The sequence below is a fragment of the Clostridium estertheticum genome, from assembly GCF_011065935.2.
Lineage (GTDB): Bacteria > Bacillota > Clostridia > Clostridiales > Clostridiaceae > Clostridium_AD > Clostridium_AD estertheticum_A.
Window position 1 is genome coordinate 375,687 of record NZ_JAAMNH020000001.1, and the last position, 57,671, is coordinate 433,357.

50 protein-coding genes, 2 tRNA genes, 1 pseudogene, 1 riboswitch and 2 other annotated features (2 of these 56 cut by a window edge) are annotated in these 57,671 nt (G+C 31.8%); of the genes and pseudogenes, 41 read left to right on the plus strand and 12 right to left on the minus strand.

Going from position 1 to position 57,671, the window contains the following annotated elements; translation table 11 throughout:
- From G9F72_RS01760 to G9F72_RS01795, 8 genes are all read left to right on the plus strand, one after another.
- Window positions 1-99, plus strand: partial view of an ATP-dependent RecD-like DNA helicase gene (locus G9F72_RS01760; RefSeq protein ID WP_164956896.1) — the 3' end only. The gene continues 2,145 nt to the left of window position 1, outside the view; only the last 99 of its 2,244 coding nucleotides appear in the window; its start codon lies beyond the left edge, outside the window; it ends in the stop codon at window positions 97-99.
- A gap of 36 nt (window positions 100-135) precedes the next feature.
- Window positions 136-1,164: a hypothetical protein gene (locus tag G9F72_RS01765; RefSeq protein ID WP_164956895.1), complete on the plus strand. Its 1,029-nt coding sequence runs from the start codon at window positions 136-138 to the stop codon at window positions 1,162-1,164.
- A gap of 53 nt (window positions 1,165-1,217) precedes the next feature.
- Window positions 1,218-1,817 carry a ComF family protein gene (locus G9F72_RS01770; protein ID WP_164956894.1) on the plus strand — a complete coding sequence of 200 codons (600 nt, stop codon included), beginning with the start codon at window positions 1,218-1,220 and terminating at the stop codon, window positions 1,815-1,817.
- A gap of 548 nt (window positions 1,818-2,365) precedes the next feature.
- On the plus strand, window positions 2,366-2,899 hold the full coding sequence (gene hpf, locus G9F72_RS01775) for a ribosome hibernation-promoting factor, HPF/YfiA family (RefSeq protein ID WP_164956893.1): 534 nt from the start codon (window positions 2,366-2,368) through the stop codon (window positions 2,897-2,899).
- 422 nt (window positions 2,900-3,321) lie between these two features.
- Window positions 3,322-3,495, plus strand: a complete 174-nt coding sequence (locus tag G9F72_RS01780) for a hypothetical protein (protein ID WP_224675918.1) — start codon at window positions 3,322-3,324, stop codon at window positions 3,493-3,495.
- A 465-nt stretch (window positions 3,496-3,960) separates the two neighbouring features.
- Window positions 3,961-6,462 carry a preprotein translocase subunit SecA gene (gene secA, locus G9F72_RS01785; protein WP_164956891.1) on the plus strand — a complete coding sequence of 834 codons (2,502 nt, stop codon included), beginning with the start codon at window positions 3,961-3,963 and terminating at the stop codon, window positions 6,460-6,462.
- A gap of 249 nt (window positions 6,463-6,711) precedes the next feature.
- A protein-coding gene (gene prfB / locus G9F72_RS01790; RefSeq protein WP_187356051.1) for a peptide chain release factor 2 occupies window positions 6,712-7,819 on the plus strand; the annotation gives its coding sequence in 2 pieces (ribosomal slippage) (window positions 6,712-6,789 and window positions 6,791-7,819; 1,107 coding nt in all).
- 36 nt (window positions 7,820-7,855) lie between these two features.
- Window positions 7,856-8,377 (plus strand): DUF421 domain-containing protein, encoded by a 522-nt coding sequence (locus tag G9F72_RS01795; protein ID WP_202054843.1) that lies wholly within the window; start codon window positions 7,856-7,858, stop codon window positions 8,375-8,377.
- Between the two features lie 60 nt (window positions 8,378-8,437).
- Here G9F72_RS01795 and G9F72_RS01800 read toward each other — a convergent pair whose 3' ends face one another.
- A complete protein-coding gene (locus G9F72_RS01800; RefSeq protein WP_164956890.1) occupies window positions 8,438-9,445 on the minus strand; it encodes a YeiH family protein in 1,008 nt (335 codons plus the stop codon).
- Window positions 9,446-9,594: 149 nt separating this feature from the next.
- Here G9F72_RS01800 and G9F72_RS01805 point away from each other — a divergent pair, with 149 nt between their 5' ends.
- A complete protein-coding gene (locus tag G9F72_RS01805) occupies window positions 9,595-10,491 on the plus strand; it encodes a LysR family transcriptional regulator (RefSeq protein WP_164956889.1) in 897 nt (298 codons plus the stop codon).
- Here G9F72_RS01805 and G9F72_RS01810 read toward each other — a convergent pair.
- Window positions 10,460-11,812 carry a Na+/H+ antiporter NhaC family protein gene (locus tag G9F72_RS01810; protein ID WP_164956888.1) on the minus strand — a complete coding sequence of 451 codons (1,353 nt, stop codon included), beginning with the start codon at window positions 11,810-11,812 and terminating at the stop codon, window positions 10,460-10,462. The two genes, G9F72_RS01805 and G9F72_RS01810, sit on opposite strands and share 32 nt — an antisense overlap.
- A 140-nt stretch (window positions 11,813-11,952) precedes the next feature.
- Between G9F72_RS01810 and G9F72_RS01815 the strand changes: the two genes are divergently transcribed.
- The gene (locus G9F72_RS01815; RefSeq protein ID WP_164956887.1) at window positions 11,953-12,159 is read left to right on the plus strand and encodes a hypothetical protein; all 207 of its coding nucleotides are present in this window, start codon (window positions 11,953-11,955) and stop codon (window positions 12,157-12,159) included.
- A gap of 131 nt (window positions 12,160-12,290) precedes the next feature.
- Complete coding sequence (locus G9F72_RS01820; protein ID WP_164956886.1) at window positions 12,291-13,994, plus strand: methyl-accepting chemotaxis protein; 1,704 nt, start codon at window positions 12,291-12,293, stop codon at window positions 13,992-13,994.
- Between the two features lie 138 nt (window positions 13,995-14,132).
- On the opposite strand, the gene proS is transcribed toward G9F72_RS01820, so the two are convergent.
- Window positions 14,133-15,569 carry a proline--tRNA ligase gene (proS, locus tag G9F72_RS01825; RefSeq protein ID WP_164956885.1) on the minus strand — a complete coding sequence of 479 codons (1,437 nt, stop codon included), beginning with the start codon at window positions 15,567-15,569 and terminating at the stop codon, window positions 14,133-14,135.
- Between the two features lie 61 nt (window positions 15,570-15,630).
- Window positions 15,631-15,849 (minus strand) — a binding site (T-box leader).
- A gap of 278 nt (window positions 15,850-16,127) precedes the next feature.
- Here proS and G9F72_RS01830 point away from each other — a divergent pair.
- The 8 genes and pseudogenes from G9F72_RS01830 to G9F72_RS01865 all read left to right on the plus strand — a co-directional run bounded on the left by G9F72_RS01830 (window position 16,128) and on the right by G9F72_RS01865 (window position 26,124).
- Window positions 16,128-17,933, plus strand: coding sequence for a sigma-54-dependent Fis family transcriptional regulator (locus G9F72_RS01830; protein WP_224675919.1), 1,806 nt, complete (start codon window positions 16,128-16,130; stop codon window positions 17,931-17,933).
- Between the two features lie 268 nt (window positions 17,934-18,201).
- Window positions 18,202-19,506: a proline reductase-associated electron transfer protein PrdC gene (gene prdC / locus G9F72_RS01835; protein ID WP_164956884.1), complete on the plus strand. Its 1,305-nt coding sequence runs from the start codon at window positions 18,202-18,204 to the stop codon at window positions 19,504-19,506.
- A 22-nt stretch (window positions 19,507-19,528) separates the two neighbouring features.
- On the plus strand, window positions 19,529-21,634 hold the full coding sequence (gene prdA / locus G9F72_RS01840) for a D-proline reductase (dithiol) proprotein PrdA (protein WP_164956883.1): 2,106 nt from the start codon (window positions 19,529-19,531) through the stop codon (window positions 21,632-21,634).
- Window positions 21,635-21,643: 9 nt separating this feature from the next.
- On the plus strand, window positions 21,644-21,898 hold the full coding sequence (locus G9F72_RS01845) for a CBO2463/CBO2479 domain-containing protein (RefSeq protein WP_164956882.1): 255 nt from the start codon (window positions 21,644-21,646) through the stop codon (window positions 21,896-21,898).
- On the plus strand, window positions 21,898-22,623 hold the full coding sequence (gene prdB, locus G9F72_RS01850) for a D-proline reductase (dithiol) protein PrdB (protein WP_164956881.1): 726 nt from the start codon (window positions 21,898-21,900) through the stop codon (window positions 22,621-22,623). The genes G9F72_RS01845 and prdB overlap by 1 nt, the downstream gene beginning before the upstream one ends.
- A 91-nt stretch (window positions 22,624-22,714) precedes the next feature.
- Window positions 22,715-23,986: pseudogene (prdD, locus tag G9F72_RS01855) on the plus strand (proline reductase cluster protein PrdD).
- 3 nt (window positions 23,987-23,989) lie between these two features.
- Window positions 23,990-24,994, plus strand: a complete 1,005-nt coding sequence (locus G9F72_RS01860; RefSeq protein WP_164956878.1) for a proline racemase — start codon at window positions 23,990-23,992, stop codon at window positions 24,992-24,994.
- Window positions 24,995-25,248: 254 nt separating this feature from the next.
- The gene (locus tag G9F72_RS01865; protein WP_164956877.1) at window positions 25,249-26,124 is read left to right on the plus strand and encodes a sulfite exporter TauE/SafE family protein; all 876 of its coding nucleotides are present in this window, start codon (window positions 25,249-25,251) and stop codon (window positions 26,122-26,124) included.
- A gap of 132 nt (window positions 26,125-26,256) precedes the next feature.
- Here G9F72_RS01865 and G9F72_RS01870 read toward each other — a convergent pair whose 3' ends face one another.
- The gene (locus tag G9F72_RS01870) at window positions 26,257-27,594 is read right to left on the minus strand and encodes a M28 family metallopeptidase (protein ID WP_164956876.1); all 1,338 of its coding nucleotides are present in this window, start codon (window positions 27,592-27,594) and stop codon (window positions 26,257-26,259) included.
- A gap of 196 nt (window positions 27,595-27,790) precedes the next feature.
- On the opposite strand from G9F72_RS01870, the gene G9F72_RS01875 reads away from it, so the two are divergent.
- Window positions 27,791-29,953: a Tex family protein gene (locus G9F72_RS01875; protein WP_164956875.1), complete on the plus strand. Its 2,163-nt coding sequence runs from the start codon at window positions 27,791-27,793 to the stop codon at window positions 29,951-29,953.
- Window positions 29,954-30,010: 57 nt separating this feature from the next.
- Window positions 30,011-30,124: riboswitch (FMN riboswitch) on the plus strand.
- 88 nt (window positions 30,125-30,212) lie between these two features.
- Complete coding sequence (locus G9F72_RS01880) at window positions 30,213-30,842, plus strand: ECF transporter S component (RefSeq protein WP_164956874.1); 630 nt, start codon at window positions 30,213-30,215, stop codon at window positions 30,840-30,842.
- Window positions 30,843-30,928: 86 nt separating this feature from the next.
- On the opposite strand, the gene rimI is transcribed toward G9F72_RS01880, so the two are convergent.
- Genes rimI through tsaE form a run of 3 tightly spaced genes read right to left on the minus strand, consistent with a single transcriptional unit; the run spans window position 30,929 to window position 32,539 of the window.
- The gene (gene rimI, locus G9F72_RS01885) at window positions 30,929-31,378 is read right to left on the minus strand and encodes a ribosomal protein S18-alanine N-acetyltransferase (protein WP_164956873.1); all 450 of its coding nucleotides are present in this window, start codon (window positions 31,376-31,378) and stop codon (window positions 30,929-30,931) included.
- The gene (gene tsaB / locus G9F72_RS01890; protein ID WP_164956872.1) at window positions 31,371-32,084 is read right to left on the minus strand and encodes a tRNA (adenosine(37)-N6)-threonylcarbamoyltransferase complex dimerization subunit type 1 TsaB; all 714 of its coding nucleotides are present in this window, start codon (window positions 32,082-32,084) and stop codon (window positions 31,371-31,373) included. Before tsaB ends, rimI begins: the two co-directional genes overlap by 8 nt.
- A complete protein-coding gene (gene tsaE / locus G9F72_RS01895) occupies window positions 32,081-32,539 on the minus strand; it encodes a tRNA (adenosine(37)-N6)-threonylcarbamoyltransferase complex ATPase subunit type 1 TsaE (protein WP_164956871.1) in 459 nt (152 codons plus the stop codon). The genes tsaB and tsaE overlap by 4 nt, the downstream gene beginning before the upstream one ends.
- 184 nt (window positions 32,540-32,723) lie before the next feature.
- Between tsaE and G9F72_RS01900 the strand changes: the two genes are divergently transcribed.
- The 12 genes from G9F72_RS01900 (at window position 32,724) to G9F72_RS01955 (ending at window position 43,336) form a co-directional block, all read left to right on the plus strand.
- On the plus strand, window positions 32,724-33,344 hold the full coding sequence (locus G9F72_RS01900) for a CBS domain-containing protein (protein WP_164956870.1): 621 nt from the start codon (window positions 32,724-32,726) through the stop codon (window positions 33,342-33,344).
- Between the two features lie 245 nt (window positions 33,345-33,589).
- Window positions 33,590-33,665: transfer RNA gene (locus tag G9F72_RS01905), tRNA-Trp, on the plus strand.
- 24 nt (window positions 33,666-33,689) lie between these two features.
- Window positions 33,690-33,765, plus strand: a tRNA-Trp gene (locus tag G9F72_RS01910).
- Window positions 33,766-33,905: 140 nt separating this feature from the next.
- Entirely contained in the window at window positions 33,906-34,886 is a 981-nt protein-coding gene (locus tag G9F72_RS01915; protein WP_164956869.1) for an NAD(P)/FAD-dependent oxidoreductase, read from the plus strand.
- Window positions 34,887-35,042: 156 nt separating this feature from the next.
- Window positions 35,043-35,289 (plus strand) — a binding site (T-box leader).
- Between the two features lie 152 nt (window positions 35,290-35,441).
- Window positions 35,442-36,353, plus strand: a complete 912-nt coding sequence (cysK, locus tag G9F72_RS01920; RefSeq protein WP_164956868.1) for a cysteine synthase A — start codon at window positions 35,442-35,444, stop codon at window positions 36,351-36,353.
- A 35-nt stretch (window positions 36,354-36,388) separates the two neighbouring features.
- Window positions 36,389-36,973: a serine O-acetyltransferase EpsC gene (gene epsC / locus G9F72_RS01925; protein ID WP_164956867.1), complete on the plus strand. Its 585-nt coding sequence runs from the start codon at window positions 36,389-36,391 to the stop codon at window positions 36,971-36,973.
- 14 nt (window positions 36,974-36,987) lie between these two features.
- Entirely contained in the window at window positions 36,988-37,980 is a 993-nt protein-coding gene (queG, locus tag G9F72_RS01930) for a tRNA epoxyqueuosine(34) reductase QueG (RefSeq protein WP_164956866.1), read from the plus strand.
- Between the two features lie 39 nt (window positions 37,981-38,019).
- On the plus strand, window positions 38,020-38,727 hold the full coding sequence (locus tag G9F72_RS01935) for a lysophospholipid acyltransferase family protein (RefSeq protein WP_164956865.1): 708 nt from the start codon (window positions 38,020-38,022) through the stop codon (window positions 38,725-38,727).
- 290 nt (window positions 38,728-39,017) lie between these two features.
- The gene (locus G9F72_RS01940; protein ID WP_164956864.1) at window positions 39,018-40,211 is read left to right on the plus strand and encodes a glycine C-acetyltransferase; all 1,194 of its coding nucleotides are present in this window, start codon (window positions 39,018-39,020) and stop codon (window positions 40,209-40,211) included.
- A 99-nt stretch (window positions 40,212-40,310) separates the two neighbouring features.
- Complete coding sequence (locus tag G9F72_RS01945; protein WP_164956863.1) at window positions 40,311-41,270, plus strand: L-threonine 3-dehydrogenase; 960 nt, start codon at window positions 40,311-40,313, stop codon at window positions 41,268-41,270.
- 161 nt (window positions 41,271-41,431) lie between these two features.
- A complete protein-coding gene (gene nth, locus G9F72_RS01950) occupies window positions 41,432-42,061 on the plus strand; it encodes an endonuclease III (protein ID WP_164956862.1) in 630 nt (209 codons plus the stop codon).
- Window positions 42,062-42,163: 102 nt separating this feature from the next.
- Window positions 42,164-43,336, plus strand: coding sequence for an NADP-dependent malic enzyme (locus tag G9F72_RS01955; protein WP_164956861.1), 1,173 nt, complete (start codon window positions 42,164-42,166; stop codon window positions 43,334-43,336).
- 123 nt (window positions 43,337-43,459) lie between these two features.
- On the opposite strand, the gene G9F72_RS01960 is transcribed toward G9F72_RS01955, so the two are convergent.
- Window positions 43,460-43,948, minus strand: a complete 489-nt coding sequence (locus G9F72_RS01960) for a thioredoxin family protein (protein ID WP_164956860.1) — start codon at window positions 43,946-43,948, stop codon at window positions 43,460-43,462.
- Window positions 43,949-44,084: 136 nt separating this feature from the next.
- Window positions 44,085-44,738, minus strand: a complete 654-nt coding sequence (trhA, locus tag G9F72_RS01965; protein WP_164956859.1) for a PAQR family membrane homeostasis protein TrhA — start codon at window positions 44,736-44,738, stop codon at window positions 44,085-44,087.
- A gap of 376 nt (window positions 44,739-45,114) precedes the next feature.
- Between trhA and G9F72_RS01970 the strand changes: the two genes are divergently transcribed.
- From G9F72_RS01970 to G9F72_RS01980, 3 genes are all read left to right on the plus strand, one after another.
- Window positions 45,115-45,705, plus strand: a complete 591-nt coding sequence (locus G9F72_RS01970; RefSeq protein WP_164956858.1) for a DUF1836 domain-containing protein — start codon at window positions 45,115-45,117, stop codon at window positions 45,703-45,705.
- 132 nt (window positions 45,706-45,837) lie between these two features.
- On the plus strand, window positions 45,838-47,064 hold the full coding sequence (gene pepT, locus G9F72_RS01975; protein ID WP_164956857.1) for a peptidase T: 1,227 nt from the start codon (window positions 45,838-45,840) through the stop codon (window positions 47,062-47,064).
- Between the two features lie 376 nt (window positions 47,065-47,440).
- Window positions 47,441-48,793 carry a S1C family serine protease gene (locus G9F72_RS01980; RefSeq protein WP_224675920.1) on the plus strand — a complete coding sequence of 451 codons (1,353 nt, stop codon included), beginning with the start codon at window positions 47,441-47,443 and terminating at the stop codon, window positions 48,791-48,793.
- Between the two features lie 47 nt (window positions 48,794-48,840).
- Here the strand turns inward: G9F72_RS01980 and G9F72_RS01985 are convergent, their stop codons facing one another.
- A complete protein-coding gene (locus G9F72_RS01985; protein ID WP_164956856.1) occupies window positions 48,841-50,841 on the minus strand; it encodes a fructose-1,6-bisphosphatase in 2,001 nt (666 codons plus the stop codon).
- A 211-nt stretch (window positions 50,842-51,052) separates the two neighbouring features.
- Here G9F72_RS01985 and G9F72_RS01990 point away from each other — a divergent pair, with 211 nt between their 5' ends.
- Entirely contained in the window at window positions 51,053-51,451 is a 399-nt protein-coding gene (locus tag G9F72_RS01990) for a CoA-binding protein (RefSeq protein ID WP_164956855.1), read from the plus strand.
- A gap of 124 nt (window positions 51,452-51,575) precedes the next feature.
- Here the strand turns inward: G9F72_RS01990 and G9F72_RS01995 are convergent, their stop codons facing one another.
- Window positions 51,576-53,240, minus strand: a complete 1,665-nt coding sequence (locus G9F72_RS01995) for a SulP family inorganic anion transporter (RefSeq protein WP_164956854.1) — start codon at window positions 53,238-53,240, stop codon at window positions 51,576-51,578.
- A 367-nt stretch (window positions 53,241-53,607) separates the two neighbouring features.
- Here G9F72_RS01995 and G9F72_RS02000 point away from each other — a divergent pair, with 367 nt between their 5' ends.
- From G9F72_RS02000 to G9F72_RS02015, 4 genes are all read left to right on the plus strand, one after another.
- A complete protein-coding gene (locus tag G9F72_RS02000; RefSeq protein ID WP_164956853.1) occupies window positions 53,608-54,618 on the plus strand; it encodes a MarR family winged helix-turn-helix transcriptional regulator in 1,011 nt (336 codons plus the stop codon).
- Window positions 54,619-54,790: 172 nt separating this feature from the next.
- On the plus strand, window positions 54,791-55,360 hold the full coding sequence (locus G9F72_RS02005; RefSeq protein WP_164956852.1) for a LemA family protein: 570 nt from the start codon (window positions 54,791-54,793) through the stop codon (window positions 55,358-55,360).
- Between the two features lie 10 nt (window positions 55,361-55,370).
- Complete coding sequence (locus tag G9F72_RS02010; RefSeq protein ID WP_164956851.1) at window positions 55,371-56,258, plus strand: TPM domain-containing protein; 888 nt, start codon at window positions 55,371-55,373, stop codon at window positions 56,256-56,258.
- Window positions 56,259-56,600: 342 nt separating this feature from the next.
- The gene (locus G9F72_RS02015; RefSeq protein WP_164956850.1) at window positions 56,601-57,545 is read left to right on the plus strand and encodes an ROK family protein; all 945 of its coding nucleotides are present in this window, start codon (window positions 56,601-56,603) and stop codon (window positions 57,543-57,545) included.
- A gap of 55 nt (window positions 57,546-57,600) precedes the next feature.
- Here G9F72_RS02015 and G9F72_RS02020 read toward each other — a convergent pair whose 3' ends face one another.
- Window positions 57,601-57,671 carry the final stretch of a DUF4230 domain-containing protein gene (locus tag G9F72_RS02020; RefSeq protein ID WP_164956849.1) on the minus strand. It continues 541 nt past the right edge of the window, so the window shows 71 of its 612 coding nt (coding positions 542-612); the start codon falls outside the window, past its right edge; it ends in the stop codon at window positions 57,601-57,603.

The window sequence follows — 57,671 nt, forward strand, 5'->3', positions numbered from 1 at the left end:
GATAATAATAGAAGCTTCGAAAGATATTCTGCACTAGGCTGGAGGATAAGACAAATAGTAGATGCAAATCTTAGTCATGATGAAGAGCAGCAGAATTAAATTAAAACAAATATTTAACTGTAAAGGAGATTGTACATGCATTTCTACGCAAATTTAAACCTTAGTAAGGAAAAAGATGAAATTAGCAAAGAAATTTTAAACTGTTCATTAAATGGAAAAAAAAGAATTGATGTAGTATCTATGTTTTACAATTCCTCTGATATATTGCTCGAAACTATAATTGCATACGCTAATGAAAAGAAAAATGTATTGTATATAACTAACGAAGATGCGCGCAAAATTGATATTATTTACACTATAGATAATTTTAGTAATTTAGGTAAATATGTATATGACGATAAAAAAAATTATAGCAGTGTTAATGAATATTTACATATATGCAATTATGAAAGCGCATTAACATTCCAAGAAAAATTTGATGTGGTTATTTATAATGAGATTAGAAGCTTTCCTAAATATAGCAAACAACAAATAAAAAAAATATTATTAAAAATGTGTAGCTTTGATGGCGCTGCAATAGCTTATTCCGTAGAGAATGTTCTAAGCGAAGGTGCCACAATTATGTTTCCGTTAACAAATAATAAAATCCCGATTATAGAGCCTAGAATCATAACTACAAGAATAAATCTTAATACCGACATACCTTTGGTAGTTTATGAATATTTAAATTGGTCAATTATATCTAATAGAAAGGTAATAATTTTTACACCAGATGCGGAAAAAGCTACGGCGCTATACCAGTATCTAAGTAATTTCAAAGAAAAGTTGAGTGAAGATTTATTTTTATATATTAGCAAAAAAAGTGATGCTGATATTCCCATAGTATTTATGAATAGTGATAAGGGGATAATTGTAACTAATGACTTTGAAGAAAGTTACCTAGAATTCCATTCGGTGGATGTTATAGTCTACTTTGCTGATAATATTAAATTTACTCATAAGCAACTATTATATCTATCAAGTAAGGTGGGTAGATATGAAAATATACAAAGGGGAGAGGCGATATTTTTAGCAAACGTTGAAACTACGGAGATGGATAAGGCTAAAAATATAGCTAGAAAATTTAATAAGAAAGCGTGGGAAAAAGGATTATTAAATATATAAAAAATATAATTAATTGTTTATTTGAGCTTATATATTCAGGGGATGAGCATTGTGTGATTTGCAGTGAATATACGTTGGAAAGCGAGGCCCTATGTACTGATTGCAGGAAAAAATTGAGGCCATGTGGAAATAGCTTTTATCTATGCCATAATGAAGAAAAATACCTTGTTTGGTCAGTGTTTTATTATTCAAATATAGTAAAAGAGTTAATTATCCGGCTCAAATATAAAAGCGATTTTATGTGTGGAGAAATTTTAGCTAAGCACATGTTAGAATTTGTAAAAAGTAATAAATTACAGTTTGACTTAATAGCTTATGTACCTATGACTAAAAAATCACAAAAAAGTAGAGGATATAACCAAAGTGAGTTTTTGGCAAATTACTTATCAAGGTTTTTAAATATTCCAGTAATTTGTAATTTAATAAAAACTATGGATACTAAGGATCAAATTGGGCTAAGTGGTGAAGATCGATGGAGTAATATGGAAAAATGTTTTGAAGTTAAAGAAAATAAATTTATGCAAAATAAAAATATTTTAATTGTTGATGATGTTATAACCACTGGGGCTACAGCCTTTCATTGTGCAAGTAAGCTAAAAGAAAGTGGAATTAACAATGTTTGTATATTGACTATAGCCAAAAGTAAGGTATAATATTTATTGTAGTAAGTTAGGTTTGTGGTTGAAAGTCGATGCCAGTCGCAGGCGAAACGATCCACGTAAGTTAAACAAAGTTTAGCGAGCATGGTGCGGCTTAGAGGTTAGTCCTGCCGTCTTAACGGGCGAGAGTGTGAGTAGTGAGAAGGTAATTCTGGGTAGCAAAAGCTCCAGCAGGCGAGTGTGGGGTCAAAGACCAGGTCAACTAACTTAATATATAAAAACTCCTAATATAATATTAGGAGTTTTTATTTTTTATCATATAAAAATATGGAATATATATACTTGTTTGAGTATGTTTTTTTAAAAACTCGTGTAATTCAACTATATCATAAGGTACACGTGTAAACAATGGACAATGTACGTAAGTAAACGGGGGAATAATAAGCAATATTGCGATAACACACTTTAAATTGAATTAATATTATGTAAATTCTGATTTTAATGGTTGCTATTTAGTATTAAAAGTAATAGTATAGAAATACAACTATATAACTAGATTAGTAATCTAGTAGTATATAGATATTAGAAAGGGGCTGGACGGTATGAAAGTTAGAATAATAGGAAAAAACATAGAGATAACAGAGGCCTTAAAAAATATTATGGAAAAGAAAATATCCAGATTTGATAAATATTTTAATCCAGATGTGGAAGCACAGATAACTTTGGGTGTTCATAAGAATAGGCACACTATAGAAGTTACAATTCCATTTAATGAAGTTGTTTTAAGAGCAGAAGAGCAAAATGAAGATATGTATACTTCACTAGATCTTGTTGTTGATAAATTAGAAGGACAAATTAGAAAACATAAAACAAAATTAGAAAAAAGAAATCGTGGGACTTCTCTTAAATTTAAGGGAATACCATTATATACAAATAATAATGAAGAAGATATGGATCCTAAAATAGTAAAGACAAAGAAATTTGCATTCAAGCCTATGTCAGCAGAGGAAGCAGTTCTTCAAATGGAGCTTGTTGGTCATAGCTTTTTCGTATATATGAGTGATGAAACATCAGAAGTTCACGTAGTATATAAAAGAAAAGATGGGAATTATGGATTAATAGAGCCAGAATTTTAAGAATTAACAAAAGGACTAAAGTAATCTTATCTTTACTTTAGTCTTTTTTTAACTTTAAAAAATATGATAGCTTTTCAAAATCACTTATTACAAGGTCCGCATCATTTGGGGAGTTAAGATAGTCATTTAAAGAGGTTCTATTATTTAGAGTCAGAATAAGAGTGCAACCAATTCTTTGATATTGCATATAATCATCTCTAAGAATATCTGTAAAAACTATAGTGTGCTTGGGGGGAATATTAATTTGCTTGAATAAAAGAGCCGAAGCATATATGGGAGACTTGTCGGGTATAATTAATCTATTTTTATTATTAGTAGCGATTTCTCGTATACCACATTCTTTAAAACAATTACTACAATCTAAGGACCTATTATAAGCACATAAATTAGAGGATATAACTATAGAAACTTTATGGGTTTGAATGAATTCTAAATTTTCATTAGTTATGTTTGTAGTTGATATTAAAATTGCGCTTGGGTTTTTATGTTTGATTGGTATATTTAAAGAAAAAAAGTCATTAAAATCTAAAGACGTAGTAATGGGATATATTGAAAAGTTTTTGTATAAATCTTTGCAATATTGGAGAAGTAGATAGGTAGGGGTAAATATATTATTAAAATTTGAGGTCACACCATGATGTGATAATAAATCAAAAATTTCTTTTCTACTAATGGAACAATTAGTGGAAAAAAAATAGCATATATTAGAGGGGTAATTGTTTATGAAGGTTTTTAAGTTTTTATCAATCGTATTATTTATCAAAACTATTTCCTCGAGGTAAAAGATAAAAAAAGGTGAATCAGTAAACAATTATATCACTCCATATTTTATATTTTAAAAGAATTTATTATTAGGTAAATTACATTACAATAATGGTTTAATTTTATTATACATAAAACTTGTATTCTACACAATATGACAATAGAAGATTATTAATAATTAACTATGTAAATAACAAATCATATAAGTTGAATACGAGCAAATTAAGTGGTATAATTTAGATTGTATATTTAGGAATTATTAATAGGAATTATTAAAATGAATAGTGAGGATGAAAATTATGAAATTTTTTGATAAGTTATTTGGTACATATAGTGATAGAGAAATAAAAAGAATAATTTCAACTGTAGATAAGATAGAGGAACTAGATCCAAAAATGACTAGTTTAAGTGATGAGGATCTTAAAGCAAAAACAGAAGAATTTAAGACTAGGCTAAATAATGGAGAGACTTTAGATGATATATTACCTGAAGCCTTTGCAGTAGTTAGAGAAGCTTCATGGAGAGTTCTTAGCAAGAAGCATTTTAGAGTACAACTAATTGGGGGTATAATTCTACATCAAGGAAGAATAACTGAAATGAAAACTGGTGAAGGAAAGACCTTAGTGGCTACGCTTCCATCATATTTGAATGCACTAACAGAAAAAGGCGTTCACATAGTTACAGTTAATGACTATCTTGCGAAAAGAGATAGAGATGAGATGGGACAAATACACGAATTCTTAGGTCTTTCTGTAGGTGTAATTATTCATGATTTAGACCAAACTCAAAGACAAGAGGCCTATAATTCAGATATAACCTACGGAACAAATAATGAATTTGGATTCGATTATTTAAGAGATAATATGGTTGTTTATAAAGAAGAAAGGGTTCAAAGAAAATTAAACTTTGTAGTCGTGGATGAGGTTGACTCCATATTAATAGATGAAGCTAGGACACCACTTATAATATCTGGAGAAGGAGAAAAATCTACAGATTTTTATAAAGTAGCAGATTATTTTGTTAAGGGACTAGTGAAAGAAGAAGATTACACTATAGATGAAAAAGCTAGTGCTGCTATAATGTCTGATGTTGGTATAGATAAAGCAGAAAAGTATTTCCACTTAGAAAATTATGCTGATGCAGAAAATATGACTGTACAGCACCATGTAGTTCAAGCTTTAAAAGCAAACTATATCATGAGAAAAGATAAAGATTATATGGATAAAGATGGAGAAGTTATCATAGTAGATGAATTTACTGGAAGACTTATGGAAGGTAGAAGATATAGTGATGGACTTCACCAAGCTATTGAAGCAAAAGAGGGCGTAAAAATTGAAAAAGAATCAAAAACTCTTGCCACTATTACATTCCAAAATTATTTCAGAATGTATAATAAATTATCAGGTATGACTGGTACCGCACTTACTGAAGAAAATGAATTTAGAGAAATATATGGACTGGACGTATTAGTAATCCCTACTAATATGCCACTCACAAGAGTTGATAATGCGGATTTAGTTTATAAAACTGTAAAGGGGAAATATAAAGCTATAGTAGATGAAATAGTTGAAACCTATAAGGCTAAGCAACCTGTCCTTGTAGGTACTGTTAGTATAGAAAAATCAGAATTATTATCTGAGATGCTTAAAAGAAGAGGAATTCCTCATCAAGTACTTAATGCTAAATATCATGAAAGAGAAGCGGATATAATATCTCATGCAGGGGCACTTGGCATGGTTACTATAGCAACTAACATGGCTGGCCGTGGTACGGATATTAAGCTTGAAGAGGGCGTTGTTGAAGCTGGAGGACTCAAGATAATTGGAACTGAAAGACATGAATCTAGGCGTATCGATAATCAGCTTAGAGGACGTTCTGGTCGTCAAGGGGATATAGGAAGCTCAAGATTTTATATATCACTGGAAGATGATTTAATGAGAATATTTGGTTCTGAAAGGCTTCAAGGAGTAGTAGAAAAATTAGGCTTAACTGATGAGGATGCTATTGAGAGTAAAATGGTAAGTGGAGCTATAGAAAGTGCTCAAAAGAAAGTTGAAGGAAATAACTTTGATATAAGAAAAAATGTTGTTCAATATGATGATGTAATGAATCAACAGAGAGAAATAATATATAGACAAAGAACGGAAGTTCTTCAAGGAGAAAACATAAAAGATCAAGTTGAAGAAATGATAAAAGATGTTATTTTCTCTGCAGTTGCAGCTCATATTACTGGCATAGAGGAAAGTTTCGATGAGGAATTAGTAAAATTAATTGGTTTCCTTGAAACAATATTTCTTCCTAAGGGTATTGTTTCAATAGAAGAATTAGCTAAAACATCTAATGATGAAATTAAGACTACTCTTTTAGATATAGCTGAGAAAATGTATGCTCAGAAAGAAGAGCATTTTGGTGAGGAACAAATGAGAGAAGTTGAAAGAGTTATTCTTCTAAGGGTTGTAGATAGTAAATGGATGGATCATATTGATGATATGGAACATTTAAAACAAGGTATTGGACTAAGAGCTTATAAGCAACAGGATCCATCACAAGCCTACCAAATGGAAGGTAGTGATATGTTTGCTGAAATGATTGACAACATAAAGACAGAAACAGTTAAATACTTATTCCACGTGCAAATAGAAAAAGCACCTGAAAGAGAAATGGTTGCCAAGATTACATCAACAAATCATGATGATTCCGTTAAAAAAGAGCCAACTAAAAAAGAAACTAAACCAGGGAGAAATGATGACTGTTCTTGTGGGTCAGGTAAGAAATACAAAAACTGTTGCGGCAGGGGATAACAATTAATAATTGTTATCTGTTCCAGAGAACGACAAAGGGGTCAACAATTAATAATTTCGTAAAACAGAATAAAGGATAGTAATAGTTGAAAATTGACAGATGACAGTTAACAGTTAATAAAATTTTTCCTAGTGGAGAAATAAAACCTAAACTGTTCACTGTCAATTTTTAATGTTGAAGACATTTTAACTTCGAATAAGATGAACAGCTGTGCAGGTGATGATTAAATTAAAAAAGGGGTGCAATAAATGATAGTACAATTGGAAGAATTAACAAGTGAATTAAATGTAGTAAAAGTTAACGTAGAAGAAATTAGGGTGTCTCTTTGACGTAGCAACACTAGAAAAAGAGTTAAAAGAGTTTGAATTTAAAATGCAGGAAACTAGTTTTTGGGACGACACTGACCTAGCACAAGAAATTGCGCAGAAAGCTAAGGGGATTAAAGATAGGATTGATAGATTTAATCTAGTAGGTAGTAGGCTAGAGGATTTATATGTGCTCATTGAACTAAGTGAAGAGGAGGAAGATTATTCCTCATTAGCAGAAATAAAAAGCGAGTTAAGAGATTTAGCTCATGATACTGATAGGTTTAGGATAGAAATTTTACTATCTGGAAAATATGATATAAATAATGCTATTTTAACCCTTCACAATGGTGCAGGTGGAAATGATGCTCAAGATTGGACAGAAATGCTTTATAGGATGTACTCAAGATGGTGTGAAAAGAAGGGCTATAAAATCGAAGTTTTAGATTATCAGCCCTCTGATGAGGCAGGCATTAAAGCAGTTACATTAAAAATAACTGGTGAATTTGCCTATGGATATTTAAAAGCTGAGAAGGGTGTTCACAGGCTTGTAAGAATTTCACCGTATAATGCAAATGGTAAAAGGCAAACTTCCTTTGCGTCATGTGAAGTTCTTCCAGAGCTAACTGAAAGCCAAGATATTGATATAAGACCTGATGACCTTCGGATAGACACTTTTAGGTCAGGTGGTGCTGGAGGTCAACATGTAAATAAAACGGAGTCAGCTATAAGGATTACACATATACCTACGGGCATAGTAGTTCAGTGTCAGAATGAAAGAAGCCAGCATAGCAATAAACAAACTGCAATGAAGATGCTTATGGCAAAACTTTTAGATTTAAAGGAAAGGGCTCATAAGGATAGAATTGAAGACTTAACTGGGGATCTAAAAGATAATGGCTGGGGAAGCCAAATTAGGTCTTATGTATTTCATCCATATAATTTGGTTAAGGACCATAGAACTAATACAGAAATGGGAAATGTAGATGCAGTTATGGACGGAGATATTGATATTTTCATAGAGGAATACCTTAGGATGAATAATAAATAGAGGCAATTAATAAAAATTATTAAGTTGAGGTGAATTATGATGTCACTAATATTTCAATATGGCCAAATTGTTTTAAGTTGTGTAAGTGTTTATATTTTTATTGTTGTTGCTATAAGATTTTTTGGTAAAAATGAATTAGCTCAATTATCTGTAATTGATTTAGTTTTTATTTTGCTTATAAGTAATGCTGTTCAAAATGCGATGGTGGGTACTGATTCTTCACTCGGAGGGGGACTGGTAGCAGCAACTTCATTATTTGTTGTAAATTACTTATTTAAACGCATAATGTATCGCTTTCCTAAATTAAATAAGTTAATACAAGGAGAACCCTTACTCTTAATTTATAATGGTGAAATCAACATGAAAAATGTAAATAAATCTAAGATATCTATGGATGAGATTATGGAAGCAATTAGAGAACATGGAGTAGCAAAGGTAGAACAGGTAGATTTAGCAATATTAGAAGTAGACGGAAATATAAGCGTAATGTCTCAAGAGTTTAAACATAGAACTACCAAGAAGAAAAAAGCACACAAAGCAATTACAAAAAATATATAAAAAAATAATGGATTAAAATAATCAAAGTGGCTACAAAATATTGTAGCCACTTTGATTATTTTACATTTGTTTTGTTATAACTTGCACAGCTATGCTGACAATTGCAACTGTAAACCACACTAGAAGACCAAGAAAGATAGGTTTAACACCATTTTTCATCATCTTTTTAAAGTCTGAACACAGTCCAATTGCTGAAAGCGCCATTACTATCATAAATTTTCCTAAAGTATTTATGTATGAAATGCTGTTTCCTTTAAATAGTCCCAAAGTATTTAATAGTGAAGCTACTAAAAACCATAATATAAACCAAGGGAATATTTTTTTAAAACTAAAGTTAACAGTTGTATCCACCTTTGATTCTTTCTTCTTTTTTATAGCAACCACAATACTAAATATAATTGAAATGGGTATAATTAAAGTAGCTCTTGTAAGTTTAACTATGGTAGCATAGGTCCCTGCCGCATTACTGAAAGCATAACCCGCAGCCACTACAGAAGAAGTGTCATTAATAGCAGTACCAGCCCAAAGTCCAAAGGCTTTATCAGAAAAATGAAGTAAATGGCCAATGGGTGGGAAAATAAGAACTGCAATAATATTAAATAAGAATATGGTAGAAATTGAGTAAGCTATCTCCATTTCATCAGCTTCTATTATAGGAGCAATTGCAGCAATGGCTGATCCTCCGCATATAGCAGTACCAACGCCAATTAAGGCTTTTAGCTTTGAGGGAATGCCTAGCAATTTTCCAAAGCCATAAGCTGATATAAAGGCTGCTAATAAGGTAAAAATCGTAACGGATAATGAATCTATGCCTGTTTGTAACACCGTAGTTAAACTTAATCCAGCACCAAGCACAATTATTGACCATTGAAGTATTTTTTTAGAAGTAAATGCTATTCCTTTTAAAGTGTTTTCAGGCTTTCCAAATAAATTGTTTATAATAATTCCTATAATAATACCAAATACAGGGCCACCAACTATTGGTAAAACACTTCCTAGCCAGGTGGCAATAAGTGCAATAACAAATGCAAACAGTATTCCTTTAATATTTTCTTTAAACCAATTCATAATAACGTCTCCTCATCTTTTATCCTTGTCACTTACTAATAATAATACCAGTTTAAACTAAAATCAAATTATTAATACTTATACAAGTATTAGCTGAGCTTATATGTTATTATAAGATATAAATATTTATTATGATTGGAGGGGGAAATTTGCTAGATACTAGGCTTACGACATTCATAACCCTTGCTAGAACTAAAAGCTTTACAAAGTCGGCAGCAGTATTAAATATAACTCAACCAGCTGTATCGCAACATGTAAAATTTTTAGAGGATAAATATGAAGCTACTCTTATTGCAAAACAGGGCAAGGGCCTTAATTTAACCCAGGAGGGTCTAATCTTATTAAAATATGCTGAGGAAATAGACGCTCTATATAAAGCTTTAGAAATGAAACTAAAGAACAGTGGATCAATTGCGAAAACATATAATATAGGTGCAAGTATGACCATTGGTGGCTATGTTTTACCATATTTATTAGGGAAGCATAAGAAATTGCATGAAAACATAGATATTTTACTTCAAGTGAATAATACAGAAGAAATATTAGAAAAGCTAGTAAATGGAAAGCTTGATTTTGTAATGATTGAAGGGCTATTTGATAAAAATAAATTTAAGTTTAAAAAATTTAAAGACGATGAGGTAGTTTTAGCTGTTTCTAAAGAGCATGCTTTTGCAAAAACAAAGGAAGTTAATGTAGAAGATGTAATTAATGGTAATCTTATATTGAGAGAAAAGGGATCAGGAACCAGAGATATATTTGAAAATAGTCTTATTGAACTTGGTTATGATGTAAATGATTTAAAAATTTACATGGAAATAGGAAGTATTAGTGCAATTAAATCTTTAGTTGAGTTAAATCTAGGTTATACAATTATATCAAGAGAAACTATAAGGAAAGAGCTTGAAATTGGAACAATAAAAGAAGTTGCCATTAAGGGCTTACGTATAAACAGAGAATTTAATTTTGTTTATCTGTATGAAGAGAAGTTTATAGAGGAGTTTATGGATTTTTGTTTTAATTGCCAATATTCACTTCTACAGGATTAGTATTAGACTTTTTATTAGATTTAAAACGGATTAATAGTAAATTTGTTATAGGAACCATATATATATAAAACAAATACGGCATGCAGGATGCATTGGCGCCTAAAATAATAAGTGGAGCAAGTAAAGCGATGTTCCAAGGAATTAAAGCAGAAATCATTATTGCTGTATTTTCTAAATCAATAGCTAAAAAAGAGTTATCTAGTTCATTTTTTTCATAAGCCTTTTTATCCAGCATATGGGTTAGCATAACGGCGAAGACTTGACTGCAACCCACCGCAGCGGTGAATACGCTTATAATGGTTACGTTTAGAAAAACTTCATACCTAGAATCTGCCTTCAAAGTTATAGCTTCAACTTTATTTAGCAGTTTACTTCCTTCTATTACCCCTGCAAATGCAGAGCCAACAAATATAACAAGGGTTGTTTTGAGCATAGAAATAATTCCTCCGCCTTTTAAAATTGCATAGAGGGGACTTGATTTATCCATACTGAATCCAAATATAATGAACTTTATACAGTTTACTAGTGATTCCTGTTGTATAAAGGTGCTAAGTAGAAAAGCTGTGATTATACTTACAAGCATAGATGTTTTAACATTTATCTTAAGCGCTGAGAAAATGAGTATTACCAAAGCAGGAAGCAAAACAATTATATTTACATTGAAGGCCTTAACTATTTCATTATTTAGTCCATTTGCAGAGATATGTAGTGGGTATATTCTTGACACTATAGCGTAGAAAATAATGGAAATAATAAAGGGTACTACGGAGGTTTTAAACATATTTTTTATATTGCTATAAATATTTGTTCCTGTAAGATAGGCAACAAGGCTTGCGCTAGAAGACATAGGGGAACATCTATCACCAAAATATGCACCAGCAATGATTGCTCCAGCGGTGGCAGCTAGGTTTACATCACCACCTTTTGCAACAACCATAAGGGCTATTCCTATTGTACCGGTAGTTCCTATAGATGTGCCTATTAAAAAAGATACAAAACAGCTAGTTAGGAATGCAGACAAAATGAAAACATTGGGTTTTAATAGCTGTATACCATAATAAACTAATGCAGGGACAGTACCGGAGGTCATCCATATAGATGTAATAGCACCAATAAGAATAAAAATCTTTATAACAATAAAAGATTTTTTGCCTCCGTTAAAAGCCATGAAAAGCACTTGATTTAGTGAATTTCCTCGTCTAATCGCCACTATAATAAAGAGGATTAGCCCTGCTATTAATGGATATGCAAGAAATATGCCTTTAAAAACGCTGAAAAGTAAAAGAACAAATGTAACAATAAAAGCTATAATTAAATCCAAAATTAACACCTACTTTAAAAAGATTTTAGTTTTCTTTGTGAGAGCATTAATGTAAAAGCATTTATTATTCATAAAATAGACTAAAGTTTTATACATCTTTTCACCTACAAACATAATTATTAATAAAAGGTATTAATAGAATGAATGCTATAATAATATTAACTTTTATTAATATTATTATAGCAAAAAGAATAAAAGCATTCAATAATAGTGAATTTTATATTGAAGGTGTAAAAATAAGAGAAAGTGATGTGCTTTTTATATGTCGTTTAGCTAACATTCTTGCATATAAAAGATTTAATTGTTTTGAAAAAAGTGAAAGTAGAAAGATATTACAAGAAATTTAATTATATTAAAGAGGAATTGTATACTATTATGTAGAAGAAAGAGAAAGGAAGAAAGTTGCTTTTTACATTAAAATATTAGATTTATTTAAAAGTAATTTATAAAAACAAAATATACTATAGGAGGATTAATAATGAAAAGAAAAACAGCAGGGTTTAGCTTACTATTTTTTTTGATTTCTATAACAATCTTTAATATGTTATTTTTGAATTTAGCATCCAGATCCTTTAAAACAGTGCTTTCTCAGGCGAATATACCAGCTAAGGAATTGGAAATTGTTTCTTTAGGTATAAATAGTATTTATGCAAAATATAATATTGGACTTAGTCTGATTTTTACTATGGTGATATTTTGCATTATTTTAACAATAATTCGAAATATGACTCATTCAATGAAAACTATAGATGAACAAACAAAAAAATTAGCGGAAGGACAATTTACCGTTAGAGTTAAAGCAGAGGGCATAGGTGAAACCATTGCTACAAATGTTAATGAAATAGTGAAAAATATAAGAAAGGTGTTGTGTGAAGTTATGGAAGTCTCACAGACAAATAGAAACCTGGCAGACACACTTCACAATAGTGCAGAACAAACAGAGACAACAGCCAGTGAAATATCTAATGCCATTGTAGAGGTAGCAGTCGGCGCAACCACTCAAGCAGAAGCTTCGATCTCCACAAAAGAAAATACGGAGCAGATGTGGAAAAATGCAGATAAGATTGCTAAGTTTGCAGAAAATGCAAAAGACATTGCAAAAAATATGATTTTAGCAATCCAGATCAATACTGAAATGTTCGCCAAATTTACTAGTAAAATGGAAGACACGGCCTTATCTAATTCTAAACTAGCTAATACAATTCAAACATTGCAAGATGAGATTCATAAAATTAATTCTATTATTCAGGTTGTTACAGATATTAGTGAAAGAACAAACTTACTTGCACTAAATGCTGCAATAGAAGCGGCCAGAGCAGGAGAGCAAGGTAGAGGGTTTGCAGTGGTGGCTGATGAAGTCCGAAAACTTGCTGAGCAATCCTCAAGTTCAGTAGGGGACATTGGGAAAATAACCACAAATATTATCGAAAAAATTTCTGAAATAAGTTTAGAAGCTAAGGAAGAAGTAAAAAAGATTGCAGAAAATGTTGGATTTGTAGAAGGAGTAAAAGAGTCTTTTAGCAAGGTAATTGATTCAACGAAATCAACTTATGATGCCGTAGATGAAATTTCTATTTTAGCGGTAGAAACTGCGAGTGAGGCAGAAAATGTAAATGAACTTATGGATAAAATAAGCTCAATAACCCAGCAGTCATTGGCAATTACTGAGGAGGTCTCAGCAGCGGCGCAAGAACAAACGGCAACAATGCATAATATGTCCGTTATAGTAGAGAAAATGAACAGGACTGCAGATGAAATTGACGGTCAATTAAAGAATTTTACAAATAAGATTATACTAGGAGAAAAAGAGAATAATATTATAAAAGAAGGACTAGAAATATTGAAGTCAATTGCAATAGAATTAGGTTCAAATGGGTATTCAATAGAGCGTACTTCTGATCTACTAAAACAAAGAAAAAACTCACATATGCAATTTGAATATATTGGAGTTATAGATATAGATGGAAATATGAAATTTGCAACAGAGGCTATAATTACTGGAAGCAATAATTATTCCTTTAGGCCATATTTTAGAGAAGCTGTAGAAGGAAAAGAATTTAGCAGTGAACCATATATATCTAATGTCTCTTATAATTATTGTATTGCTATTTCTGTACCTTTTAAAGAAAGCAATGGTAAAATAAATGGAGTTGTAATGGCTGATATTTGTATAGGAAATTAAGAAAATAAAGATATTGTGAAATATAAATAAAAATCGTCTCACTTTATAGAAAAGTGAGACGATTTTTATTTATATTTAAAATTAATTTCATCGTGTTGGTTCTACCCCTAAGGGCTCCCTGAAAGTACTTCTCCCATTTTAATAAGCTCTTCCCCAAGTAACCATAGCTTTAGCTGGTTTTCCACAACACAAGCAAACACCTTTTTCATTTGGTTGATCGAGTGGCATGCATCTAGAAGAAGCACCGGCTACTTCTTTTACTTTTTCTTCACAAGTGAGTTCTCCACACCATGGAGCGTCAACAAATCCTAATGTTTTATCAAGAAGCTCTTTTAATTCTTCTACGGTGTTTACACTAAAGCTTCTTTTATTTTGAATATTTCTAGCTTTTTCAAGTAGTGATTTTTGAATATCCTTTAAAATTTCTGGTACTTTTGTTTCTAGTTCAGGAATTGGAACAATGATTTTTTCTCTGGTATCTCGCCTAACTAATACTACCTGATTCTTTTCTATATCTTTTGGTCCAACTTCAAGCCTTAGTGGAACACCTTTCATTTCGTATTGACTAAATTTCCAACCAGCCATTTTGTCGCTGGTATCCATTTTTACTCTAGCTACTTTTGACAATGTGTTTTTAAGCTCTGTAGCTTTTTCAATTACGCCTTCTTTATGCTGCGCAACTGGAATTATAATAAGTTGAATAGGAGCTACTGCTGGTGGTAGTACTAAACCGCTATCATCACCATGAACCATGATTATTGCACCTATAAGTCTTGTAGACATTCCCCAAGAAGTTTGGTGAACATAAGCAAGTTTACCTGTTTTATCTGTATACTGAATGTTAAAAGCCTTGGCAAAACCATCTCCAAAGTTATGGGAAGTACCACACTGTAGCGCTTTACCATCGTGCATTAAACTTTCAATTGTGTAGGTATCCTTTGCTCCTGCAAATTTTTCTTTTTCTGTCTTTTGGCCTTTTATAACTGGAATGGCAAGGGTTTCTTCACAAAATGTTGCGTATACATTCAGCATCTTAATAGTTTCTTCTTGTGACCCTTCTGCTGTTGCATGAGCAGTATGGCCTTCTTGCCATAAGAACTCTGAGCTTCTAAGGAAAGGTCTTGTGGTTTTTTCCCATCTTACTACAGAGCACCATTGATTATATAATTTTGGGAGATCGTTGTAAGATTGAATTATTTTTGCGTAGTGATCACAAAATAATGTTTCAGATGTAGGTCTCACGCAAAGTCGTTCTTCTAATTTTTCGTTACCACCATGTGTTACCCAAGCAACTTCTGGTGCAAAGCCTTTAACGTGATCTGCTTCCTTTTGTAATAGACTTTCAGGAATGAACATTGGCATATATACGTTTTCGTGGTCTGTATCTTTAAACATCTGATCTAGTATTCTTTGGATATTTTCCCAAATTGCATAACCGTAAGGACGAATTACCATACAACCTCTTACGCTTGCATAATCAGCAAGCTCTGCTTTTTTTACGATATCTGTATACCACTTCGCAAAATCCTCATCCATAGCGGTAATAGATTCTACTAATTTCTTATTTTTTTCCATAATTAATCTCCTCTCATTTCATAAAATATATAAAAATGAATACAAAAAAAACTCCATCCCAAAAAGGGACCGAGAATATCGGTGGTACCACCCTAGTTGATATATAAAATATCCACTCAGATTCTAGATAACGGTAGAAATCCGCTGTAACTTACTGCAAAAAAAGCATTTCGTACAGAACTCCAAGGTGGGTTCAAAATGATCTTTTAAAAATCTTACACCAATGATTTTCTCGCTGTGAAAAGATTTCATTTTTACTAATCCTTTTCTTTGTATTGGATATATTCACTTTTAATGACAGACTACTTTAAAATCTATCATAGAATAAAAATAATAATATGTCAAGACTATTTTTACCTCAAATTAGGAATTTTAACATTTTACATGCAATTTCATGAAATATGTTTGATGAGAGGTATGTATGTTAATAAATAGAGCAAAGTATGTAGAGAGTGTAGAAAACTTAATAAATTTTATCTAATTCAACAGTTTGCTTTGTTATTCTAAATAAAGTTAGTATAATGAAATGAATAGGGAAATAATAAAGAAGGTGAGAAATTGGTAATTGCAGATATGTTTTATACTGTAAAGGAAATTATGAATAAAAAATTCATAAAAGTCAAGACAAATGAAAGCATAAAAGAGGCTTTAAACAAAATGATTGATGCAAACAAAGATGAAGTTTTAGTAGTGGACAACACGGGGGTGCTCATTGGAGTTTTTACAAGAAAAGACATAGCTAAAATTAAAAGAAACAAAGACATATCCTTTCAAGAAGAAGTAATAAACTATACCAACAAAAATGTGGTCACCATAGATATGAATGCTTCTGCTAGAGTTGCAAGAAATTTAATGATTGAGAATGGAATAGGAAGATTACCAGTAATCGAAAATAAAAAAATTAAGGGTGTAATTACTAGTAATAATATAAGAGACACTTTCTATTTAAAGATTGATGAAATGTTTGATCTTCAAAATAATATTATTGACAATTTACACGAAGCAGTTTGTATTTGTAGTGATAGTGGAATAGTAAACTACTGGAATAAAAGTTCAGAACATTTATATGGTGTAAAGGCTGAAAATATAGTAGGCCAACATATTGCTTCTTTTTTTCCTAATGCTTTGATTATAAAAACTTTAAAAGATGGAAAAAGAAGAGATAATGAGGGGAACGAGCCTGTTAAAGGTAAATTTGTTGTTCTAAGTACAGTGCCCATATATAATAATAAAGGAAAATTAGTTGCTGTAGTATCTACAGATCGAGATGTGACGGAAGTGGTAACATTATCAATGCAATTAGAAAAAGAAAAAAGAAAAGTTGAATTATTGCAGATTGCATATAAGAAAGAAATTGCAGCAAACTATAACTTCTCTTCTATTGTAGGAAAAAATAAAAAAATTATTGAAGCTATTGCAATGTCACAAAAGGTAGCACAAAGTTCTGCCAGTATATTAATTACTGGAGAAAGTGGAACAGGCAAAGAGGTGTTTGCAAGATCAATTCATGAAGCTAGCGGTAGGGTAGGGAATTTTGTAGCGGTGAATTGTAGTGCAATTCCAGAGCAATTAATTGAAAGTGAAGTTTTTGGATATATAGAAGGCGCGTTTACTGGTGCTATTCGAAAAGGTAAAATAGGAAAATTTGAATTTGCGAATAATGGGACTTTATTTTTGGACGAAATTGGGGATATGCCCATGGAAATGCAAGTGAAATTTTTAAGAGTGCTGCAAGATGGAATAGTATATAGGTTGGGAAGTGAAAAGGGAGTTGTCACAGATACAAGGATCATAGCTGCCACAAATAGGAATTTAAATGACTTAATGAAAGAGAAAAAGTTTAGAGATGATTTATATTATAGATTTGCAGTTGTCCAAATTGAATTGCCACCACTTAGGGAACGTAAAGAAGATATAAAAGAATTAGTAGATTTATTTATAAGTCAGATAGCTGATAAAGAAAATATAAAAATAACTTCCATAGATGAAAGAATATATCCACTGCTTGTCCATTGTAAATGGGAAGGGAATATTAGAGAACTGAAAAATGTAATACAAAGGATGATTGTACTTTCTACTGAAGGAGAAATAACATTGGATAGCCTTCCGGAATACATTCTAGACATTGAAGAAGATAAAATTGAGGTAGCATCAGGTATAAATGATAATGAAGTTTTCAATCAGGAGCAAAATAAATATGATTTGGGGAAAATTGTTGAGAATATAGAAAAAAGCACCATAGCGGAAGTATTGATAACCGTAGGTGGAAATAAACAGAAAGCTGCAAAAATATTGAATTTAAAAAGAAGTACCTTATATTATAAATTAAATCAATATGGTCTTTTAGAAAAGCAAAACCAATAGTGTCAGAAAATTGAATAGTATGTCTGTTTTCTGACATGCAAAATATCACTACAAACCACTACAAAGCTAGTTTAAAGGGTTTAAGTGGTAAAAATGTGTCAGAAAACAGACTCTATTTTTTTTGCCTCAAAAATAATAATGCGTATTGAAAAACCCTATAGGCTAGCAATTCAGTATTCGCAACATCTATAGGCAAAGAATAAAAATGATGAAAAGTTGGCACACTAATTGCGTATATAGTAAATAGAAATAATATGGAGGTGTTTTTATGCCAATGACCTATAAATTTCCTCTTAAGATGCATGTAGGTGCACCTTCAACTGCGATTGTAAAAGAAGGACAAATCGTTAAAAGAGGGGAATGTATTGCAAACCCAGAGGGATGTGGTGCTAAAATTCATTCTAGTATCACTGGAAAAGTAACTAAAATTACAAAAAATGAAATTTTTATTTTAGCGGACGACAATCAAAGTACCGAGTACATAAAAATTAAAAAATGTGGAAAAATAGAAGATACTGCTTATGAAGCAGGTATTGTTGGTGCCGGTGGAGCTGGATTTCCTACTCATATTAAATTAAAAACTCAAATGACAGATGGGTATGTTATTGCTAATTGTGTTGAATGCGAACCTGCATTACATCATAATATAAAAGTTTTAGAAAATAACCCACAAATTGTTATTAAAGGACTAAGGTATGCTATGAGTGCAATAGGAGCTCCAAAGGGCTATATTGCGGTTAAAGCAAAAAATAAAAATGCCATTGCATCACTTAAAAAAGCGCTTTCTGGAGCATCGGATATAGAAGTAAAAGCATTAAGAGATATGTATCCAATGGGTGAGGAAAGGGCGATGATTCATGAAATATTCGAAACTTGGCTTAACCCTGACCAATTACCTTTTGAAGCGAAATGCGTTGTTTTAAATGGAGAAACTTTGGCTAATTTAACAAGAGCCGTAGAAGAAGGAAAACCAGTAATAGATAAAGACGTTACAATAGTTGGAAAACTAAAAGGCGGAAATGAAAGTCATGTTTTCTTACAAGTACCTGTAGGAACTTCAGTTAAAGATTTAATTGAAAAAGCCGGCGGTATTGATGGAGCATATGGCGAAATCATAATTGGCGGACCATATACAGGTAAATCTGAAGATATAGAAAGTGCAGTTGTTACAAAGACTTCAGGTGGTGCGATTGTTACCATGCCACTTCCAAAATATGAAGGACCAATAGGACTATTAGTATGTGCTTGTGCTGCAGATGAAGCGAGACTTAGGGATGTTGCAGAAAAAATGCATTCAAAAGTAGTTGGAGTAGCAACCTGCAAAAATGTAGTTCAAGTAAGATCTTTAAACAAATGCTTAACCCCAGGACATTGTCCAGGTCAAGCAGAAGCTATTCTTTACCTTAAAAAACAAGGTGCAAAAAGAGTATTAATAGCAAATTGCAGTGACTGCTCAAATACAGTAATGTGTATAGCCCCTAAAATGGGGATTCCAGTATACCACCACACAGATCATGTATTTAGAACAATAGATTATCCGCTTACAAGAAGATTACCAATGGAAGAAAAGTAAAAAAAATAAGGAGGTTATTTTTATGTCAATGACTGATGAGCACGCAGCAGAGTTTAAAAATGAAGTTGCAGTTGTATGTTGTAGAACAGAAGCAGGAACAATTCTTACTGCAGCTAATTTAGAAGATCCATCAATATTTCCAGATTTAGTGGATTCAGGTTTGTTAACAATACCTGGAAACTGTTTAAAGGTAGGTCAGGTTATAGGGGCAAAACTTACTAAGACAATTGACTCTTTATCACCACTAACACCAGAAATAGTAGAGGGCGCTATTGCTACTACAGAAGAAAAGAAGGTAGTAGAAGTAACAGATGGTAATGAAAAGGCAGTATTAAAAGATAATAAAAGTGCAGGAGATGTTATTACAGCTGCGGATTTAGAAAATCCAATGCATTTTGATAAATTACAAGACTCTCTACTTCTTAAATTGAATGAAAAAGTTTTAAGTAGAAACGAAGTAATTGGAGCAACTTTAAAAGTAGATGCAGTTGCTTTAACTCCTATAAGTTCAAACATGTTAGAAGGATTTGAGGAGGAAGTACCTATGAAAACTGAAACACCAGCAATGTCATCTGTTATAAACGGTGGAATATTAAAGATTAAAATAGCAGAAGGCAAGGGAATTGATATAGAAATCCCTCTAAATTCATTTAGTCAAAACGCAGTTCAAGGAGTACAAACAGTAAAAACAGCAACTGCTGGAATGGTTGTAGCTAAAGAAGCTATAAAAGAAAATAAAGCTCCAGAAGTAAAGCTTGAAGACAAAATTCTAAGAACGCTAGTTAAAAAGCACTTTAAAATAGAAGAAGTTAAATTTGGTCCTGAAACTAAAATTGATGGAACAACACTTTATATTAGAGAGAATATCTGTAGCGATGCTGTGAAAATTAGTGAACTTGTTACAGACATAAAAATTGATATAATTACACCGGATAAGTACAACACATATAGTGAAACAATTATGGATGTACAGCCAATTGCTACAAAAGAAGGAGACCATAAATTAGGTCAAGGGGTAACAAGAGTATTAGATGGTGTTATCATTATGGTTACTGGAACAGATGAAAATGGCGTTCAAATTGGAGAATTTGGTTCTTCAGAAGGTATTTTAGAAGAAAATATTATGTGGGGAAGACCAGGCGCACCAGATAAAGGTGAAATTTTCATTAAGACTCAAGTTACAATACTCGCAGGAACAAATATGGAAAGACCAGGTCCATTTGCTGCACATAAAGCATCAGATGTGATAACACAAGAAATTAGAGAAGCACTAAAGAAACTAGAAGAAAACTTAGTAGTAAATAGTGAAGAATTTGTTCAATATAGAAGAACTGGCAGAAAGAAAATAGTAGTAGTAAAAGAAATCATGGGTCAAGGCGCAATGCATGATAACTTAATTCTTCCAGTAGAGCCAGTTGGTATACTTGGTGGAAAACCAAACGTTGATCTTGGGAATTTACCAATTGTACTTTCACCACTAGAAGTATTAGATGGTGGAATACATGCACTAACTTGTATAGGACCAGCATCTAAAGAGTGCTCAAGACATTATTGGAGAGAGCCACTTGTTATAGCAGCAATGAATGATCCAGAAGTTGATCTTTGTGGAGTTGTATTTGTAGGAAGTCCACAAATTAATAGTGAAAAGTTTTACGTATCTGAAAGACTTGGAATGACTGTTGAAACAATGGATGTTGCAGGTGCAATTGTTACAACAGAAGGTTTCGGAAATAACCATATCGACTTTGCAAGTCACATTGAGCAAATAGGTATGCGTGGAATTGGCGTTGTAGGAATGTCTTTCTGTGGAGTACAAGGTGCTCTAGTTGTTGGAAATAAGTACACTAAGTACATGGTTGACAACAATAAATCAGAAGCAGGAATTGAAAATGAAGTTTTATCTTGTAATACTCTTTGCAAAGAAGATGCAATAAGAGCACTTGCAATGCTTAAAACTGCAATTGCAGGAGAAGAAGTAGTGGCAGCAGAAAGAAAATGGAATCCAAATGTTAAGGAAAACAATCTTGAAGCTGTTGAGAAATCATATGCAGTTTCTATTGAAAGAGTGGAAAATGAAACTTCAATCCCAGAAAGTAAAAAAAGATTAGAAAAATATTCAACAAAATAAGGAGATACAATGAAATACGGAGATAAGATAATAGAAATGTACGGAGTTATAGTAGAAGTGCATGATGGAAGTGTTTCAATTGATCTAAAAGGAAGATTAGGCTTCATGAAGATACCAATGAGGATGCTAATTACAGATTATCCTATCCAGGTAGGTCAAGAAGTCGGTTTTAGAATGAGTTTTATTGAGGTTCTTTCTGAAGAGCCCAATGAAAAATATGTTAGTAATATAGAGACAAGAAACAGAAAGGAAGGGAAAGTATAATGAGTTTAACAACCGTTAAAGGGTTACAATCAGAAATATTTGTACCAATTACACCACCACCAGTTTGGACACCGGTAACAAAACCATTAAATGAAATGAGAATTGCTTTTGCAACTGCAGCAGGAGTACATTTAAAAACAGACAAGAGATTTAATTTAGCAGGAGATTTTACATTTAGAGCAGTTCCAGGAGATGTAAATTCTCATGATTTAATGGTATCCCATGGTGGATATGATAATGGAGACGTTAATAAAGATATAAATTGTATGTTCCCTATTGATAGATTAAGAGAACTTGCAGCTGAAGGCTTTATAAAAGAAGTTGCTCCAATGCATTATGGATTTATGGGTGGTGGCGGAAACCAAGATAAGTTTAAAAATGAAACTGGTCCTGCTATTGCAAAGTTACTAAAAGATGAAGGCGTAGACGCAGTAGTCTTAACAGCTGGCTGAGGAACTTGTCATCGTTCTGCTGTACTTGTACAGAGAGCGATAGAGGAATCAGGGATTCCTACGATAGTTATTGCAGCATTACCACCAGTAGTTAGACAATCCGGAACACCAAGAGCGGTTGCACCACTTGTTCCAATGGGAGCAAATGCTGGAGCACCAAATGATAAAGAAATGCAAACAGGCATATTAAAAGCTACTTTGGAACAGCTTATAGCGATACCATCAGCTGGAAAAATTGTTTCATTACCTTTTGAGTACGCAGCAAAAGTTTAATTAAAATTTAGGAATGCCTCCAAATTTATATTTGGGGCATTCCTATCTAAAAAAATGAATTGTGGTGAGATGTATGGAAAATGAAATTGAAATGCGAAAACTATTGATTAAAACCTTCCATATTGAAAAAGTAGAATTTGGTAAAAAGACTCTTATACAAAATAAAATATTATACTTAAGAGAAAATATAAAGATGGATTTAAATCAAGAATCTATTGATGTTATAAAAAGTATTGACGTAAAAATAGTAAATCCAGAACAACATGATTTCTTTGTAAATAGCATTATGGATTTTTCACCAATAGCAACAAAAGTATTAGGAAAGATTGGTGAAGGAATAACACATACGCTTACGGGAGTCTATGTTATGCTCACGGGTGTAGATGAAATGGGAATTCAGGTTGCTGAATTTGGATCTTCAGAAGGAATTTTAGCGCAGCAAGTAGTGTTTGGTCGTGCAGGTACTCCAAATGCCACAGATATCATAATTCATGTAGATGTAGTGTTAAAAAATGGTTTGGGATCAGTAAGAATAGGACCTACAGCAGCACATAGGGCCTGTGATAGATTAGTTCAAGAAATAAGAGAAAATTTAAAGAAAATCAATGGAAAAGTATGCGATGAAAAGTTTGAATATTTTGATAAAATTAAACCTGGTAAAAAGAAAGTAGTTGTTATAAAACAGGTAGCTGGTCAAGGCGCAATGTATGATACGCAGTTACTCGGGAAAGAACCAGGTGGCTTTGAAAGTGGTAGATCCATTATAGATTTAGGCAATGTACCAATAATACTAAGCCCAAACGAATATAGAGATGGCGCTTTAAGGGCAATGCATTAATTTTAACCTTCGGTGTCGTCAAACTTAATAATCCAGACGAGGAGGATTGCAATGGGAGTTGGTCCATCTACAAAGGAAACAACATTACACCATTTTAGAGATCCACTGCTAGATGTTATATCTAAAGACTCAGACATTGATTTATTAGGCATAATTATTGTTGGGACCCCTCAATCTAATGAAGATAAATTATTCGTTGGACAAAGAGCGGCAGCATGGACAGAAGCTATGAGAGCTGATGGTGTTATTGTATCCGTGGACGGATGGGGTAATAGCCATGTAGACTATGCAAATACTATTGAAGAAATTGGAAAGAGAAACATACCAGTAGTAGGGCTTAGCTTTGTGGGGACACAAGCACAGTTTGTGGTTACCAACAAATATATGGATACAATTGTTGATTTTAACAAATCATTAGAGGGTATTGAAACAGAAGTAGTAGGGGAAAATACAGTTTGCGAATTAGATGCAAAAAAAGCTGTGGCGATTTTAAAACTTAAAATGAATAGAAAGATGAGGGGATAAATTATGAAAGCAATGAGAATGATTAATGCGGTAGATTCACATACTATGGGAGAACCAACAAGAATTATAACTGGTGGCGTCCCGGTAATTCCAGGAAATACTATGCCTGAAAAGAAAGAATACTTGGAAAAACATCTGGATTATTTGAGAACAGCAATTATGCTTGAACCAAGAGGCCATAATGATATGTTTGGATCCATTATTACTTCACCAACAATGCCAGAAGCAGATTTAGGAATTATTTTTATGGATGGTGGTGGATATTTAAACATGTGCGGTCATGGTTCTATTGGAGCTGCAACGGTAATAGTAGAAACTGGCATGGTTCCTATGGTAGAACCTTACACGAACCTAGCTTTAGAAGCGCCAGCAGGGCTAGTTAAAGCAAAAGTAAAAGTAGAAAATGGAAGAGTAAAAGAAGTTTCTATTGCAAATGTACCTTCTTTTCTTTATAAAGAAAATGTAGAACTAGATGTTCCTGAAATAGGAAAAATTACTTTTGATATTTCTTTTGGTGGAAGTTTCTTTGCACTTATTAAATCTTCTGACTTAGGGATTGATATTTGTCCAGAAAATGCAAATAAATTATGCGAAGTAGGGATGAAAATTTTACATGCAATTAATGAAAATGTTTCCGTACAACACCCATTACTTCCACATATAAACACAGTGGATTTAGTTGAAATATACGGACCTGCTAAAAATCCGAAGGCTACTCTTCAAAATGTAGTAATATTTGGGCAAGGACAAGTGGATAGATCACCTTGTGGAACAGGAACAAGTGCTAAACTTGCATATTTATATGCAAAAGGACATTTGAAACAAAATGAAGAATTTATATATGAGAGTATTATTGGAACTATGTTTAAAGGAAAAGTACTTTCAGAAGTGCAAGTAGGCGAATTCAAAGGTGTCATTCCTGAAATAACTGGTAGTGCATATATCACTGGATTTAATCAATTTGTTATTGATGAAGAAGATCCCTTAAAATATGGATTTACACTGTAGGTCATAGTTAAAATTTAGTGTTGAGTGTTATTATAACCCATTAGTGGAATAAACTGAATAGTCTATTAAATGAATAATTTCTAGACTCGTACAATATAATATAGTATAATAAATTCAATAGTGATTTTTTTAACTGGATCACTAAAAATTTAACATGAGAAGTATATTTTAACAAAAATCATTAACCTGCACTATTTAAAACATATTTTAAGTAGTGCATGCTAATATATTAATTAAACAAGGGGGAATTCAAAATGTTAATTGCCGTACTATCAGCACTAGGTCTTTTAACCCTTTATTTTGCAATTATTTTTATTAAGGATTACATGCTAGCTTCAAAGGAAGGTAGACTTGAAAAACCTAGTTTTTTTGCTACAGGAGCTGTAGGGTTTGCTACAAATTTCTTTGATACACTAGGTATTGGTAGTTTTGCACCTACAACTGCATTACTAAAACAATTTAAACTTACAAATGACAGAACAATACCAGGAACATTAAATGTATCTTGCACAATTCCAGTAGTATTAGAAGCATTTATTTTTATTACAGTTATAAAGGTTGATCCAATTACACTTATTGGTATGCTTTTCGCAGCAACAGTAGGAGCAATCGTTGGAGCAGGATTTGTTGCTAAGCTTGATGTAAAGAAAATACAATTGGCAATGGGAGTTGCATTACTAGTTGTAGCATTTATTATGTTAGCGCAACAATTAAAAATGTTTCCTTCTGGTGGAGACGCAATTGGTCTTTCTGGAGCAAAACTAATAATCGCTATTATAGCTAACTTTATTCTTGGAGCGTTAATGACTCTTGGAATAGGTCTTTATGCTCCATGTATGGCACTTGTATTTGCACTTGGATTAAGCCCAACAATTGCATTTCCAATTATGATGGGTTCTTGTGCATTCTTAATGCCAGCAGCCTCCGTTAAATTTGTTAAAGAAGGAGCTTATGACAGAAAAGCTTCTATGGCAATAACAATATTTGGAGTAATTGCAGTACTTATAGCAGCATATATTGTTAAATCATTACCACTTGATATATTGAAATGGCTTGTTATTGTGGTTATCATTTATACATCTGCTATGATGTTTAAATCTTATTCAAAACCAGTTGAAATAAAAGCATAAAACGACCATTTGTTAAAAACAATTTTAAAAATTCTAGACTAAATTAAAAGATGATTTCTGCGTTGAGCAGGAGTCATCTTTTTACATCCAATTGAAATATATACTTATTATAGTAAATCAAATATTATTAAACTATTTGTTCTTTTTCTTATAAATTAAAGAAAATATTAGGATTAAAGTTATAGAAATTACGGTGCATTCTTTATAATATATAATAAGTAAATTATCCTTAAAAGTATATTTTACAATCTCCTTAGAGGCAACGTCGTAGCATCTTTCTATAGAATCTAAACTTATATTTTCGAAGGTGTCTTGTGGAGTGTGTATTCGAGTTATATCATTGTCACAGAAGGTTATAGCATCAATATTTCTTTTCCTAAAGCCTTCATGGTCACTAGCATCTTCAAAAAGATAATCGAAAAATATTTTTTCTGTTTTGCAAGTGATTGAAACTGATTTTATGAAAGGCGTTTTATCTGTATCTTTATTTCCACCCATGATGCATAGGGGAACAGCGTTATTACTTCCAATCATGTCAAAATTAAATACTTTGCAGCGTTGTATATCGTCTTTATATTCCGTAATAAAAGCGTTTGAGCCGAGGCATCCGAACTCTTCTGCGTTAAAGCCTAAGAAAAGAATGCTTCTGTCTGGTTTGCCAAGTGAAGTTAAATACTTACTCATTTCTAGCATGAAGGATAGACCTGATGCATTATCTAGAGCTCCACTATATATAGTGCCATTTAAATCCGTACCTAAATGGTCAAAGTGTGCTGAGACAATTATTGGTGGAGCAGTGGTATCCTTGCCTTCTAAATAGCCCATAACGTTATTTACATTGGTTTGTGAGACCTCATAGGGAATAAAGCAATCAATAGCAAAATTCTTATCTAATAAATCTTTAAGTGATGCTAGTGTTTCTTTAGTAATCATAATATACATGTTATAATTAGAATCATACATAAAGGAACTTCTAAAGGATAAGTCGCTGGCGGGAGGAACAAAGAATAGGAAGGGCCCATCAATAGTGTTAACTACAAGAGAGTTTTCTTTTATTGCATTTATATTACTTTTTACGAAGGTTAAATTATTAATTTTAAAGTTTAACATATCTTCTTTAAAATCCACACTATAAACAAAATCTTTTACTACTCTACCCTTGCTATCCAATACTTTTAAATATGGACTTTTATTAATTTTCTTAGGATATAGTACTTTAAAGCTTTGAAATTCACTTCCTTTATATGGTTTTAATCCGTTATTTTTAAATTCAGAGTTAATATAAGTAGCTATTTCTGCGTTTTCTAAGGTGCCAGGAAGCCTACCTTTAAAATGGTCTGAAGAGATATATTTTATATTTTGGTACACATTTGTAGGATTGAATCTATATAGGGTATAATATATATGTGAACTATAAAAGACTAATAAAAGACAAAGGGTTAAGAAACAAGAACATATTAACTTTTTCATATATTTCTCCTAAAAAATTTTATCTTTATATAGATATGAGGATAGAACTTTGGGTATGATTAAATATGTTAATTTTGGGCCATTAGATTTAAAATATATATTACGAAAGGAGGACTGACTATTTAGGTACATTTAAATAAACTATATATTGAATTGGTATTTATTTATTGTTCCACATAAAAATAGTTGGGAAAATATGAAAAACATAGAAGGTAGATTAATTAGTGAATTTGGAATTACAAAAGAGCAATCGGAGAATGTAATCCAGTTATTAGATGAAGGGAATACAGTCCCTTTTATAGCTAGATATAGAAAAGAAAGAACTGGGGGACTTGATGATATAGTACTCAGAAATTTCACGGAGAGACTTATATATCTTAGAAATTTAGAAGAAAGAAAAGCAGATGTACTACGTATTATTGGAGAACAAGAAAACCTAACAGAGGAAATTGAAAATTCAATAAGAAAGTGTGAAACTCTTACAGAAATAGAGGATATTTATAGACCTTTTAAGCCTAAGAAAAGAACTAGAGCCACCATAGCAATAGAAAAAGGGTTAAAGCCTCTTGCTGAAATTATTTTCAGTGGCGATTTTAAAGGGGATATAAATGAATATGCGAAGAAATTCATAAGTGAAGAAAAAGTAGTGAACAATGCTTTGGAAGCGCTTCAAGGTGCTGGTGATATTATAAGTGAGATGATTTCAGATGAAGCTGATTATAGAAAGTGGATTAGGGCACTGGTGCATAATCAAGGAATGGTAGAAACTAAGGGCGCAAGTGAAGATACTACCCCTTTTGAAATGTATTATGAGTATAAAGAAGGAGTTAGGTCTATTCCACCACATAGAATTCTTGCTATAAATAGAGGTGAAAATAGCAAGATACTTTCTGTAAAAATTAAAGCTGATAATGATAAGATAATTGAGTACTTAAAAGTTAGATGCTTAAAGGGAAATAATGAAACAGATAAATATATAGAGTTAAGTATAGTTGATTCTGTAAAAAGACTTATATTCCCCTCAATTGAAAGAGAAATAAGGTCAGAGCTCACAGAAAAAGGTGAAATAGGAGCTATTGAAATATTTAAAGCTAATTTGAAGGCTCTCTTAATGCAATCCCCTATAAAAGGGAAGGTAGTGCTTGGATTTGACCCTGGGTTTAGAACTGGGTGCAAAATAGCAGTGCTAGATGATACTGGGAAGGTTTTAGATATAGCTACGGTATATGCTACTGCAGGTAGTAAGGATGGGGTTCAAAAATCCATAGGTATTATTAAAGCATTAGTAAATAAGCACAATGTAGAAGTGATATCCTTAGGTAATGGAACCGCTAGTCGAGAGTCCGAAGAAATTTTAGCTCAGATAATTAAAGAACTAAAAGAGGAATGCTCAAAAGACCTTTACTACGTTATAGTTTCAGAAGCGGGTGCTTCAGTATATTCAGCTTCCGAGCTTGCATCAAAAGAATATCCAGACATAGATGTATCTATTAGAGGAGCTATTTCTATAGGACGAAGACTTCAAGATCCCTTAGTGGAGCTTGTAAAAATTGATCCTAAAGCTATTGGAGTTGGACAATACCAACATGATGTAACGCCTAAAAAGCTTGATGAATCCTTAAAAGGAGTAGTTGAAGATTGTGTTAATGCTGTTGGAGTAGATCTTAATATTGCAACGCCTTCTTTACTCTCTTATATATCAGGGATAAATGCTGCTATAGCTCAAAATATTGTAGCATATAGAGAAGAAAATGGTAAATTTGTAGCTAGAAAAGAATTATTAAAAGTTAAAAGATTAGGTGCAAAGGCATATGAGCAATGCGCGGGATTTTTAAGAGTTATGGAGAGTAAAGAGTTTTTAGATAATACTTCAGTTCATCCTGAGTCATATAATGCTACAAAACAGTTATTGGATTTATTAGAGTATAAAAAAGAAGATCTTAGATCACTAAATTTTAAAGATATGGATGAGCGAGTTAAAACTATCAATCTAAATGAGCTGGCAGAAAAATTAGAAATAGGTGTTCCAACTCTTAGAGATATTATTAAAGAGATTAAAAAGCCAGGTAGAGACCCGAGAGAGGAATTACCTAAGCCACTATTAAAAACAGGCGTAGTTCAAATGTCCCATCTTAAACCAGGCATGAAACTTATGGGGACTGTTAGAAATGTATCTGATTTTGGAGCCTTTGTAGATATTGGAGTTCATCAAGATGGTTTAGTACATATAAGCCAGTTAGCAGATAAATTTGTAAAGCATCCATTGGATGTAGTAACAGTTGGAGATATAGTAGAAGTTAGTGTTCTAGAAGTCGATGAGAAAAGAAAAAGAATATCATTATCTATGAAAAATAATTAATAAATATGTTGCTTATTTTACTGAATTTGTATATAATTAAATTATAAAATAAAATTTGATAATCTTCAGGGCGGGGCGAATTTCCCCACCGGCGGTAAAGCCCGCGAGCCGAAAGGCAGATTCGGTTTAACTCCGAAGCCGACAGTAAAGTCTGGATAAAAGAAGATGTGATATATGTGATTTCGCCCTGACATAGTTATATGTCAGGGCTTTTATTATATCCATCCCTAGAAGACATAGTCAATTAGGGGGTATAAAAATGAGAGACGAAAAACTTGTTAAACTTATTAAAATTTCACTTTTATCTGTTATGGCTTTTCTTTTGATGTATATTGAATTACCAATACCTATATTTCCGGAATTCTTAAAAATTGATATCAGCGATCTGCCAGCACTTCTAGGTGCATTTGCATTAGGGCCAATAGCAGGGGTTGTTATTGAACTTTTTAAAAATATATTACACGGAATGCTAGCAGGAAAAACGGCTTTTGTGGGAGAACTTGCAAACTTTCTTGTAGGCTCAAGTTTAGTATTAGTTTCTGGATATATATATAAGGCTCGTAAAAGTAAAGGTGGAGCAATTGTTGCATTATTACTCGGAGTAGTTTGTATGTCAATTTTTGCAGGAATACTGAACTATTTTGTTATTCTTCCGCTGTATGAAAGCGTATTAGGATTCCCAGTAGATGTAGTGGTAGGAATGGGAACAAAAATAAATCATAAGATTGTTGATTTAAATTCCTTTATTATTTGGTCAATTATTCCTTTCAATTTTATTAAAGGAATAGTAGTATCATCAGTAACACTAGCATTATATAAAAGTGTTTCTCCTATACTTCATAAAGAAAATGTAGAGAGCAAATACAAAAACAGACAAGGTAATTATTAATTAAAAATATAAAAACAATGACATATTTTAAAGGGGTACCTATTCTATAGGTACCCCTTTAAAAGTTAGTCTTTTTTATTTTGATTCTATAGGTTACGATTCCACATAATTACTGCATCTTCATTATTGTCTTCATAATAATGAGGTCTAATGCTTACCTTTTCAAAGCCGTGTTTTTCATATAAATTTATAGCTTGAAAATTTGAACTTCTAACTTCTAAGGTTATTGCTGTAACCTTTTGCTTTCTGCAAATTCTGAACAAGGCTTCTACAATTAGATCTCCACCACCATGGCCGCGGGCATTAGGATGAATTGCAACATTGGTAATGTGGGCTTCATCTATAATTATCCACATACCACCATAACCTACTATAGAATCGCCCTTCTTGAGTACTACATATTTAGCAAATTTATTATCTAACTCACTTTGGAGAGATTCTAAACTCCAGGAAATAGGGAAGCTTAGTTCACTAATATTGAGGATAGATTTAATAGATGAACTATCCATTGGGGAAATTTTAAAATCACTATTCATTTTTAATCAGCCCCATTTTTTCTTCATACTCCCGCTCTGCTTGGGGTTTTCGAAGGTAAATAGGTACTGATGCATATAAATCATCGAAAGTTCCCTTAGATAATAGCTTAAGACCTAATTCTCCTAGGGATGAGGCCTTAGCTAAATTTAAATGCGCTGGCGCGAAGCTTATATTAGGCAAATGTGCTATAAGTTTTTCTTTAAATTTTGGAACTCCATCTCCTACAAAAGTAATATTGCAATTTTTCTCTTTAAGCATAGTTATTAATTCATCTATTGAAATATTTATATAGTCAGTGATGCGGTTAAGCTCACAATTATTAAAAGTATATAAGGCTGTATAAACATTATCCCTTAGTGCATCTAGTATAGGACAGACAATGCCATCCGTATATGCTAAGTTATAAGCTAAAGAATCTAAGGTAGAAACAGTTACAAAGGGCTTCCTGGTACCCTGACTAAGCCCCTTAATGGTAGCAAGCCCTATTCTAAGACCTGTAAAAGAACCAGGCCCCTTTGAGGCCACAAACGCATCTATATCACCTATGCACATTCCAGTATTATTAAATAATTCATCGATTATAGGCATAAGTATTAGAGAATGTTGTTTTTTATAGTTAAAAGTTATCTCAGAAAGCACATTGTCATCCTCAAGGATGGCGCAAGTTGCTGCAGCGGTTGCAGAATCTATGCTTAAAATCCTCATATTTTCATCTCCTTTATATAATCATATCTTTTATCCGAGTATTTCATATTAATCTTTCTATAGTTATCTCCAGATTCGGGAAGCTTTTCTATGATAATGGTTAAATTATTTGATGGAATCAATTCCTCAATATAATTAGCCCATTCAATAATACTAACTGCATCACTAAATATATATTCATCAAAGCCTATGGCTTCTATTTCGTCTGGATCATTTACCCTGTATACATCAAAATGGTATAATTTTAAACGACCTGTATATTCATTTACAATTGTAAAAGTAGGGCTTGTTACATGATCTTCAATACCTAAGCCTTTGGCAATTCCCTTTGCTAAATGAGTTTTTCCAGTGCCTAGGTCACCAATTAAGCAGATTATATCACCTGAATTTACAAGTTCACCTATTCGTTTCCCTATTTTATAAGTTTCTTCTACTGTAGTTACTACAAATTCCATAAGTTTCACCTCACTAGATATTTTATCCTAAAAAATAAAAAAAGAAAAGGTAATATCGGATATTGACCATAATATGTAGATTTATTTTTACTGATTATATTTGTAAAATAAAAAACAATTGTTTATACTTAAATTACAAAATACTGTATAATAGCTTATATAACTTATTAAGGAGGGGAAAATAATGTTTGTTAATAATTTGATGCTATTAAAAGAAAAACTAATTACGGTAACACCAAAGGTTACAATAGGTAAAGCTTTAGAAATTATGGATGAAAATAATTTTTTATCAATTCCTGTGGCGGAGGGTAATAAATTCATTGGATCAATTTCAAAAGAAAGAATATATACTTATTATTATGAAAATTGTCTTGATAAGAAATGCTTGTTATCTGATTTCGTAGTTGAAAACGTTATGAGGACTGATGTACCTCTTATTAATCCAATGCAGCAAGCAGAAGAAGCAGCACATTTTTTAGAGACAAGAAGTGTTTCATTTGTTGCTGTAGTAGATAACAATGGTGAGTTTAAGGGCATAGTTACACATCATGCTATATTTCATCAATTTACTGAGCTATTTGGGCTTAATAAAGGAAAACGCTTAGCTGTTATAGCCTATGATATTCAAGGCCAGCTTTCTAAGCTTTCAAAAATAATAACTGAAAACAAAGGGGATATAATTAGCTTTGTAGTTATTGATCCGAAAAGTCTTACTGAGGTTAAAGAAATGGTTATAAGACTCGAGACTGAAAATTTCGATGAGATCGTTTCAAAAGTTAAGGCGGCAGGTTTTAAAGTGGAATAATTCGTCGATAATAAAATAACATTTAAGAAGCACAGAGCGTTTATGAGATATTTCGCCTGTGTTTCTTAATAAGTTAAATCGCCATCTGCGAAGCTGTTCATCTTCTTTAAAGCTGCAATACTAACGACTTCAGAAGGTGATTCAAACTCCCACTTATAGAAGTAGGAGGATTCCTTCTCAAATGTCGTTAAAATATAAAACACTTGCATTTATTAAAAATACATGATACAATTTGAATGTATTTTAGGGGTATAGCTCAGTTGGTAGAGTAGTGGTCTCCAAAACCATTGGTTGTAGGTTCGAGCCCTACTACCCCTGCCATTTTTAAAATTTTATACGTGATAAAGGGGTATGGCTCAATTGGTAGAGTAGTGGTCTCCAAAACCATTGGTTGTAGGTTCGAGTCCTACTACCCCTGCCAAATAAAACCTGTGAATTTATTTTCACGGGTTTTTGCGTTTATTTATAATAAATTAACAAATTTTAATATTAGGAATCTCAAAATAGACTAGCATATTGACTAGTTGCTTTTTCAGATGCCTTGAAATAGGAGGGTATGTAATGCAGCAATATGACATAGTAGTAATCGGAGGAGGTCCGGCAGGCCTTGCAGCTGCTATTTCAGCTAAGGAACAATATGAAGGTAAAATTTTGATTTTAGAAAGGGAAAATCAATTAGGAGGAACAATAAATCAGTGTATCCATGATGGGTTTGGTCTGAATACTTTTAGCGAAAACTTGACTGGACCAGAATTTGTACAGAAATTTATAGATAAAGTTAATAAGCTAGGTATTTCATATAAATTAGATACTATGGTTTTAAATTTAAGTGATTCTAAAGAAATTAATGCAGTGAATGCTTATGACGGAATCTTTAAAATAAGGGCTAAAGCTATAATAATTGCCACCGGGTGTAGAGAGAGACCAAGAGGGTCTTCTAATCTAGCCGGTAGCACCTGTGCTGGTATATACACCGTAGGCTCCGCGCAAAAATTTGTAAATATAGAAGGATTTATGCCAGGAAAACAAATAATCATACTAGGTACAGGAGATATTGCATTAATAATGGCAAGTAGACTCGCCATCGAGGGAGCTAATGTTAAAGCTGTAGTTGAAAGTAAAGATTTTATTGATGCAGTTGATAAAAAACTAGGGGATTCCCTTAATGATTTTAATATACAATTAAGAACAAAGCAAAAGATCACTGCCATTAAAGGTGAAGGTAGAATCGAAGGCGTTACTTTAGCAAAGCTAGATAATAATAATGAAGTTATTAGTGGTAGCGAAGAATACATTTCTTGTGATGCATTACTTTTATCTGTAAAATTATATCCAGACAATGAACTCGCAAAGCAAGCAAAAATTGAAATTGATTTATCCACGGGACAAATTTTATTAAATGAAAAATTACAAACTAATATAGCGGGTATTTTTGCTTGTGGAAATGTAGCTATGGGGTACGACTTTTCTGAAAGTGTGATAAAGCAAAGCCAAAACATAGGTATAGCTACTACGAAATACTTAAAGAATTATAAGGGTTAGGGGCATTAGCTGTTAGTTTATTCTAACAGTTTTTTTATTAACAGTAATTTTAAAAGTTGGGATAAAAAAATTATATGTAAGTAATAAATAGTATTGACATATTTTAATGTTAAGAATATAATAAAATAAAGAAAAGTAATTCATACTAAAATACTAGGAAATACTGAGAAAAAGGAAAGTAGTATAAGAAGAATATACAGAGAGAGAGTCTAAAGCTGAGAAGATTCTTATGGGAAGCTTATATGAAGTGCCCTTTGGAGTTGTGCACCGAATTAAGTAGGCTGCATCGGGATTCCCCCGTTACAGGGATAGAGCATAGCGCTGTGCTTGAAAAAGTGGCTTTATAATCACTATAGTGATTATAACTTAGAGTGGGACCACGAAGCAAAACTTCGTCTCTATATTTAGAGGGAGTTTTTTTGTATTTAAAAACTTTTTGAAAAATACACTGATAAATATATAACAACTGCTTTTTATTTTAGGAAATTGTGTAAATTTAGAAATATAGATGGCTTTTAAAAAAAATAATTATTTTAAATTTGGAGGGATATTATTATGATGTATAACAATGTTTTAGATATGATAGGAGCAACACCGCTTTTAAAATTAAATAAATTAGTCAAGGGTGATATGGCTGATATTTATGTGAAACTAGAAAAATTTAATCCAGCTGGAAGCATAAAAGATAGAGCGGCTCTTGGGATGATAGAAAAAGCTGAAAAATTAGGGCTATTAAAAGAAGGATTTACCATAGTTGAACCATCTAGTGGAAATATGGGAATAGCCTTGGCCATGATTGGAAGAATTAAAGGGTATGAGGTAATTATTGTTATGCCAGATAGCATGAGCGTTGAGAGACGGAACTTAATTAAGGCATATGGAGCACAGCTTGTGCTTACTGATGGTATCAAGGGGATGAAGGGTGCTATAAATAAGGCTAAGGAAGTAGCTGAGGGAAAACCTAATTTCTTTATACCACAGCAATTTACTAATTTGGCAAATCCAGAAAAACATTATGCTACAACCGCAGAAGAAATAGTGGAAGACATTGAAGATATAGATATTTTTGTAGCAGGTGTAGGCACTGGAGGAACAATTACTGGAGTAGGAAGAAGATTAAAAGAAATAAAGCAAGGTATTAAAGTTGTTGCGGTTGAACCAGAAAAATCTCCTGTATTATCAGGGGGAGAACCTGGACCACATAAAATACAAGGAATAGGAGCAGGTTTCACACCAGATATTTATGATACTAATGTTGTTGATGAAATAATAAAAATATCTGATGAAGAGTCTTTTGAAATAGCAAAACTAATGGCCAGTGAAGAAGGCATATTAGTAGGGATTTCAACAGGGGCTAATATTGCAGCAGCTATAAAAATTGCCAAAAAAATAGGCAAGGGTAAAAAAATTGTTACAGTTGCACCTGATGGAGGAGAAAAATATATCTCAATGGGTATTTATGACTAAATTTACAATGAAGTTTTGTAGGGGTGAAGGATTATATGCTTAAAATGCTAAAATATGAAATTGAAAATGTATTAGGTAAAGATCCAGCAGCTAAGAATTGGGTGGAAGTAATATTTTTATATCCTTCTACTCATGCTATAATATTATATAGAATAGCTCATTTTCTATATAGTCATAAAATCTATTTTATATCTAGAGCAATATCTCAGATAGCAAGGTTTTTTACTGGAATAGAAATCCATCCAGGAGCCCAAATAGGTAAAGGATTATTTATAGATCATGGAATGGGAGTAGTAATAGGAGAAACCACAGAAATTGGAGACAATGTAACCTTGTACCAAGGAGTTACACTTGGTGGAACAGGTAAGGATAAAGGTAAAAGGCATCCTACTTTAGGGAATGATGTTGTAGTTGGTGCTGGTGCAAAGATTTTGGGGCCAATTAAAATAGGATCTGGTAGTAAGATTGGTGCAAATGCTGTAGTACTAAAAGATGTAGTAGCTAAAGCAACTGCTGTGGGTATTCCCGCTAGAGTGATTTTTGGGAAAACTATTCCTATAATAGAGATTAAGGATTATTTAGGGGAAACTAGAAGGATATATAATGATATGATAATATAAAAAGGACTGACAATATGAACATTAAGGAAGAAATAATAGAGTTTTGTATAAATAATGGAATAGACACAATAGGATTTAGCGAATGTAGGATTTTTCATGAGCTAAATCCTTATTTTGAGAAGAGAAAAAAGCTTGGACTAGAAAATGAATTTGAGGAGAATAGCATAGATAAGAGAATAAATCCATTTTTATATATGCCAGAAGGAAAAACAATAATCACCATTGCATTCCCCTATCTATATAGTTTAGATTTTAATAAAAAAACGCACTTTTCTAAATACACGCTTGGAATGGATTATCATGCGGTTACAACTGGATATATGGAGAAAATCTGTAAATTCATTCAGGGTATGGGTGGAAAAACTATGCCTTTTGTGGATAGCAATTCGCTTCCAGAGAGATACATTGCCTCCAATAGTGGAGTAGGATTTATAGGAAAAAATAATACTCTGATAACAGAAAAATACGGATCATATGTTTTTTTAGGAGAAATTATTACAGACTTAATAATCCTACCTGATAAACCAATTGATCAAAAATGTGGTAATTGTGAGATGTGTTTAGAAGCATGTCCTACAAATTCTATAGTGAAGGGGCAAGTAGGAATAAATAATGATGCAAATATATGTCTTTCCTACATAACACAGAAAAAACATATAGAGGATTCTTGGTTTGAAAAATTAAATGGTAGAATATTTGGTTGTGATACCTGCCAGAGGGCTTGCCCATACAACAGAGAGATACAGCTTAGTACTATCAGTGAATTTATACCTTATGATTATATGAAAAACGTGGATGTGCAAGCCTTAATGAATATGGATAATGACTTATTTAAAGATAAGTATAAAATAGCTTCTTGTGGGTGGAGAGGCAAAAATATACTTAAAAGAAATGCGATTATTAATGCGCTTTTAATTGAGAAAATTAATATTTTAGCTGTAGAGAAGGATACATCGCCTTATATAAGAGATTATTATTATAGACTTTTAAAGTTTTTCAATTTATAATAATTTTATAAATACTTTTTTATGAAAGGTGGAATTCTGATGATTTCTCCAATAGTTTTAAGAATAATAGATGTTTTGCCAGATAAAGTTGTAACCTTTATAGCAAAAAAAATGTTGGACACGTATATCAACAAATATGCAAATATAAAAACTCACGGAATGGAGAAAATTGTGGATGCAAAATCTCCAATAATTTTTATATGTAATCATCTAAGTAATGCTGATGGTATAATTATGAATAGGCTATTAAAGGATAATAATGTAACCTTTGTCGCTGGCATAAAGCTAACTGATAATAAGCTTACTAAACTGGGGTTTCATGTGGCTAAGACTATAAATATAAAACCTAATTCTGCAGATAAGGAAGCTATATCTAAAATCGTTAATACGCTAAAACAAGGGAATAATATTATGATTTTTCCAGAAGGAACCAGGAGTAGAAATGGAAAAATGGCAGAAGCTAAGAAGGGTCTTTTATTAATGGCTAAATTATCAAAGGCAACAATTGTTCCCATGGGAATATGGGGAACAGAAAAATTATTACCTATTAATGAAACAAATATGGCCTCAGAAAAATTTAATTATGCAGATGTAAATATTAATATTGGTGAACCTATTATGCTTCCAAATAAAAAGGTCGAGGAGGATAAAAATCAGTATCATGATAGAGCCATGCGTGAAATAATGGGGAGTATAGCAGTGTTGCTTCCAGAGCAATATAGAGGAGTATATTCTGATTCAAATTAGGTAATAATTAATAAGGAGCTTTCAAACAAGAAATTCTGTTTGAAAATTAAAATCTTGTTTTTTATATCGGCCTTATATAAGCGAGATGAATAGTGCTATAATTATAAGTAATGATGAAAAAAAATCATAAACATGAAAAAAATAAAAGAAATATTGCTTTTAAGGTAAGAATGGTATAATTTGATTTGGCATTTCAAGATAAAAGATATATAATAGACTTGTGATTAAATATGAAATTCTTATATAATTTTATAAGAATATACAAAATAAAAGTTTGGAGGCATGTTATCATGGGAAGTAAAGTATTAGGAAAATTTTTAAAAGAGAATTTAGATGATTTAAAAAGTAAAGGTTTGTATAATGTAATTAATATATTAAAGAGTTCAAATGGGCCGGTTATTACAATCGGGGATAGAGAATTAATTAACTTATCTTCAAATAACTACTTAGGTCTCGCTACGAATCCTAGAATGATTGAAGCTACTATTGATGCAACTAAGAAATATGGTTCAGGAGCAGGTGCCGTTAGAACTATAAATGGTACTTTAGAAATTCATACTAAATTGGAACAAAAACTTGCTGAATTTAAACATACAGAGGCAGCTATTGCTTTCCAATCAGGATTCAATTGTAATATGGGAGCAATTTCAGCAGTAATGAATAAAAAAGATGCTATTCTTTCAGATTCCTTAAATCATGCATCAATAATAGATGGGTGTAGATTATCTGGAGCCAAAATCATAAGAGTAGAACATTCAGATATGGTAGATTTAAGAAATAAGGCAAAAGAGGCAGTAGAGTCAGGATTATATGAGAAAATTATGGTTATTACTGACGGTGTATTCTCTATGGATGGGGATGTTGCAAAACTTCCTGAGATTGTAAAAATAGCAGAAGAATTTGACTTAATAACATACGTAGATGATGCTCATGGTTCAGGAGTAATGGGAAAAGGTACCGGTACTGTACATCATTTTGGTTTGTCAGATAAGATAGACTTTCAAATTGGTACATTATCAAAGGCTATTGGCGTTGTAGGTGGATATGTAGCTGGAACAAGGGACTTAATTGATTGGCTTATGGTTCGTGCTAGACCATTCCTATTCTCTACATCATTAACTCCAGGAGCAGCAGGTGCTGCAATTGAAGCTATTAACATTCTTACAGAAAGCACAGAGTTACATGATAAACTTTGGGAGAATGCAAATTATTTAAAGAAGGGCTTAAAAGACCTTGGATTTGATATTGGAAATAGTGAAACTCCAATTACTCCATGTATAATAGGAGATGAACTTAAAACTCAGGAATTCAGTAAGAAACTATTTGAAGAGGGCGTTTACGCAAAATCAATAGTTTTCCCAACTGTTAGAAAAGGAACTGGAAGAGTAAGAAATATGCCTACAGCAGCACATACAAAAGAGATGTTAGATAATGCATTAGCTATATATGAAAAAGTCGGTAAGGAAATGAAGATAATAAAATAAATAATAATCAGGTATAACGCCTAATAAATAGGCGCTATGCCTATGAAATTAAACGTTTACAACATTATGCGTTATTTAGCTAAATATGGAGGGAATATAATGAAAAAGATATTAGTAACAGGAGCCTTAGGACAAATAGGTTCAGAACTCGTAATGAAAATGAGAGAAGTTTATGGTAGTAATAATGTAATAGCTACAGATTTAAGAAAGCTAGAGGGCAGCCCAGTAGTTACGACCGGTCCTTTTGAAATATTGGATGTAACTGATCATAAAGCTATGCTTGAACTTGCTAAAAAATATGAAATAGATACATTAGTTCATTTAGCAGCTTTATTATCAGCAACGGCTGAAGCAAAACCACTGCTGGCTTGGAATTTAAATATGGGTGGACTTGTAAATGCACTAGAAGTTGCTAGAGAATTGAATCTCAAGTTCTTTACACCAAGTTCTATAGGTGCCTTTGGCCCATCTACTCCTAAAGATAATACTCCTCAAGATACAATTCAAAGACCAACAACTATGTATGGTGTAAACAAAGTTGCAGGAGAATTATTATGTGATTATTACTATAAGAAATTTGGAGTTGATACAAGAGGAGTACGTTTCCCAGGACTAATTTCTTATGAAGTTCTTCCTGGAGGAGGAACAACTGACTATGCTGTTGATATATATTATGAAGCATTAAAATCAGGTAAATATACTTCATTTATTGATAAAGGAACAAAAATGGATATGATGTATATGCCAGATGCAATAAATGCAATAATTAAAATAATGGAAGCTGATGGGTCAAAATTGATTCACAGAAATGCATTTAATATTACAGCTATGAGTTTTGAGCCAGAAGAAATAGCTAATGAAATTAAAAAACATATCCCAGGTTTTATTATGGATTATAATGTAGATCCAATAAGACAGGGAATCGCTAATTCATGGCCAAATTCAATTGATCCGACTTGTGCTAAAAATGAGTGGGGATTTGCTGCTGAATATGATTTAGCAAAAATGACTACTGATATGCTCCAAAAATTAAGTGCTAAAGGAATTGGCGCAAAGTAATAGTTAAAATTTATACGTTGTTTTCCTCATTTATGGGGTAGGCAGCGTATTTTTACTAATTAATGTAAAATTAAATTATATTATAATTAAATTATTTTGGCATAGAGTGTGATAAAATAATCTTAAGCAATTAATTTGCTAGTAAAAAGTAGGTGATTTATATGAACAAAAAAACAATTAAAGCAGTGCTTGAAATTCTTAATGAAACATATGCAGGAGCAAAGTGTGGCCTTGATTTCACCAATCATTATGAACTTTTAGTTTCAACTATACTATCAGCACAATGTACTGATGAGCGAGTAAATATTGTTACAAAAGAGCTGTATAAGGAATATAATACACCCTCAACTATGATTACTTTATCACAAGAGGAACTAGGACAAAAAATTAAAAGCTGTGGGTTTTATAATAATAAGAGCAAAAATATCTTAGGTGCTACTAAACTTATATTAGAAAAATATAAGGGCGAAGTACCAAGTACTATGGAAGAATTAATAGAGCTTAATGGTGTAGGTAGAAAAACCGCTAATGTGGTATTATCTAATGCTTTTGGTATTCCAGCTATTGCTGTTGATACCCACGTTTTTAGAGTTTCTAAAAGAATTGGTCTTGCCTCAGGGAAAAATGTAGAAGAGGTAGAACAGCAGCTTATGAAAAATATTCCTAGAAAAATGTGGAGTGATGCTCATCATTATATTATATGGCATGGTCGAAAAATATGTAAAGCTAGAAAGCCTAATTGTGAGGTGTGCCCTATAGCACCCTATTGTGAATTCTTAAATGGAAAGTAGGAATTTACATACTTATTTATAAAAATATAAATATTAAAATAGTGATTGCAGCACCTCAAGTGATGAGTTTTAGACAACACAGAAAAACAAGGAGGCTTACAAATGTCAATACAAGAGGAATCATTAAAAATGCATAGTGAAAATAGAGGAGTACTAGAGATAGTAGGAAAAATAAAACTTGAAAATAAACATGATCTAGCTATAGCTTATACCCCAGGGGTAGCGCAGCCTTGTTTAGAAATCGCAAAAGATAAAAATAAAGTTTATGATTATACTATAAAAGGAAATACTGTGGCTATAGTTACTAACGGTACAGCGGTTCTTGGACTTGGTAATATTGGACCAGAGGCAGGACTTCCTGTAATGGAAGGTAAAGCGTTATTATTCAAAAAATTTGGGGGCATAGATGCTTTTCCTATATGTTTGGATACTGAAGACCCTGAAGAAATTATAAAAACTGTTAAGTTAATTTCTCCTGTATTTGGGGGGATAAATCTTGAAGATATAAAAGCGCCAGAGTGTTTTTATATCGAAGAAAGATTAAAAGAGGAATTGGACATACCTGTATTTCATGATGATCAACACGGCACTGCAATAGTTGTTTTAGCAGGGCTTTATAATGCTTTAAAACTTGTTAACAAAAAACTAGAAAGTGTAAATATAGTAATTAATGGAGCAGGATCCGCGGGAATTGCAGTATGCAAGTTGTTATTAAGTGCTGGATTTGTGAATATATTACTCTGCGATAAACATGGGGCGGTAGTGGAAGGTGATGTTATTTTAAATCCAGCACAGGCTGAGATTGCTAAAAGAACAAACAGGAATCTTGAAAGAGGAACTTTAAAACAAGTACTTGTAGGTAAAGATGTTTTTATAGGAGTATCTGCACCAGGAGTCTTGACTGGTGAAATGGTTTCAACGATGAATAGTGATAGTATAGTCTTCGCCATGGCCAATCCAACCCCAGAGATTATGCCTGGCCTTGCTAAAGAAGCTGGTGCCATTGTAGTGGCTACAGGAAGATCAGACTTTCCTAATCAAATAAATAATGTTTTGGTTTTTCCAGGAATATTCAAAGGGGCACTAGCTGTTAGATCAAAGGAAATTAATGATGAAATGAAACTTGGAGCAGCTAGGGGAATTGCTAATTTAATTAGTGATGAGGAATTATCCGCAGATTATATAATCCCAGATGCTTTTGATATTAGGGTTTGTGAATCAGTAGCAAACGAAGTTATGAGGGTAGCAAAGAAAATGGGAATAAATAGAGTCTAACGACATTTCAGCTTCGAAGAAGATAAGCAGCTGCGCAGCTGATGATTTAACTAAGAAATGAGTGTTGAAAGTAGAGTCCCCTTAATGTTTTTTAACATTAAGGGGACTTTAACTTCACAGGGTTTATAAAATTATATCTAAAAGTTCTTGTTCAATAATGGAATTATATTTTCCTAGCCTATAATCATTAACCAAAATTTTCTTTTCTTCAATTTTCAATGGAATCATTTTTTCAAATAGTTCTTTTGGAAACTCTACATAAGCGCCCTTTGGATTCATTTCACTATCAAAAGTTATAATAGTTGGAATCCGAGTAGCTCCGGTGTATTCTTCTAAAAAGTTTTCGTAACCACTTTTAGGAAAACAATATACGTTTATCTTTTTATTTTCCTGCGCCATTCTTTTAATGAAGGGTAGTGTAACAATGCAATCAGGGCAGTATCCTTCAGAAAAAACTGCTACATTAACAATGGAGGTTAAATCCCGCAGAGATTCTTTAGTGCCTGAAGACAAAGTAGTAGAATTATAGGTTATAAGTTGTATGTCACCATAATCTAGTTTGGATTTTTCTAAATACTCCTCAAAAGTTATACCATTTGATAAGTTTATCATAATTAACATCCCTACTTTCAGTGAAATTATTGATTCTAATTCTATAATTTAATAATAAGGCACATGAAAACAAATAACAAGTCAAATACACTTCTACTGACTTCTTATTTGTTTCATGTGCCTATATATTATGAAGCTACTTAATGTACATTATGTACTTAAACATAAGTACATAAAGACAAAGACTGCCGAGCATTATAAAAATATGAAATATTTCGTGAAATCCAAAAAGCTTAAGATTTATTTTGGGCCATTTAGTAGCATATATAACACCACCTATAGTATAAAAGAGACCACCAGCCAGTAGCCATATAAAGCCACCTAAGGAGATAGCTTTTATTATAGGTACAATAGCAAAAATGGAAATCCAACCCATTAGAATGTAAAATCCAGTGGATAACCACCTAGGGGCGTCAAACCAAGCAATCTTAAGTATAATTCCTATAAGTGCCAGAAGCCAAATAGCTAAGAAAAGTGTGGTTCCCATGGTGCCTTTCAAAGCAATTAAACATATAGGAGTATATGTTCCTGCAATTAGAACGTATATCATAGAATGGTCTACTCTTCTAAGTACTTTTATAACCTTTTTTGAAGATGTGGATTTATGATAGATTGAACTTGCGCAGTAAAGTAATATAGAGCTTACTCCAAACACTGAAAGGACAATAGTATTATATGCGTTTGTTGTGTTTAAAGAATATTTAATTAATAGTATTAATGCTATTACGGATAAAAAGGCACCAACTAAATGTGTAATGCTGCTTACTGGTTCTCTAAATTTTGATAACAAAGGGATCACTCCTTCTAATTTATAATTTTTTACTTATAGGTAATAATATAAAAGACAAAGACAAAGCTCTTTGTGGTAATTACTTATTAAAAATAGGGTATCCAGTTATGAAAAACCTATACATAGTTTTTATAACTACGTTTGACATATATTAATACTACAATATAAAACAATAAATATCAATAATGAAATTATCCATATTTATACTGAATTTGGGCAATGATTTAAATTATTATTAAATTGCAACCTGTAGCTCATGAATGCTACAAATACAATAAAAGAATATGAGTAGTTAATAAAAACTACTAATAATAGATTAAGTTTAATTGTAGATTACTAGTAATTAATGCTATATAATAAAGGTGAGGTGAAGCAAATGGATTATAACAAGGAAAGTTTAGATAAATTAGTAGAAGAGATTATAGGAACAAAAGATATTACGTTAATGGAAATACCTTGCGTAGATTTATATATGGATCAAGTTACAACTTTCTTTAATGAAAAGCTTGGAAGTCTTAAAAGAAATGACGAAGATAAAATTCTTACAAAAACTATGATTAATAACTATACTAAAGGTAAAGTATTGATGCCAGCAAAAAATAAGAAATATACTAATGATCATATGATACTGTTGATGCTTATCTATGATTTAAAGCAGACTATATCAATTAGTGATATTAATACAATATTTGATTCTATTATTGATATAAAAGCGCCAAAGGGTACGAGTACTTCATTAGAAAATTTATATAACAATTTTTTAGACATCAAAGAAGTTCAAAATCAAAATTTTGTAAGTGATATAGGTAAAGATACTGAATTTATAAAAGGTAGAATTAAAGAAATGGGAAAAAAAGATGGAGAGTTAATAGAATTAATATTAATGGTATTGCTACTTATTAATAAAGCTAATATGCAAAAGAGAATGGCAGAAAAATTAATTGATAATTTTTTGAATAAAAAATAATAAAATTTTTATTATATAGTTTATGAAATGTCTTATTATCAATGTTTAAGATTTCAACTTATTGTAGTATAATGTAAACGGTACACAATAAAGAAATTTAAATAGATAGATAAAAAATAAGGAGATGAGCATATGTCAAAAGTTGTAGAAAAATTTTTAAAATATGTAAGCTATGATACTAAATCTGATGAGGAATCAACTACTGTTCCAAGTACAACAGGTCAAATGATACTTGGCGAGGAATTGGTTAAAGATTTAAAGGAAATGGGTATACAAGATGCAAGTATAGATGAAAATGGATATATAATGGCAACGATTCCGTCTAATGTAGAAAAAGATATACCAACAATAGGATTTATAGCCCATATGGATACTTCACCAGATATGTCTGGAAATAACGTTAATCCTAAATTTGCTTACAACTATGATGGAAAAGACATAGTATTAAATGAGGAAAACAAAATAATACTATCCCCAAAGGATTTTCCAGAGCTCAAGAATTACATAGGGAAAACTCTTATAACTACAGATGGAACTACCTTACTCGGAGCTGATGATAAAGCAGGAATTTCTGAAATAATGGCGACTGTAGAGTATATAATGGAAAATCCTAAGTTTCTACATGGAAAGATTCGTATTGGATTCACACCTGATGAAGAAGTAGGCCGGGGGGCAGATATTTTTGATGTTAAAAAATTTGCAGCAGATTTTGCATACACTATAGATGGAGGAACTATTGGGGAGTTAGAGTATGAAAATTTTAATGCTGCATCAGCAAAAATTTCTATTCATGGAAGAAATGTTCATCCAGGATCAGCAAAAGGAAAAATGATTCACTCTACACTTATAGCAAATGAATTGGTGAATTCACTACCACCAAATGAGACACCAGCTACTACAGAAGGCTATGAAGGGTTTTATCATTTAATTTCCCTTAATGGAGAGGTTGAAGAAACAAAACTTCAATATATTATAAGAGATTTTAATAGTGAAAGTTATGAAAATAGAAAAACATTTATCAAAAATATAGTAGATACACTAAACGAAAAATATGGTAACGGCACTGTTGAAATAGAAATTAAGGATCAATATTTTAATATGAAAGAAAAAATAGAGCCAGTTAAACATATTGTAGATACAGCCTTTTTAGCTATGAAACAAGTAGGAGTAAATCCTATAATGGTACCTATTAGAGGTGGTACAGATGGTGCAAGGCTTTCCTTTATGGGGCTTCCTACACCAAATATATTCACAGGGGGACATAATTTCCATGGTAAATATGAATTCATACCTACATTTGCGATGGAAAAAGCTGTTGATGTAATACTTAAAATAGTTGAGTTATATGCTAGTAAATAATACAAAAGTGCCCTCACAAGAATATAGGTAATATTAAGATCAATAATTCGATGGTAAATTGAGTTTGAATAGTGAAATCCTTATAATTTTATATAAGGATTTCATTATTTTTTTTATAAATATGAATAGTTGTCTATACTAATTAAAGTATAAATAATAGTGGAGTGTTTAAAAAAATATAATATTTATTAAAAGTTTGTTAATAAGTTTGACACTAAACTGTAACATAGAAGTCTTAATATATGCTTAAAGGTAAAATAAAAACAGAAATTGAAAAAGGTATATAAATATCCTATTTAATATAACTTACAAGTATATAAACTATAATAACTTTCACATGCTTACAGAAACCAAATTTAATAAGGAGGGAAATAATATGAACGAAAATAATAATAATGATAAAAATGAAACAAATGAAAACAATGAAAATATGAATAATGAAGTAATAAATGAAAATGAAGTAATAAATGAAAATGAAGTAATAAATGAAAATGAAGTAATAAATGAAAATGAAATTGCTAGTGAGAATATAAATGGCTCACAGGAGAATATCAATGACGCGCAGGAAAATATAAATTACACTGAATTAAATGATAAAAAGGTTAAAAAAGATGGAGGTGGCATGAGAAAAAGAATAGTTTCATATATACTAGTAGGTGTAATATGTTCTACACTTGGTGGTGTAGGTGCTGCTGTTGTTACAATGAATATGATGAAAAATACAAGTAGTAGTACTGTTACTAGTGCACCAAAAGCGACTACTACAAAGAGTGCTAGCGATACAAAAGCAAAGCTCATAACTTCTAATAGTACAGAAAATTTAACTGTACCTGAAATTGTAAAAAAGGTAAGTCCAGCAGTAGTTGCAATTTCTACTAGTAATGCTACATCAAATAGCACTGGTAGAGGTCAGTCAGCTCCGCAAGAAGGTGTAGGTACTGGGATTATATTTAATCAAGATGGATACATTCTAACAAATTATCATGTTATTAGCGGAGCACGAACAATTAAAGTTTTGCTTAGCGATGGAAAAGAAGTTTCTGCAAAAGTGGTTAATTATGATGCTGCGTCGGATGTAGCTGTAATTAAATTAGCAGACAATACTAAAGTGCCAGGTGTGGCTGAATTTGGAGATTCTGATATGCTTCAAGTGGGAGAAGCGGTAGTAGCAATTGGAAATCCTCTTGGAAAAGAATTCCTTGCATCAGTTACTACAGGAGTTGTTAGTGCAGTTAATAGACAAGTAAGTATTGAAAATAAAGATCTTAAATTTATTCAAACAGATGCAGCCATTAATCCAGGGAATAGTGGTGGACCACTTGTGAATACAAAGGGTCAAGTTATAGGGATAAATACTGCTAAAATAAGTGTTGAGGGTGTAGAAGGACTGGGCTTTGCAATACCAATTAATACAGTAAACCCTAAAATGGATGCTTTACTTAAACCAGTTCTCAGTATAGGAATTTCTTGTAAAGACGTAACTGCAGATATTTCAAAGGATTACAATATTCCGGTAGGAGTATATGTTTCACAAATTACAGAGTTTAGTGCGGCAGAAAAGGCAGGTATAGTACCTGGGGATATTATTGTACAGTTTGATGGACAAACAATTAAAACTGTGGATGAACTAAATAAGATTAAAGGTACACATAAAGCCGGTGATGTAGTTAAAGTAGAATTAGTTAGAAATGGCAAGACGATGAAACTGAATCTAACACTCTCTGTTTAAATCAAAGCCACTTGGCGCACTATGCGCCAAGTGGCTTTAATGTTATTTTATAGGGTTACCCTTTGTTCTTTAATAAGACCTTTTCTATAGGCTGTAAGAAGTAGCTCTAAATCTTTAATTTGATCTTTAATTTCAAAGCCAACATCTGTATCGGTTACGCGTATACGATTTGTAGATTTTTCTAAAACTATAGTAGACGAAAGAATATCAACACCTTCATCAATAGCTTTTTGAGTAGATTCAAAGGGTGCATGGGACGCTAAAAGCAATCCATAGGAATTATAAATAAGCGTATATCCTGCTATGCCTGTTTCTGGTTGGTAGGCCTTAGAAAAACCACCATCAATAACTAAGAGTTTACCATTAGCTTTTATAGGGCTCTCACCTTGTTTAGTCTTTACTGGAACGTGGCCATTTATAATGTGTGAATCATTGGGGTTTAATCCAAATTCATACAATATATTATTACATATTGTTTCATCATCTCTATAGCTATAATAAGGATTCTTAATTTCTTTATGAGTACTTTTGTCATTTATAAAATATCTCTCAAAGGTAGTCATTTTATCTTTTCCAAATAGTGGAGAATTAGATCCACACCACAAATACCATATGGAATCCAGAGCGTAGAGCTTAGATTCTGAATTGGCTTTTCCAAAGTAGGCTTCTCTCGCTATTCTTTCAGTTCTATCTATATATGATTTTCCACTATAAGTAACATTATCTATTTTCATTTTCTTAAAACTTCCATCTTGGTTTAATGCGATACATCCGTGATAAAGCAAATTGGAGTTGTACTTTAAGTACATACTACCTTTAGAATATAGAAAACGTACATGTTTTTGAAGCTTTTCGCTATTTGAGAAAGAAGATTTAAGTTTGTCTACAAGTTCACTTTCCTCCTGAGTTAATTTATATGGGTCAGTAGGGTCTATAGTTGGAAAATTAGTATCATTTAGTGTATATTCTTTTTCATCAATACTTATGGTACCCTTTTCATAATCTATTTTATGGAGAAGTAATCTGTTTTGCATTTCATAATTAGGACATCTTTTTATTATGGCGCCTTCAAGTTTAAATTGAATTATAGAAATGGCTTTATGCATTTGGGACATTAAATTAAGGTCGTTTTCTCTATAATTATTTTCAAGTAAAACTTTGGGTTTAAAGGATCTGCAAGGGTCATCTTTATAAAAATCTAAAGCGAAGGTTGCAAGGGGCAATAAGTTTATACCATAACCCTCCTCCACAGTATCTAAATTTGCATACCTGGTTGAAATACGAAGAACGTTAGCAATGCAACTTTCAGAGCCAGCAGCTGCTCCCATCCAAAGTATATCGTGGTTACCCCACTGTATATCAATAGAATGGTAGTGCATAAGAGTATCTAAGATTATGTGTGCTCCAGGTCCTCTATCATAAATATCCCCTAAAATATGAAGTCTATCTATAGTAAGCCTTTGAATTAGGTTTGAAATAGCAACTATAAATTCTTTAGCTCTGCCAATTTTAATTATGGTTTGAATAATTCCATTGTAATACTCCTGTTTATTAAAAGTGTTCTGCTGCTCGTGAAGTAATTCCTCAATAATGTATGCAAAATCTGGAGGTAGTGCTTTTCTAACTTTAGATCTAGTATATTTAGAGGATATGGTTCTACAAATTTTAATAAGCTTATGAAGGGTAATTTTGTACCAATCGTCTATATCAGATTCTTCTCTAAGTGCTAGGTCTAACTTTTGTTCCGGATAATATATAATGGTTGCTAGTTCTTTTTTTTCAATTTCTCTAAGTGAATTACCAAAAATATCGTTAATCTTTCGTTTGATTACTCCAGAGGCATTCCTAAGAACATGAGTAAAAGATTCATATTCACCATGAATATCTGTAAGAAAATGCTCAGTGCCCTTAGGTAAATTTAAAATAGCTTGTAAATTTATGATTTCCGTACAAGCATCTGGAATTGTAGGATACTTGCTAGCCAATAACTCTAGATATCTCAAATCTTCTTCTATAGTATCAATGGGCGTCTCACAAGAAAATATCATCCTTGACTCTCCTTTACAATTGCAATAATTTTATTTGTGTAGCTTATTTAATATAAAGGCTACACTTAATATTATAATACATTATTATAGAATAGTGTAATATGTAAACGAAATATTTTTTATTTCAATATGGATTATTGACAAAAACACTACAAAAGTATAGTCTTTAGATAATTATTTAAAAAGGAAGTAAATATAGGAGGAATTTTATATGAAGGATATAAATATTAAAAGTGATGAAATGGTTACAATGAAGAAGTGGGCATTACTTGGAGCATCACCGGATGAAAGTAAGTTTGGTTATAAAATATTAATGTTACTTAAGAAAAAGGGATATACAGTATATGGTATAAATCCTAAATACGACGAAATAAATGGAGTTGTGATTTATCATTCATTAAAGGAATTACCAGAAGCGGTAGATGCGGTGAGTGTTATAGTAAATCCAAATATAGCCTTGAATGCTATAGATGAAATTGCAGAATGTAAAATAGAAAATGTATGGTTTCAACCAGGTTCTTATAATCAAGAAGTTTTAGATAAGGCTAAAAGTAATGAACTAAATATTGTTTTTCGTGAATGTTTGTATGTAGAATTAGGCCGAATTTAAAATTTAAATAAAAAAGGTACACTGGTTTACTTAAATATACCCCTTGGGTACATTTTATTCGCCAGTGTACTTTTTAATATAGTTAATAGTACTGAAGGTGATGACTTAGCTATTGTACAAAATTTTATATTTTAGATAATGCATTAGGCTTTTCAAGTAGGATATTAGCCCTATCAATAGCTGCTTCAACATTACTGCAGATATTATCTTTTCCTAACATATCTATAAATCCATACTTCTCAAGAACATTAATAGGGTGTTCTTGAAGATTTAACATTATTAACTGAGTGTGATGTTTGGTACAAATACCATAAAGCAGCTCTAAAGCATGGTATCCTGTGGCGTCCATAGCTGGTACATTTGACATTTTTATAATTAAAATTTTAGTAGGGATCCCTATTTCTCTAATTGCATGCATAAATTTGTCTGCTGCACCAAAAAAGAAAGGCCCATTAATTTCATATACAGATACATTTTCTGGAGTTTTTATGCTATCTATAAGCTCTAGTTGGTCTTTGTCTTCATATTCATCAAGAATATATCTCACATCAGAAACATCTGCCATTCTTTTCATAAATAGCAATGAGGCGAGAAGTAAGCCTATTCCTATAGCGATTACTAGATCAAAGAATATTGTTAGTGAGAAAGTAACTAAGAGCACTAAAGCATCACTTTTAGGAGCTTTTAATATTCTTTGGAAAGCTTCCCATTCTCCCATATTGTAAGATACTATAATTAATATTGCGGCCAAAGAAGACATAGGTATAAGTTTTACATAGGGCATAAATAATACTAATATTATTAATAAAGATAGTGCATGAACTATTCCAGCAATAGGAGTTCTACCACCATTTTTTACATTAGCTGCAGTTCTTGCTATAGCACCAGTTACAGGGATACCTCCCACAAGGCCAGAACAAATATTAGCAACGCCTTGAGCTACAAGTTCCATGTTAGAACGGTGCGAACCACCAATCATACCATCAGCTACTACTGCAGATAAAAGCGATTCTATTCCACCTAAAATTGCAATGGTTAGAGCTGGAAGCATTAGCTCTTTTATCATAGCAAAAGAAGTATGCGGAAGAGAAATACTAGGCAGTGCACTTGAAATGTTACCGAAACGACTTCCAATAGTTTCTATATTTAAATTAAATATAAGAGCTATTACAGTAGTTAGAATTATTGCAATAAGCGTTCCTGGAATTTTTTTATTTATTTTAGGCCAAAATATAATTATTAAAAGTGAAAGAATACCAATACTCACACTTTGTAAATTTAAAGTATTTAAACTATTAAAATAAGCAACCCATTTAGGAATAAATTCCGAAGGTACAGTTTTCATGGTTAGACCAAAAAAGTCTTTAATCTGAGTAGAAAAAATAGTAATAGCTATACCACTTGTAAATCCAGTAGTAATTGGGTAAGGAATAAATTTCAGCATTCCACCAAATTTTAGAAGTCCCATTATTATAAGAAAGAATCCAGCCATTATTGTAGATACTATTAGTCCATCAATTCCAAATTTTGCAATTATTCCAAATACAATAACTACAAAAGCACCGGTAGGACCTCCAATTTGAACTCTGCTGCCTCCAAGTAAAGAGACTACAAGGCCACCAACAATTGCTGTATATAATCCTTTTTCAGGTGAGACTCCAGATGCTATGGCAAGAGCTATAGCCAAAGGCAAAGCAATAATAGCAACAATGATTCCAGCAACAAAATCTTTTATAAATTGCTCTTTTGAATAGGTTTTTAAACAGGTAACTAGTTTTGGTACGAACATATTTTCACTCCTCTATTTAATTAGTATACGAATGTTAAAAATAAAATATTTTCAAGCATAATTTTGCTCGAAGTTAATTACTTTTAATATTATTTTATTAAAAGTATACTGGTTTGTAAGATTAAAATTTTAAAAACAATAAAGTAGTATTTAACTATATATAATATTAAATACTACATATCATGTATAATAATATCATATTTTGCGAAAAAAAACAATTGTCAATATGAATTTTTATAAAAGATAAAATACTTTTGTTGATTTGATATAATAATTTTGTTACAATCTATTAAATGTAGACATGCACATGTTAATAATAAACCATATAAATAACAATAACATATAAGGGCACATAAGGGGATAGACTATGGAACAAAATGAGTATTTGTTTAATGTACATTCATTATATAATCTTGCACGATATGCTTTCTTGAAAATTGAATCTAATTACTCAAGGATGGTGGAGCCATCTGGTATAACGCTGCCGCAACTTCGAGTTCTTTGGATTATTAAAGTGTATCCAGGAACTTCACTTAGCAATATTGCAAGGATTGGATCTTGGACTTCACCTACGGTTAGTAATATGATGAAAATTTTAATGAGTAAAAAGCTAATCTTTAAAGAGGAAACAATTAATAAAAAGATGTATAAATTTCAGATAGCGGAAACGGGTAGGTGGTTTATTGATATAAACAAACAAGATAAGCAAAAAAAATTCTATCTTTTTGACTTAATAGGCATATTTTCACATAGCGAACTGGATTTTATTATAGCTATTTTCACTAAAATTATTATAAAAGAAAAGAAAGAGTTTATTTTTGACTATATTGACAAAATCAATCAAATGAATTTAAAAATTGATTTTAACGAATTTGATATAGATACAGTAAATATTATAAAGAAGATAATTAATCTATATAATCTCCTAAGAACATTCATCTTAACTGTTAAAAGTAATCATAGAGAACCACTTAAGGAATTTAATGTTACATATCCTCAACTTAGAGCATTATGGATAATAGCTGCTTTCCCAGGGATTACTTCAAGTGAACTTAGCGAAATTAGTTTTTGGTCACCTTCTACAGTCCACGTAATAGTAAAAAATTTAAATAGTAAGCGATTTATTCATAAAGAAAAAGCACTAATAAAAAATGCCCATTACTTAGATATATCAGAGAAAGGTGAAAATTTGATAATAGAAGACTATAAGAAAAATCAAAAAACACTATTGATTTTTCAAGAACTAAAAGATATAAGTTTGCAGGAGCTTTTAGATTTAAATGGCCTTTTAGAGAGAATGAATAATAGATTAGGGAATTATAAAACAGAGGAATATATAAAAAAGACATTTGATATTATTAAAAGCAAAGCACTTTGACAATTGAAATTTTTTTTAATAATACATAATTTATAAGAATAAATAGCAAATTAGTATAGTATCCTTATTGAATTCATAACTTATTATATAAGGATAGGTTTCCTTTAATAATTAGATGAATTAAAAATTAACAACTATTCTATATTTATAAAAATAGAAAGGTGGTATAGAAATGAATAAAACTTTAAGAACCATTGCAATTGTTGTAGCAATTATTCTAGTGATAGCAATGCCTATTATTGGAGGCTACAATAAAATAGTGAGTTTAGAACAAAAGGTAAAAGTGGCAGAAGGAAACATAGATACTCAACTCCAGAGAAGATCGGATTTAATTCCAAATTTAGTAGAAACAGTGAAGGGATATGCTTCTCAAGAGAAAGACATTTTTATTAAAATAGCTGAGGCCAGGGCAAAACTCGGAAGCGCACAAAATATAGGGGATAAAGCACAAGCAGATAGCGAACTTGGAACCGCATTATCAAGGCTTCTAGTAGTTGTAGAAAGATATCCGGATTTAAAATCTAGTGCTAATTTCAGGGATTTAACAGTAGCTTTGGAAGGCACTGAAAATAGAATAGGTATAGCAAGGCAAGATTATAACAAAAGTGTTGACAATTACAACACCACCATTAAAAAGTTCCCCAGTAGCATTATTGCTGGAATTTTTAGATTTGAAGAAAGGGCATATTATAAAGCTAGTGAATCAGCTAAAGAAGTACCAAAAGTTAATTTTAGTAAGTAGGAGTTAAAATATGAGGAATTATTTAACAAAACCAATTAGAAAAATTTGTAATATTTATTTTAATAGACCTATAAAACATAAGATTAACCCTAAAAGAATCTTTGTGCTTCTGATAAGTTTAGTTTTACTAAGTGGCACAATGGCTATTAATTTAGTAAATGCAGAAAGTAAATTTCCTATGCCAACAGAATTAAAATATGCTAATGATTACGCAAAAGCAATAGATAGTGACTCATTGCAATATATCTTGGCAGTAGGTAAGGAATTAGAAGATAAAACAGGTGCTCAGGCTACTGTGGTGGTTATAGATTCGCTACAGGGAGAAACTATTGAATCCTATGCCAATGGTATTTTTAGAAAATGGGGTATAGGACAAAAGGATAAGAATAATGGGCTATTAATTTTATTATCAGTAAAAGATAAAAAGTGGAGAGTAGAGGTAGGAACATCTTTAGAAGGTGCTATTACAGATATATACTCCTCAAGAGTAATGAATGATCTCGCAGTGCCAAAATTTAAGGAAAATCAATATGGACAGGGACTTAGGGCAGCATATTCAGTTTTATCAGATAGCATAGCTAAAGAATATGGAGTAAAACTAGATAAGAATATTAATGTTCCAAAGTATAGTGAAAGTGTAAAAAATACAAACACCTCTAAAAAGGGAAGTGGCATTCTAGTAATAGGAGTTATTGTATTAGTTTTTCTTGACTTTATTCTTAATAAAGGCCGAATAACTAGATTTATAATTACATTGCTTTTCTGGAGCTCAATTGGAAGGCGGGGTGGAAGAAATGGTGGTGGTTTCGGAGGTGGATTTGGAGGAAGTTCAGGAGGAAGTTCTGGAGGCTTTGGCGGAGGCTCATCAAGTGGTGGAGGTTCCTCAGGGGGATTCTAACGACATGGCCTGTGATGATTTGATATATTGATTTGGTGGAACGTAATAAAAATCAGCTAAATTATTGGATTATATTACAGTTTTAATTTTATAAAATTAAAAGTATAATATTAATTAGGCACATTAAAATAGAATAGTGTAACGATTGGCTATTTGTTTGAATGTACCCTCTAGGACCCCTACTAGGAGAATTAAATATTTGAAAGCAGAAAAACGATTTATTTTCTGCTTTTAAATATTTGCAAAATTATATTATATAAATGGTCAAAGAATGGACTAGTAATCTGACTAGCTATTTTTTTTGAAAAATAACGATTACAAATGAGAGGATAGGTAAAAATTATGCGTATAGGGATTGATTTAGGTGGAACTAATATAGTTGTAGGTATAGTTACAAATGAAGGGAATATAATCACTAAAAAAAGTACCCCAACCTTAGCTTCAAGAACAGCGTTAGTAGTAATAGAGGATATGGTTAGTTTAATATATAAAACCTTGGAAGTCTCGGGTATTTCTATGGAAGACATTGAATTAATAGGTATAGGGGTTCCTGGCCTTGTTGAGTATAATAGTGGGATAATCAAACAATGTGTAAATTTAGGATGGGAAAATGTAGATATATGCAAAATACTTAAAGAAAAAACTGGAAAAAGGATTTTAATAGAAAATGATGCAAATGCTGCAGCTGGTGGAGAATATCTATTTGGAACAATGAAAAATCATTTTAATTCAGTCTTTTTAACCTTGGGAACTGGTGTGGGAGGAGGAATAATTTTAAATGGTAAGTTATATAGAGGGAAAAATGGGGCTGCAGCAGAAATAGGACACATGATAGTAGGAGAAAATTTTTATAATTGTGCCTGTGGTAATAATGGTTGCTTTGAAACATTTACTTCAGCTACAGGTATAATTAAGTATGCTAAAAAATTGATAAACGAGAATCCACAGGATACATTAATACTTAAAAAAGCAAATGGGTTGGATGAGATTGATGCCAAAATAATTTTTGATTGTGCAAAACAAGGAGATAAATTAGCTAATTTAGTTGTAGAGAGATTCGTCAAATATTTTTCTATAGGAATTTGTAATATATTAAATATCTTGGATGTAACAATGATAGGCATTGGCGGTGGAGTTTCTGCAGCTGGGGAATTTTTTATGGAATTGCTATTAAGTGATATTAAAAAACACAAATTGTTTAAAGAAATACCTGTTTGTTACATAAAAATCGCAACGCTAGGAAATGATGCTGGTATTATTGGAGCAGCAATGCTAGACAAGCTATAGTGTTAAAGTCCTTCAAATAAATAGCATATTAGATTGCTACTTATTTGAATGGGCCTTATTTTAAAATTATAGTTATATTTTCAAAACCCATATCTGATAAAATACCTTGTAAAAGTAATTTAGCAT

What these genes read in the sequence shown, in the direction of transcription:
- G9F72_RS01765 (WP_164956895.1), top strand. Translation starts at nt 136, where the DNA reads ATGCATTTCTACGCAAATTTAAACCTTAGTAAGGAAAAAGATGAAATT.
- hpf (WP_164956893.1), top strand. Translation starts at nt 2,366, where the DNA reads ATGAAAGTTAGAATAATAGGAAAAAACATAGAGATAACAGAGGCCTTA.
- G9F72_RS01780 (WP_224675918.1), top strand. Translation starts at nt 3,322, where the DNA reads ATGAATTCTAAATTTTCATTAGTTATGTTTGTAGTTGATATTAAAATT.
- secA (WP_164956891.1), top strand. Translation starts at nt 3,961, where the DNA reads ATGAAATTTTTTGATAAGTTATTTGGTACATATAGTGATAGAGAAATA.
- G9F72_RS01795 (WP_202054843.1), top strand. Translation starts at nt 7,856, where the DNA reads ATGATGTCACTAATATTTCAATATGGCCAAATTGTTTTAAGTTGTGTA.
- G9F72_RS01800 (WP_164956890.1), bottom strand. Translation starts at nt 9,445, where the DNA reads ATGAATTGGTTTAAAGAAAATATTAAAGGAATACTGTTTGCATTTGTT.
- G9F72_RS01815 (WP_164956887.1), top strand. Translation starts at nt 11,953, where the DNA reads ATGAATGCTATAATAATATTAACTTTTATTAATATTATTATAGCAAAA.
- G9F72_RS01820 (WP_164956886.1), top strand. Translation starts at nt 12,291, where the DNA reads ATGAAAAGAAAAACAGCAGGGTTTAGCTTACTATTTTTTTTGATTTCT.
- proS (WP_164956885.1), bottom strand. Translation starts at nt 15,569, where the DNA reads ATGGAAAAAAATAAGAAATTAGTAGAATCTATTACCGCTATGGATGAG.
- prdC (WP_164956884.1), top strand. Translation starts at nt 18,202, where the DNA reads ATGCCAATGACCTATAAATTTCCTCTTAAGATGCATGTAGGTGCACCT.
- prdA (WP_164956883.1), top strand. Translation starts at nt 19,529, where the DNA reads ATGTCAATGACTGATGAGCACGCAGCAGAGTTTAAAAATGAAGTTGCA.
- G9F72_RS01845 (WP_164956882.1), top strand. Translation starts at nt 21,644, where the DNA reads ATGAAATACGGAGATAAGATAATAGAAATGTACGGAGTTATAGTAGAA.
- G9F72_RS01860 (WP_164956878.1), top strand. Translation starts at nt 23,990, where the DNA reads ATGAAAGCAATGAGAATGATTAATGCGGTAGATTCACATACTATGGGA.
- G9F72_RS01865 (WP_164956877.1), top strand. Translation starts at nt 25,249, where the DNA reads ATGTTAATTGCCGTACTATCAGCACTAGGTCTTTTAACCCTTTATTTT.
- G9F72_RS01870 (WP_164956876.1), bottom strand. Translation starts at nt 27,594, where the DNA reads ATGAAAAAGTTAATATGTTCTTGTTTCTTAACCCTTTGTCTTTTATTA.
- G9F72_RS01875 (WP_164956875.1), top strand. Translation starts at nt 27,791, where the DNA reads ATGAAAAACATAGAAGGTAGATTAATTAGTGAATTTGGAATTACAAAA.
- G9F72_RS01880 (WP_164956874.1), top strand. Translation starts at nt 30,213, where the DNA reads ATGAGAGACGAAAAACTTGTTAAACTTATTAAAATTTCACTTTTATCT.
- rimI (WP_164956873.1), bottom strand. Translation starts at nt 31,378, where the DNA reads ATGAATAGTGATTTTAAAATTTCCCCAATGGATAGTTCATCTATTAAA.
- tsaB (WP_164956872.1), bottom strand. Translation starts at nt 32,084, where the DNA reads ATGAGGATTTTAAGCATAGATTCTGCAACCGCTGCAGCAACTTGCGCC.
- tsaE (WP_164956871.1), bottom strand. Translation starts at nt 32,539, where the DNA reads ATGGAATTTGTAGTAACTACAGTAGAAGAAACTTATAAAATAGGGAAA.
- G9F72_RS01900 (WP_164956870.1), top strand. Translation starts at nt 32,724, where the DNA reads ATGTTTGTTAATAATTTGATGCTATTAAAAGAAAAACTAATTACGGTA.
- G9F72_RS01915 (WP_164956869.1), top strand. Translation starts at nt 33,906, where the DNA reads ATGCAGCAATATGACATAGTAGTAATCGGAGGAGGTCCGGCAGGCCTT.
- cysK (WP_164956868.1), top strand. Translation starts at nt 35,442, where the DNA reads ATGATGTATAACAATGTTTTAGATATGATAGGAGCAACACCGCTTTTA.
- epsC (WP_164956867.1), top strand. Translation starts at nt 36,389, where the DNA reads ATGCTTAAAATGCTAAAATATGAAATTGAAAATGTATTAGGTAAAGAT.
- queG (WP_164956866.1), top strand. Translation starts at nt 36,988, where the DNA reads ATGAACATTAAGGAAGAAATAATAGAGTTTTGTATAAATAATGGAATA.
- G9F72_RS01935 (WP_164956865.1), top strand. Translation starts at nt 38,020, where the DNA reads ATGATTTCTCCAATAGTTTTAAGAATAATAGATGTTTTGCCAGATAAA.
- G9F72_RS01940 (WP_164956864.1), top strand. Translation starts at nt 39,018, where the DNA reads ATGGGAAGTAAAGTATTAGGAAAATTTTTAAAAGAGAATTTAGATGAT.
- G9F72_RS01945 (WP_164956863.1), top strand. Translation starts at nt 40,311, where the DNA reads ATGAAAAAGATATTAGTAACAGGAGCCTTAGGACAAATAGGTTCAGAA.
- nth (WP_164956862.1), top strand. Translation starts at nt 41,432, where the DNA reads ATGAACAAAAAAACAATTAAAGCAGTGCTTGAAATTCTTAATGAAACA.
- G9F72_RS01955 (WP_164956861.1), top strand. Translation starts at nt 42,164, where the DNA reads ATGTCAATACAAGAGGAATCATTAAAAATGCATAGTGAAAATAGAGGA.
- G9F72_RS01960 (WP_164956860.1), bottom strand. Translation starts at nt 43,948, where the DNA reads ATGATAAACTTATCAAATGGTATAACTTTTGAGGAGTATTTAGAAAAA.
- G9F72_RS01970 (WP_164956858.1), top strand. Translation starts at nt 45,115, where the DNA reads ATGGATTATAACAAGGAAAGTTTAGATAAATTAGTAGAAGAGATTATA.
- pepT (WP_164956857.1), top strand. Translation starts at nt 45,838, where the DNA reads ATGTCAAAAGTTGTAGAAAAATTTTTAAAATATGTAAGCTATGATACT.
- G9F72_RS01980 (WP_224675920.1), top strand. Translation starts at nt 47,441, where the DNA reads ATGAACGAAAATAATAATAATGATAAAAATGAAACAAATGAAAACAAT.
- G9F72_RS01985 (WP_164956856.1), bottom strand. Translation starts at nt 50,841, where the DNA reads ATGATATTTTCTTGTGAGACGCCCATTGATACTATAGAAGAAGATTTG.
- G9F72_RS01990 (WP_164956855.1), top strand. Translation starts at nt 51,053, where the DNA reads ATGAAGGATATAAATATTAAAAGTGATGAAATGGTTACAATGAAGAAG.
- G9F72_RS01995 (WP_164956854.1), bottom strand. Translation starts at nt 53,240, where the DNA reads ATGTTCGTACCAAAACTAGTTACCTGTTTAAAAACCTATTCAAAAGAG.
- G9F72_RS02000 (WP_164956853.1), top strand. Translation starts at nt 53,608, where the DNA reads ATGGAACAAAATGAGTATTTGTTTAATGTACATTCATTATATAATCTT.
- G9F72_RS02005 (WP_164956852.1), top strand. Translation starts at nt 54,791, where the DNA reads ATGAATAAAACTTTAAGAACCATTGCAATTGTTGTAGCAATTATTCTA.
- G9F72_RS02010 (WP_164956851.1), top strand. Translation starts at nt 55,371, where the DNA reads ATGAGGAATTATTTAACAAAACCAATTAGAAAAATTTGTAATATTTAT.
- G9F72_RS02015 (WP_164956850.1), top strand. Translation starts at nt 56,601, where the DNA reads ATGCGTATAGGGATTGATTTAGGTGGAACTAATATAGTTGTAGGTATA.